62 protein-coding genes, 7 tRNA genes, 1 pseudogene and 1 riboswitch (2 of these 71 running past the window's edge) are annotated in these 56996 nt (G+C 35.1%); of the genes and pseudogenes, 35 read left to right on the top strand and 35 right to left on the bottom strand.

Annotation, left to right across the window (positions count from 1 at the left end; genetic code table 11):
* Positions 1–1209 carry the 5' portion of an arsenic transporter gene (locus A2530_RS04490; protein WP_294886030.1) on the bottom strand. The gene continues 54 nt to the left of window position 1, outside the view, so only the first 1209 of its 1263 coding nucleotides appear in the window; the start codon lies at positions 1207–1209; its stop codon lies off the left edge, out of view.
* A gap of 240 nt (positions 1210–1449) precedes the next feature.
* On the opposite strand from A2530_RS04490, the gene A2530_RS04485 reads away from it, so the two are divergent.
* The 3 genes and pseudogenes from A2530_RS04485 to A2530_RS04475 all read left to right on the top strand — a co-directional run bounded on the left by A2530_RS04485 (position 1450) and on the right by A2530_RS04475 (position 2934).
* On the top strand, positions 1450–1773 hold the full coding sequence (locus A2530_RS04485) for a metalloregulator ArsR/SmtB family transcription factor (protein ID WP_294886029.1): 324 nt from the start codon (positions 1450–1452) through the stop codon (positions 1771–1773).
* Positions 1770–2168 (top strand): annotated as a pseudogene (locus A2530_RS04480) (arsenate reductase ArsC); the annotation flags it as partial. The gene A2530_RS04485 and the pseudogene A2530_RS04480, both read left to right, overlap by 4 nt.
* A gap of 316 nt (positions 2169–2484) precedes the next feature.
* On the top strand, positions 2485–2934 hold the full coding sequence (locus A2530_RS04475; RefSeq protein WP_294886026.1) for a rhodanese-like domain-containing protein: 450 nt from the start codon (positions 2485–2487) through the stop codon (positions 2932–2934).
* 279 nt (positions 2935–3213) lie between these two features.
* On the opposite strand, the gene A2530_RS04470 is transcribed toward A2530_RS04475, so the two are convergent.
* From A2530_RS04470 to gatA, 19 genes are all read right to left on the bottom strand, one after another.
* The gene (locus A2530_RS04470) at positions 3214–3903 is read right to left on the bottom strand and encodes a ThiF family adenylyltransferase (protein WP_294886025.1); all 690 of its coding nucleotides are present in this window, start codon (positions 3901–3903) and stop codon (positions 3214–3216) included.
* Between the two features lie 9 nt (positions 3904–3912).
* Positions 3913–4746, bottom strand: coding sequence for a flagellin (locus A2530_RS04465; protein ID WP_294886023.1), 834 nt, complete (start codon positions 4744–4746; stop codon positions 3913–3915).
* 40 nt (positions 4747–4786) lie between these two features.
* Positions 4787–5584 (bottom strand): carbon-nitrogen hydrolase family protein, encoded by a 798-nt coding sequence (locus tag A2530_RS04460; RefSeq protein ID WP_294886021.1) that lies wholly within the window; start codon positions 5582–5584, stop codon positions 4787–4789.
* Positions 5584–5775, bottom strand: coding sequence for an exodeoxyribonuclease VII small subunit (gene xseB, locus A2530_RS04455; RefSeq protein ID WP_294886020.1), 192 nt, complete (start codon positions 5773–5775; stop codon positions 5584–5586). Before xseB ends, A2530_RS04460 begins: the two co-directional genes overlap by 1 nt.
* Positions 5776–5789: 14 nt before the next feature.
* The gene (locus tag A2530_RS04450; RefSeq protein WP_294886019.1) at positions 5790–6227 is read right to left on the bottom strand and encodes a hypothetical protein; all 438 of its coding nucleotides are present in this window, start codon (positions 6225–6227) and stop codon (positions 5790–5792) included.
* Entirely contained in the window at positions 6224–6661 is a 438-nt protein-coding gene (locus A2530_RS04445) for a thioredoxin family protein (protein ID WP_294886017.1), read from the bottom strand. Before A2530_RS04445 ends, A2530_RS04450 begins: the two co-directional genes overlap by 4 nt.
* A gap of 10 nt (positions 6662–6671) precedes the next feature.
* A complete protein-coding gene (locus A2530_RS04440) occupies positions 6672–7775 on the bottom strand; it encodes a homoserine O-acetyltransferase (protein ID WP_294886016.1) in 1104 nt (367 codons plus the stop codon).
* A 64-nt stretch (positions 7776–7839) separates the two neighbouring features.
* Complete coding sequence (locus A2530_RS04435) at positions 7840–8754, bottom strand: diguanylate cyclase (protein WP_294886014.1); 915 nt, start codon at positions 8752–8754, stop codon at positions 7840–7842.
* Positions 8742–11861 carry an ATP-binding protein gene (locus A2530_RS04430; protein ID WP_294886012.1) on the bottom strand — a complete coding sequence of 1040 codons (3120 nt, stop codon included), beginning with the start codon at positions 11859–11861 and terminating at the stop codon, positions 8742–8744. Before A2530_RS04430 ends, A2530_RS04435 begins: the two co-directional genes overlap by 13 nt.
* Entirely contained in the window at positions 11861–12679 is an 819-nt protein-coding gene (locus A2530_RS04425; protein ID WP_294886011.1) for a substrate-binding domain-containing protein, read from the bottom strand. The genes A2530_RS04430 and A2530_RS04425 overlap by 1 nt, the downstream gene beginning before the upstream one ends.
* Positions 12680–13018: a DsrE family protein gene (locus A2530_RS04420; RefSeq protein ID WP_294886009.1), complete on the bottom strand. Its 339-nt coding sequence runs from the start codon at positions 13016–13018 to the stop codon at positions 12680–12682.
* Positions 13019–13066: 48 nt separating this feature from the next.
* Positions 13067–14332, bottom strand: a complete 1266-nt coding sequence (locus A2530_RS04415; RefSeq protein ID WP_294886008.1) for an O-acetylhomoserine aminocarboxypropyltransferase/cysteine synthase family protein — start codon at positions 14330–14332, stop codon at positions 13067–13069.
* Between the two features lie 68 nt (positions 14333–14400).
* Entirely contained in the window at positions 14401–14787 is a 387-nt protein-coding gene (locus A2530_RS04410; protein ID WP_294886007.1) for a DUF6858 family protein, read from the bottom strand.
* Between the two features lie 4 nt (positions 14788–14791).
* Positions 14792–15754 (bottom strand): SLAC1 anion channel family protein, encoded by a 963-nt coding sequence (locus A2530_RS04405; RefSeq protein WP_294886006.1) that lies wholly within the window; start codon positions 15752–15754, stop codon positions 14792–14794.
* A 90-nt stretch (positions 15755–15844) separates the two neighbouring features.
* Positions 15845–16351, bottom strand: a complete 507-nt coding sequence (locus A2530_RS04400; protein ID WP_294886005.1) for an RDD family protein — start codon at positions 16349–16351, stop codon at positions 15845–15847.
* A 6-nt stretch (positions 16352–16357) separates the two neighbouring features.
* Positions 16358–17803, bottom strand: a complete 1446-nt coding sequence (gene guaB, locus A2530_RS04395) for an IMP dehydrogenase (RefSeq protein ID WP_294886004.1) — start codon at positions 17801–17803, stop codon at positions 16358–16360.
* Positions 17804–17899: 96 nt separating this feature from the next.
* The gene (locus A2530_RS04390; RefSeq protein ID WP_294886002.1) at positions 17900–18154 is read right to left on the bottom strand and encodes a hypothetical protein; all 255 of its coding nucleotides are present in this window, start codon (positions 18152–18154) and stop codon (positions 17900–17902) included.
* Between the two features lie 29 nt (positions 18155–18183).
* A complete protein-coding gene (locus A2530_RS04385) occupies positions 18184–18465 on the bottom strand; it encodes a heavy metal transporter (RefSeq protein WP_294886000.1) in 282 nt (93 codons plus the stop codon).
* Positions 18449–19798, bottom strand: coding sequence for an Asp-tRNA(Asn)/Glu-tRNA(Gln) amidotransferase subunit GatA (gatA, locus tag A2530_RS04380; protein ID WP_294885998.1), 1350 nt, complete (start codon positions 19796–19798; stop codon positions 18449–18451). Before gatA ends, A2530_RS04385 begins: the two co-directional genes overlap by 17 nt.
* 183 nt (positions 19799–19981) lie before the next feature.
* A riboswitch (cyclic di-GMP riboswitch) is annotated at positions 19982–20069 on the top strand.
* A gap of 50 nt (positions 20070–20119) precedes the next feature.
* On the opposite strand from gatA, the gene A2530_RS04375 reads away from it, so the two are divergent.
* Positions 20120–21052 carry a DUF4214 domain-containing protein gene (locus A2530_RS04375; RefSeq protein WP_294885996.1) on the top strand — a complete coding sequence of 311 codons (933 nt, stop codon included), beginning with the start codon at positions 20120–20122 and terminating at the stop codon, positions 21050–21052.
* A 257-nt stretch (positions 21053–21309) separates the two neighbouring features.
* Here A2530_RS04375 and ileS read toward each other — a convergent pair whose 3' ends face one another.
* Positions 21310–24069: an isoleucine--tRNA ligase gene (ileS, locus tag A2530_RS04370; RefSeq protein ID WP_294885994.1), complete on the bottom strand. Its 2760-nt coding sequence runs from the start codon at positions 24067–24069 to the stop codon at positions 21310–21312.
* A 123-nt stretch (positions 24070–24192) separates the two neighbouring features.
* Between ileS and A2530_RS04365 the strand changes: the two genes are divergently transcribed.
* From A2530_RS04365 to A2530_RS04330, 8 genes are all read left to right on the top strand, one after another.
* The gene (locus A2530_RS04365; RefSeq protein WP_294885992.1) at positions 24193–25281 is read left to right on the top strand and encodes a CinA family protein; all 1089 of its coding nucleotides are present in this window, start codon (positions 24193–24195) and stop codon (positions 25279–25281) included.
* Between the two features lie 76 nt (positions 25282–25357).
* Positions 25358–25433, top strand: a tRNA-Lys gene (locus tag A2530_RS04360).
* Positions 25434–25445: 12 nt separating this feature from the next.
* Positions 25446–25522 (top strand) — tRNA-Asp (locus A2530_RS04355).
* Between the two features lie 19 nt (positions 25523–25541).
* Positions 25542–25617, top strand: a tRNA-Val gene (locus A2530_RS04350).
* A gap of 26 nt (positions 25618–25643) precedes the next feature.
* Positions 25644–25719, top strand: a tRNA-Glu gene (locus A2530_RS04345).
* 31 nt (positions 25720–25750) lie between these two features.
* Positions 25751–25826, top strand: a tRNA-Val gene (locus tag A2530_RS04340).
* Positions 25827–25851: 25 nt separating this feature from the next.
* A tRNA-Asp gene (locus A2530_RS04335) sits at positions 25852–25928 on the top strand.
* 55 nt (positions 25929–25983) lie between these two features.
* Entirely contained in the window at positions 25984–27753 is a 1770-nt protein-coding gene (locus A2530_RS04330) for an ABC transporter ATP-binding protein (RefSeq protein ID WP_294885991.1), read from the top strand.
* Here the strand turns inward: A2530_RS04330 and A2530_RS04325 are convergent.
* On the bottom strand, positions 27750–28952 hold the full coding sequence (locus tag A2530_RS04325; RefSeq protein WP_294885990.1) for an FAD-dependent oxidoreductase: 1203 nt from the start codon (positions 28950–28952) through the stop codon (positions 27750–27752). The two genes, A2530_RS04330 and A2530_RS04325, sit on opposite strands and share 4 nt — an antisense overlap.
* A 271-nt stretch (positions 28953–29223) precedes the next feature.
* Here A2530_RS04325 and A2530_RS04320 point away from each other — a divergent pair, with 271 nt between their 5' ends.
* Positions 29224–30312 carry a tyrosine-type recombinase/integrase gene (locus A2530_RS04320; protein WP_294885989.1) on the top strand — a complete coding sequence of 363 codons (1089 nt, stop codon included), beginning with the start codon at positions 29224–29226 and terminating at the stop codon, positions 30310–30312.
* A gap of 3 nt (positions 30313–30315) precedes the next feature.
* Here the strand turns inward: A2530_RS04320 and A2530_RS04315 are convergent, their stop codons facing one another.
* From A2530_RS04315 to A2530_RS04305, 3 genes are all read right to left on the bottom strand, one after another.
* Complete coding sequence (locus A2530_RS04315; protein ID WP_294885988.1) at positions 30316–30717, bottom strand: hypothetical protein; 402 nt, start codon at positions 30715–30717, stop codon at positions 30316–30318.
* A 117-nt stretch (positions 30718–30834) separates the two neighbouring features.
* A complete protein-coding gene (locus A2530_RS04310) occupies positions 30835–30990 on the bottom strand; it encodes a hypothetical protein (RefSeq protein WP_294885987.1) in 156 nt (51 codons plus the stop codon).
* Positions 30991–31111: 121 nt separating this feature from the next.
* Positions 31112–31813 (bottom strand): hypothetical protein, encoded by a 702-nt coding sequence (locus A2530_RS04305; protein ID WP_294885985.1) that lies wholly within the window; start codon positions 31811–31813, stop codon positions 31112–31114.
* 150 nt (positions 31814–31963) lie between these two features.
* Between A2530_RS04305 and A2530_RS04300 the strand changes: the two genes are divergently transcribed.
* The 15 genes from A2530_RS04300 (at position 31964) to A2530_RS04230 (ending at position 43156) form a co-directional block, all read left to right on the top strand.
* Positions 31964–32194 (top strand): hypothetical protein, encoded by a 231-nt coding sequence (locus A2530_RS04300; protein ID WP_294885984.1) that lies wholly within the window; start codon positions 31964–31966, stop codon positions 32192–32194.
* A gap of 136 nt (positions 32195–32330) precedes the next feature.
* Complete coding sequence (locus A2530_RS04295; RefSeq protein ID WP_294885983.1) at positions 32331–32966, top strand: hypothetical protein; 636 nt, start codon at positions 32331–32333, stop codon at positions 32964–32966.
* A gap of 315 nt (positions 32967–33281) precedes the next feature.
* Positions 33282–33935 (top strand): hypothetical protein, encoded by a 654-nt coding sequence (locus tag A2530_RS04290; RefSeq protein WP_294885982.1) that lies wholly within the window; start codon positions 33282–33284, stop codon positions 33933–33935.
* Positions 33932–34243 (top strand): hypothetical protein, encoded by a 312-nt coding sequence (locus A2530_RS04285; protein ID WP_294885980.1) that lies wholly within the window; start codon positions 33932–33934, stop codon positions 34241–34243. Before A2530_RS04290 ends, A2530_RS04285 begins: the two co-directional genes overlap by 4 nt.
* A gap of 4 nt (positions 34244–34247) precedes the next feature.
* The gene (locus A2530_RS04280; protein ID WP_294885978.1) at positions 34248–35024 is read left to right on the top strand and encodes an AAA family ATPase; all 777 of its coding nucleotides are present in this window, start codon (positions 34248–34250) and stop codon (positions 35022–35024) included.
* Positions 35025–35233: 209 nt separating this feature from the next.
* Positions 35234–35494: a hypothetical protein gene (locus tag A2530_RS04275; RefSeq protein ID WP_294885977.1), complete on the top strand. Its 261-nt coding sequence runs from the start codon at positions 35234–35236 to the stop codon at positions 35492–35494.
* Positions 35491–37050, top strand: coding sequence for a MobF family relaxase (mobF, locus tag A2530_RS04270; RefSeq protein ID WP_294885975.1), 1560 nt, complete (start codon positions 35491–35493; stop codon positions 37048–37050). The genes A2530_RS04275 and mobF overlap by 4 nt, the downstream gene beginning before the upstream one ends.
* Positions 37047–37277: a hypothetical protein gene (locus A2530_RS04265; protein WP_294885974.1), complete on the top strand. Its 231-nt coding sequence runs from the start codon at positions 37047–37049 to the stop codon at positions 37275–37277. The genes mobF and A2530_RS04265 overlap by 4 nt, the downstream gene beginning before the upstream one ends.
* Positions 37278–37289: 12 nt before the next feature.
* Entirely contained in the window at positions 37290–37535 is a 246-nt protein-coding gene (locus A2530_RS04260) for a hypothetical protein (protein WP_294885972.1), read from the top strand.
* A 1-nt stretch (position 37536) separates the two neighbouring features.
* Positions 37537–37800: a hypothetical protein gene (locus tag A2530_RS04255; protein ID WP_294885971.1), complete on the top strand. Its 264-nt coding sequence runs from the start codon at positions 37537–37539 to the stop codon at positions 37798–37800.
* Between the two features lie 2 nt (positions 37801–37802).
* Positions 37803–39527 (top strand): hypothetical protein, encoded by a 1725-nt coding sequence (locus A2530_RS04250; RefSeq protein ID WP_294885970.1) that lies wholly within the window; start codon positions 37803–37805, stop codon positions 39525–39527.
* Complete coding sequence (locus tag A2530_RS04245; protein WP_294885968.1) at positions 39524–39817, top strand: hypothetical protein; 294 nt, start codon at positions 39524–39526, stop codon at positions 39815–39817. Before A2530_RS04250 ends, A2530_RS04245 begins: the two co-directional genes overlap by 4 nt.
* Positions 39817–41736 (top strand): type IV secretion system DNA-binding domain-containing protein, encoded by a 1920-nt coding sequence (locus A2530_RS04240; protein WP_294885966.1) that lies wholly within the window; start codon positions 39817–39819, stop codon positions 41734–41736. Before A2530_RS04245 ends, A2530_RS04240 begins: the two co-directional genes overlap by 1 nt.
* On the top strand, positions 41733–42938 hold the full coding sequence (locus tag A2530_RS04235) for a toprim domain-containing protein (protein WP_294885964.1): 1206 nt from the start codon (positions 41733–41735) through the stop codon (positions 42936–42938). The genes A2530_RS04240 and A2530_RS04235 overlap by 4 nt, the downstream gene beginning before the upstream one ends.
* The gene (locus A2530_RS04230; protein WP_294885963.1) at positions 42935–43156 is read left to right on the top strand and encodes a hypothetical protein; all 222 of its coding nucleotides are present in this window, start codon (positions 42935–42937) and stop codon (positions 43154–43156) included. Before A2530_RS04235 ends, A2530_RS04230 begins: the two co-directional genes overlap by 4 nt.
* A 20-nt stretch (positions 43157–43176) precedes the next feature.
* Here the strand turns inward: A2530_RS04230 and A2530_RS04225 are convergent, their stop codons facing one another.
* Positions 43177–43392 (bottom strand): helix-turn-helix transcriptional regulator, encoded by a 216-nt coding sequence (locus tag A2530_RS04225; protein WP_294885961.1) that lies wholly within the window; start codon positions 43390–43392, stop codon positions 43177–43179.
* 173 nt (positions 43393–43565) lie between these two features.
* Between A2530_RS04225 and A2530_RS04220 the strand changes: the two genes are divergently transcribed.
* The 6 genes from A2530_RS04220 to A2530_RS04195 are packed head-to-tail and all read left to right on the top strand — an operon-like array spanning position 43566 to position 48227.
* The gene (locus tag A2530_RS04220) at positions 43566–44102 is read left to right on the top strand and encodes a hypothetical protein (protein ID WP_294885959.1); all 537 of its coding nucleotides are present in this window, start codon (positions 43566–43568) and stop codon (positions 44100–44102) included.
* A gap of 3 nt (positions 44103–44105) precedes the next feature.
* On the top strand, positions 44106–44357 hold the full coding sequence (locus A2530_RS04215; RefSeq protein WP_294885958.1) for a hypothetical protein: 252 nt from the start codon (positions 44106–44108) through the stop codon (positions 44355–44357).
* Complete coding sequence (locus A2530_RS04210; RefSeq protein ID WP_294885957.1) at positions 44354–46819, top strand: hypothetical protein; 2466 nt, start codon at positions 44354–44356, stop codon at positions 46817–46819. Before A2530_RS04215 ends, A2530_RS04210 begins: the two co-directional genes overlap by 4 nt.
* On the top strand, positions 46819–47058 hold the full coding sequence (locus A2530_RS04205; protein WP_294885955.1) for a hypothetical protein: 240 nt from the start codon (positions 46819–46821) through the stop codon (positions 47056–47058). Before A2530_RS04210 ends, A2530_RS04205 begins: the two co-directional genes overlap by 1 nt.
* Positions 47059–47060: 2 nt before the next feature.
* Positions 47061–48002: a hypothetical protein gene (locus A2530_RS04200; protein WP_294885954.1), complete on the top strand. Its 942-nt coding sequence runs from the start codon at positions 47061–47063 to the stop codon at positions 48000–48002.
* A 60-nt stretch (positions 48003–48062) separates the two neighbouring features.
* Positions 48063–48227, top strand: coding sequence for a hypothetical protein (locus A2530_RS04195; RefSeq protein ID WP_294885952.1), 165 nt, complete (start codon positions 48063–48065; stop codon positions 48225–48227).
* A 185-nt stretch (positions 48228–48412) separates the two neighbouring features.
* Here A2530_RS04195 and A2530_RS04190 read toward each other — a convergent pair whose 3' ends face one another.
* The 5 genes from A2530_RS04190 to rsmH all read right to left on the bottom strand — a co-directional run bounded on the left by A2530_RS04190 (position 48413) and on the right by rsmH (position 53238).
* Positions 48413–48577 carry a hypothetical protein gene (locus A2530_RS04190; RefSeq protein ID WP_294885951.1) on the bottom strand — a complete coding sequence of 55 codons (165 nt, stop codon included), beginning with the start codon at positions 48575–48577 and terminating at the stop codon, positions 48413–48415.
* Between the two features lie 211 nt (positions 48578–48788).
* Positions 48789–48865 (bottom strand) — tRNA-Ile (locus A2530_RS04185).
* A 52-nt stretch (positions 48866–48917) separates the two neighbouring features.
* Complete coding sequence (locus tag A2530_RS04180) at positions 48918–52025, bottom strand: efflux RND transporter permease subunit (protein WP_294885949.1); 3108 nt, start codon at positions 52023–52025, stop codon at positions 48918–48920.
* Positions 52026–52034: 9 nt separating this feature from the next.
* Positions 52035–52313: a hypothetical protein gene (locus tag A2530_RS04175; protein ID WP_294885947.1), complete on the bottom strand. Its 279-nt coding sequence runs from the start codon at positions 52311–52313 to the stop codon at positions 52035–52037.
* The gene (gene rsmH, locus A2530_RS04170; protein WP_294885946.1) at positions 52306–53238 is read right to left on the bottom strand and encodes a 16S rRNA (cytosine(1402)-N(4))-methyltransferase RsmH; all 933 of its coding nucleotides are present in this window, start codon (positions 53236–53238) and stop codon (positions 52306–52308) included. Before rsmH ends, A2530_RS04175 begins: the two co-directional genes overlap by 8 nt.
* 91 nt (positions 53239–53329) lie before the next feature.
* Here rsmH and A2530_RS04165 point away from each other — a divergent pair, with 91 nt between their 5' ends.
* Complete coding sequence (locus tag A2530_RS04165; RefSeq protein ID WP_294885945.1) at positions 53330–54337, top strand: hybrid sensor histidine kinase/response regulator; 1008 nt, start codon at positions 53330–53332, stop codon at positions 54335–54337.
* On the opposite strand, the gene A2530_RS04160 is transcribed toward A2530_RS04165, so the two are convergent.
* From A2530_RS04160 to A2530_RS04145, 4 genes are all read right to left on the bottom strand, one after another.
* Positions 54323–54625 (bottom strand): metal-sulfur cluster assembly factor, encoded by a 303-nt coding sequence (locus tag A2530_RS04160; protein ID WP_294885943.1) that lies wholly within the window; start codon positions 54623–54625, stop codon positions 54323–54325. The two genes, A2530_RS04165 and A2530_RS04160, sit on opposite strands and share 15 nt — an antisense overlap.
* A gap of 11 nt (positions 54626–54636) precedes the next feature.
* Complete coding sequence (locus tag A2530_RS04155) at positions 54637–55692, bottom strand: hypothetical protein (RefSeq protein ID WP_294885941.1); 1056 nt, start codon at positions 55690–55692, stop codon at positions 54637–54639.
* Between the two features lie 184 nt (positions 55693–55876).
* The gene (locus A2530_RS04150; RefSeq protein ID WP_294885940.1) at positions 55877–56218 is read right to left on the bottom strand and encodes a hypothetical protein; all 342 of its coding nucleotides are present in this window, start codon (positions 56216–56218) and stop codon (positions 55877–55879) included.
* 72 nt (positions 56219–56290) lie between these two features.
* Positions 56291–56996, bottom strand: partial view of a glutamate-5-semialdehyde dehydrogenase gene (locus A2530_RS04145; RefSeq protein WP_294885939.1) — the 3' portion only. 527 nt of this gene lie beyond the right edge of the window; only the last 706 of its 1233 coding nucleotides appear in the window; its start codon lies off the right edge, out of view; its stop codon occupies positions 56291–56293.

The raw sequence follows: 56996 nt of genomic DNA, 5'->3' as shown, positions 1-56996 counted from the left end.
TACTTTCATATACTCGCTCCACGAAATTTTCACACCTTTTTTGGCAAGTACATGTAGCCAAAGAAGAGTTGCAAGAGAGCCTATAGGTGTCATTTTAGGTCCAAGATTTGAACCTAAAATATTTGCATAAACAAGAGTCTCATTTCCTATATAACCTACCTTGTCGATTGCTATATCCATAATCATAATGGTTGGCATATTGTTCATAACGGAGCTTATAAAAGCGGATAAAAAACCTGTTCCTATAACGGCAACAGTAGTTCCATAGGTGTTTAACTCATCTATCCATGAAGCAATAATATCTGTAAGACCTGCATTTTTTAGCCCGTAAACTACGACATAAAGACCTATACTAAACCATACTACCTGCCAAGGTGCGGCTTTAATCGTCATAATGGGTTTTACCGCTTTGTAATAGTTTGCAATTGCTAAAAATATCAAAGCGCCGCCGAGCGCAAACACTGAAACAGGCAAATGATAGTAATCGCCTATGAAATAACCGACCATTAAAAGTGCCAGAAAAAACCAGCTGAATTTAAACATAGTTTTGTTTTTTATAACAGATGAAGCTTCGGGAAGCGCTCTGACATCGATTGTAAATGGAATGTCTTTACGAAAGTAAAACCATAAGACCGCGATGGAAGCGGCAATGCTTAGCAGATTCGGTAAAAACATATTTTTAGCATACTCTACAAAACCTATATCAAAATAGCCTACCGTTACAATGTTTGTCAGATTTGAGATAACAAGCGGATTGGACGCACTGTCTCCGATAAAACCGCCCGCCATCAAAAAGGCAAATATCGCTAGCGGCTTCATTTTTAGGTACTTCATCTTTGCAAGGAGTATCGGAGTTAAGATAAGTGCCGCACCGTCATTTGCAAAAAATGCCGCGACTATGGCACCTAGTAGCAGTATATAGACAAACATTTTGTGTCCGTTTCCCCCACTTAGCTTTGCCATTTTTATAGCCGCCCACTCAAAAAAACCGATCTCATCCAAAATCATAGAGAGAATAATTATCCCGATAAAAGCTAAAGTCGCATCCCAAACAATATCTACGACAGCAATAACATCCGAAAAACTTACAACCCCGACAACAAGAGCAACAACTGCTCCCGCAACTGCTGTCGTGCCTATTGGTAAGCCTCGCGGCTGCCAAATTACAAACACTAAAGTAATTAAAAAAACTAACATAGCTAATGCCATATACTACTCCTCATCTTTTTCATGTAAATTTTTATTGTTTTTACTCTTCAAAATATAGTATCTCTTTAATAGGTATATAAGTCCAAAAAAAACAAAGCCTAAAAATGATACGGTCAAAAAAAATGTAAAATCAGAATTCATAATGGAAACTATAGCAGAATTAAATCTAAATATCAACATATCTTGATTTAATAATATTATTTAGCTACAATTTTGCAATTCAACAAAAAGGAGTTCGTTATGGATATCTTTTTAAAAAGTGTTGCCGCACTAAACGACGAAACGAGAGTTCTGATACTGCGCTTTTTGGATGAGCATGGACAAACTTGCGTTTGCGATTTGCAGAACTCTCTTGAGATGATTCAGTCGCGTCTATCTCGCCATCTCAAAATATTAAAAGAGGCTGGATTTCTGCGTGTCGAGAGATGCGGTACTTGGGCGTACTACTCTGTGCGTTGTCCGCTTGACCGCTTTAGAACAGAAGCTCTGCAAGAGATAAGACATCTTGATATCGAAATTCCGAAATTAAAAAAATCATCACAAACGGGAGAGTGTAAATTATGAGTAAAAAAAAGGTACTGGTTTTATGTACGGGAAACAGCTGCAGAAGCATTATAGCGGAGGCTCTTATAAACGCAAAGCTTGATGGCGTAGAAGCAAAGAGCAGCGGAGTAAAAGCAAGCGGAAGAGTAAATCCAAACGCTAAAAAGCTACTGGAAGAAAAAGGAATTTGGAGAGACGAATATCACTCTAAAACGCTAGATACGGTTATAGACGAAGAGTTTGATTTGGTAGTAACCGTGTGTGACCATGCAAACGAGACATGCCCGATGTTCCCTCGCCCTGTAAAAAAGATACATGTAGGCTTTCTTGACCCGGACGGTAAAGGTTATGAGGCATTTCTTGCAACTTACAAAGAGATAGAGGAAGTTCTTCTTCCAAAGGTAAAAGAGGCTCTCTTTGGAATGAAAAAAGTGGTAACTCAGTTAAAGAGCGGTGTAGCAATAAAGTTCAGCGGTGCAGTGCAAAAAGAGAGTGTCGTAAAAATGGTGCAAAACTGCAAAACAGGTACATGTGAGTGCATGAGCGACGATACGAAAAAGAAGATAAAAGATATGCAGGTAAGCGGAGACGACGGAGAAGTGCTGCTTGAACTCAGCGGTGAGGTTAAAAAAGAAGAGATAGAGGCAGCCCTTGCAAAATCAAAAGTAATTAAAAGCAATTGTGAGTGCTAATTGGATTATAGAATTTTCAAAAAAATAGGAGAAAATAAAAATGAAAAAAATAGTACTGATTTTAGCAATGGCGATATTTGCTCTTGGAGCTGATTTGAAGTCAAGAGATTTTGACGAATATTTAAAGAGTTTTAACACTCAAGAGATAAAAAATATGAAAATCAGCTCTACCGATATGCTTGAGCTTATAAAAATGGACGATGCAATTTTGATAGATATTAGATTCAAGCAAGAAGCAGAAGCATGGAGCATTCCTTTTGCCAAAAATATCCCTTTGCAAGAGCTGCCAAATAGACTCGGTGAGTTGCCTCGCGATAAACTTATCATTACCGCATGTCCTCATAACGACAGAGCAAATATGGCTAGAATGTACTTAACAATGAAGGGCTACAACGTAAAATATCTAAATGACGGACTTTTAACAACCGTTGATAAACTAAGAGGCAGTAGCGCTATTGAGTTTATAAGAGAGCTAAAAGAGAATAAATAGAAAAACTATGAGAATTGATAATTGAATAGTTGTTGCAGTAGCGAAAGTATCTCTTTAAGCTTAGGATACATGCAAGAGCAGTTAGACTATTCTAGGTGGCGCCTGATAACTCTGGATATTTATAGATAAGAAATATAGGAGATTATCGCTAGTAATAAATTGTTTTATGATAAAAAAGTATAATAAGAATCTGGTGAAAATCGCATGCAAACATTAAGATTTTTAATAGTTATCGTTGTAGTTGCATTTATTTTAAACAAGACAACTCTCCTTATAACATCAATCTTGCAAGTGTAAAAATGATTTTGGAAGAGAAAATTTTTGAGTTACCAACTCTCCATCAGCGTTAAAAAAAAGGTAGTAAAGGTAATCTTTTTTTACGCTAAACCCTGCTAAATATCTAAGTGCCAGATTTGCTTGAAGTGATGCAATATGCATAACTATCGGAGCAGCAATTCCCTCTGGAGTTTTCGAGCTTATCTTAAAAGCATCTCTAAAAGATGACTCTTCAAAAAAACAAACCTGTCCATGAAATGCTTCTACGCTTCCGTAAATCCAAGGTAATTTTTTGATTTTGCAATACTCATCTATCTCTGCGCGAGTAGGGAGGTTGTCGGTCGCATCTATGATTAAGTCAACCTCTATATTTTTTTTAATAAACTCTTCAAAGTTGCACTCATGAGGAGTCGCTTTTACAAACGGACATCTCTGCTCAATCATCAAAGCATTTAATACAGCTTTGTTTTTTCCTTCATCACCTATTTTAAAAGTAATCTGACGATGAATATTGTGAGTAGAGACTTCGTCAAAATCAACCATGTGAATCTTGCCTATACCACTTGAACCAAGTGCAAAAGCAAGTGAACTGCCAAGTCCACCAGAACCAATAATAGCTATTTTTTTACTCTGGAGCAGATTTTGCGTATCCGCTCCCCACAACTGCACTTGTCTATGAAAATAATCAATCAAAAAAACTACTCACCTAAAAAGATTTAAAACGCTTGACTGTGAAGCATTGGCTTGAGATTGAGCAAATGAGCCGCTTTGAGATAAAATATTTAGCTTAGAAAAGTTTGCACTCTCAGCTGCAAAATCCAAATCTCTCATTTGAGATTCGGCAGAAGCTATATTCACTTGAGTTACAGATGTATTTTTAATGTTAGATATAAGCTGATTTTGAGCTGCACCCAAATCTGCTCTAATCCCGTTTATGCTGTTTATTGCCGAGTCTATCGTGTCTATTGCAGATGATGCTCCTGCTTGTGAGGTAACATCAATTGGAGCGCCTAAAATTGAAGCAGTTTGCGCATCGCCTATTTTGACATTTTGACTTTCACCTGAATTTGCTCCGGTGTGAGTTACAAACGTCCCGTCTCCTGCGCTTCCACCGGTTCCATCAAGCAAGTTGATTCCGTTGTATTTAGTACTTTTTGCTATATCATCGGCTGATGACATTAGCGAGTCTATCTCTTTTTGGATTATCGCTCTGTCGTCTGAGTTTAGCGTGTCGTTTGAAGCTTGAATAGAGAGACGGCGAACATTTTCTAGAATGTCGCCATACTCTTCAAGCGCACCGTCTGCAACTTGTACAAGTCCAATACTGTCATTTGAATTCATGATTGACTGACCCATTGCGGCAACTTGTGCAGAGAATTGATTTGCAATCGATAGTCCTGCCGAATTATACGCAGAACTATTTAACATAGAACCTGAAGCAAGTGCACCTAAACTTTTATTGATTCCGGCAGAATTCATACCCGAGTTTACATTGGCAGTTAAAGCACTAATATTACTGTTGATTTTAAAGCTCATAGCGTACTCCTTTTGTATCTTATTTGAAACTATTATAGCACTAAAATAGTTCTCTTTTACTTATTGTATCTTTAAATCCCCAAGACTTTCTGGCACGGATAATTTCACTATGATTCATATCTACAATCATAAGTTCTTCTTTATTGCCGAGATGTTCTAAAAGTTCGCCGTTTGGAGAAGCCAAAAGCGAGTCGCCGTAAAAACTCCAGTTTTTATTTGCATCTGCATATTCACCGATTCTATTAGCTCTTAATATATAGCAGTTGTGTGTAAATGCACGTGAGAGTACAAGAGCTTTCCATCTCTCGTAAGAGTCAAAAGTAGATACGCTAGGAAGTAAAATACAGTCGATATTTTTTGAGCTTAGATTATTAAACATTTCGTCAAAATGAATTTCAAATCCGCTCATTACCGCAAATTTAAATCCGTCAATTTTAAATATTAGAGGCAGCTCAATTTTTTTTTGTTCATTTGCAAAAAACTTTTCTTCATTCCAATGAGGATAGTTGATAAGGAGCTGTTGTTGATAATATGAGGACGAATTAGGAGCAAATTTGGCAATAGTTTTATATATCTTGCCTTTTTTTACTATGACCAAAGGTGCTATTATGGTTATTTTGTAGCTAGATGCCAACTCTTTTAACACCTTTATCTGATGCTGGGCTTGTTCTTTTATCATACTTACGGAGAGAGTTTGAAGCTCTTTAAAAAAAGGATTTAATATATATTCGCCAAGAAGTAAAACTTTAACACCTTGCTTATTTGCAATACGGATATAGTTATAGAGTTTTGTTGAACTCATCCCTTGCGCACTTAGTTGAAGTACTGCGGCGCGCACTATTTACCTTTTATTTCGGTAATTTTAACTTGTGCTTCTTCAAGTATCTTTTGCGCTTTTGCCAATTCGCCCATACCTTTTTCATAAGCTTTTACGCTATCTGAGAGAGTTATTTCAGGGTTCATAAGCGCCTCTAAAATTTTTTTTGCACTCTCAAGTTTTGATTCAAAATCTTCACTCTCTTTAGCCATTTTGTCTCCTTTTATTATTGGTTATCGTCTTTATGAGCATTTATAAATTTATCAAGCATAGCATTAATTATCTCAATCGTATCTTCGTAAGGGCTGCTTGTCTCTATGAGTTCACTTTTAAAATAGGTAACTGCATAGGTTTTAATATTGCCTTTGCGATGAGTAGTTACCTCTTCAGAGAGTCTTAGTTCTATATTTACGACTTGAGTATCATGTACTTCTTTTGAGCTGATTTTTACTACCAATGTTATCGGGTCAACTTCTCCAAATATAAAGCCACTCTCTTGAAGTTTTGTTTTAATAATTTTTTCTATTTCACTCTTCTCTTCATTTCCTAAAAACGTTGTTTTGTTTGCTAAATATATATTTAGATTTTTTACACCATCAAGTGTGTAAAATGATTCTGAAAACAGCGTATTTACAAATAGAAAAAGAAATAGTACGGTTCTCATAGTTTGTCATTTTGTTTAAAAATTTCAAGAGCTTCTTTTAGATTTAAGAGATATTCATCTTTTTTTCTATAAGCAACAACTTCATATATGCTCTTTTGTGTTTTTGGGTCAATAAAATATACGGCAGGTATCATAACAGCGGCAAACTCTTGTGGGTAGTTCCCTTTGTCGCTATTTTTATCAATTGCTACTGCTATAAAATCTCTATTTACCGCCTCTTTAACTAAAGGGTTTTCTAAAACTTTTCTCTCAAACTTTTTACACCAAGGACAGTAGTCGGAAACAACAAGAAGCATAATAAGTTTTTGTTCTTTTTTTGCACTCTCAAGCGCCATATTGTAGCTTCTTAAGTAGCCGACTCCATTTGCAAACTCATCAATTTGTGCACTGTATAAAAAAGAGAGTAGTACAAATAAAAGTATAAAAGGTTTCATAAGGCTTCAATTAACCTAAAATTTCAGATATATATTTTTCAAACTTATCCACTTCAACTAAAAATGCATCATGTCCGTAATCGCTCTGTATATCAACATAGCTATGATTTTTATTGCCAATTTGAGTTAGTGCGTCACTTATCTCTTTCATCTCGGAATTCTTAAATAGTTGGTCGTTACTAAAACTAATAAGATGAAGCTCTGCAGTAACTTTTTGTAAAGCTTCGCTTAATGAGTCAAACCCGCGTGATAAATCATAAATATTTATTGCTTTTGTGATGTAGAGATAAGAAAGCGGGTCAAACCATTTTGTAAAGTTATAACCGTTATACTCTAAAAATAGTTCAACTTGAAATTTGCCAAATAGTTCATAAAGTCCGTCGGTACTTTTGTACTCTCTGCCAAACTTATTTTTCATAGACTCTTGTGAGAGAAAACTGATATGTCCTGCCATTCTGCCTACCGCCATGCCTGAGAGACCGTTTTTTTTAATATCTTCAATCTCATAGTATCCCTGCTTAAAATCTGGGTCTTTTAGTATTGCTTCGCCTGCAATTTTATTAAAAGCGATAGCCCATGGTTGGGTTGCATGTGTTGTTGCAAGAGAGATGATTTTTGATGCAAAGTTAGGATAACCAATTGCAAAGGCAAGTGCCTGCATACCGCCCATAGAGCCGCCGATAATAGCATGTACGTTATGAATATTGAGCCTGTCAAAAAGGATTCTTTGGGCTTTTACCATATCTTTTATAGTAATTACCGGAAATTTGTAACGGTAAGGGTTATGATGCGGATGTTGCGGACTCATAGGTCCTGTTGAGCCAAAACAGCTGCCAAGAACATTGGTGCAGATTACAAAATATTTGTCGGTATCAACTGCTTTGCCGCTGCCGATAAGGTTGTCCCACCAGCCTGGTTTTTTGTCATTTTCATAAGTTCCCGCACAATGATGAGAACCGGTAAGTGCATGACAGATAACAATAACATTGCTTTTGTCATCGTTAAGCTCGCCGTAAGTCTCGTAAGTTATATCATACGGTTCTAAAATACGTCCGCTTTCCAAATAGAGCGGGTTTGTAAAATGTTCGGTATATGTTTTTAAGTTTAATGACAAATTTTAGGCTCTTTGTTGAAAATAGTAGTGCTATTTTAGCGAAAATCTCTTAAGCAGAGATGTTTTAACGCAAGACATATCTGTTTTTTCCTGCTTTTTTTGCTTCATATAGCATATCATCCGCCTCTTTTAGAAGTTGATTTTTTGGTTTGTTTTCTTCAATATCTTTGAAAGAGAGACCGATACTTATAGATAAATAATCACTCACGCTTGAGTATTCATGTGGAATTTTTAGTTTTTGAACTGAGTCAATAAGAGATTGTGTAACTTTTTTAAGACCATCTTTATCTATATTTTTTAAGATGATTACAAACTCTTCTCCGCCATACCTAGCGACCATATCGAATGGTCTTTTAAGGTTTTTTTGCAGTGTTAGGGCTACTTTAGTAAGAGCGCTGTCTCCCTTTCCATGCCCATACTTGTCGTTATAGAGTTTGAAGAAGTCTATATCTATCATCATGAGAGCAAATGACATTTTATCTCTGATGGACTCTCTATATTTGATTTCAAATTTTTCATTGAAGTATCTTCTATTTGGTATATGTGTAAGTGCATCACACATGGAGAGCTCCTCAAGCATGTTGCTTTTTAGTTTCAAGCTTATATGATTTTTTACTCTTATTTTTACAACAGACGGATTAAAAGGTTTTTTTATGTAATCGACTGCTCCAAGATTAAGCCCATACTCTTCGTCTCTCTCTGAATCATTGCTTGTTACAAAAATAATAGGAATATCTTGTGTCGCCATATTACTTTTAAGAATTTTACAAACTTCATATCCATCCATATCTGGCATAATAACATCAAGAAGAATAAGATCCGGTTTTTCATATCCTTGACATATTTCAAGTGTTTTTTTGGCATTTTTTGCTATTTTTATATCATATTCATCTTTTAGCAGGTTAGATAATAACTCTATGTTGGCAATCATATCATCTACGATTAAGACACTTGCTCTTTTGCTTTTTAGAATTTCCATCTACTCATAATCTCCAATGCTTTATCATATTCAAATGCTTCTATCTCTTTTTCCCACTTTGTCAATTCACTTGCATTCACTAGTGTGCTCAAATTTTTCAAAAGAGAATTTATTTTTTTGGATTCTATCATATTTGATTTTGAAATTCTTTGTTTGATGTCATAAAAGAGTTTTTTTGTCTCCTCATAAGGTAGTTTTTCAAATAAGGCATCGCTCTGCTTGTTCAAAAGAATTTCTTGAATTCTCTCTATAGTACTCTGCAAGGCAACGTTTAATTGTTCCATGTCACCTTTTGTTATTTTTTGTCCTTTTTTATATTTTGTATCTATATTTTTGCAGATTTCATAGAGCAGATTTGCTCTTAAGTTACCGCTTAAACCTTTAAGTGTATGAATAAGAGATGGAGCTCTGCCGTCTTCTTTTGATAGAAGAAGTGCTACATCTTTAAATTCACTTCTAATCTCTTGTAAGAACTTTTTTAGGAGTTTATTTATTAACTCTTCTGAGCTGAAATTTTTTTCCAAATATTCTATATCAAGAATTTCAGCTCTGTTTCTTGGTATTTGTGCAATTCCTTGCATTGCAAAATCAACTTTGCAAAATTTTGCAATCGTCTTGTAAAGTTTACTCATATCTATTGGTTTGCTTAAATGGTCATTCATGCCTGCGTCCGTTGCTTTTTGTTTATCTTCTATCATAGCTGCCGCCGTAAGTGCTATGATAGGTATCTTTTTGTCATGCTCTCTAATGAGCTTTGCCGCTTTATAACCGCTCATGACAGGCATTTGCAAATCCATGAGAATCAAGTCATAACAAGAAGGATTTTCAAAATATTTCTCAACGGCTTCTTGCCCGTTATTTGCTATGTCAACCTCTATTGCTACACGCTTTAGCATCATAGATGCCACTTCTTGATTTATAAGATTGTCTTCAACAAGCAGTGCTTTAATACCACCGAAATTTGGAAGTTTTTTTATCTCTTTTTGTGTAATTGTATCAAAATCAAGCTTCTCCCAAAATGCTACTTCAAATTCTAAGTCAAAGCTAAATGTGCTTCCTGCACCCTCTTGACTCTTAGCGCTTAATTCGCCATGCATGGTTTCTATAATCTTTTTAGATATGGTTAGTCCAAGCCCTGTTCCACCGTATTTTCGAGTAGTAGATGTATCTGCTTGCGTGAAAGGAGTAAAAAGTTTTTTGAGCTGTTCTTCATTGATGCCGATTCCCGTATCACTTACGCAAAAGGAGATGACAGCTCTTTTGTCATCAAGTTTTTCTTTGAGTTTTATATCAAGCGATACTTCTCCCTCATGAGTAAATTTGATTGCATTGCTTATAAGATTGGAGAGAACCTGTGTAATTCTAAGTTCATCCCCTACAACTAGAATAGGTACATCATCTTTTATTTCACAATGAGTACTAAGAGATTTTTTTATAGCACTCTCTAAAAACATAAATTTAAGTTGTTCCATAACATCTTCTAATCTAAAATTTTTATGCTCTAGCTCAAGTTTTCCGGCTTCTATTTTAGAGTAATCAAGTACATCGTTTATGGTTCCTAAAAGTATTTTTGATGAGCTGTTAACTTTAAGGAGAAGATTTTTTTGTCTATCGTCAAGTTTTGTATCAAATAGCAACTCGCTCAAGCCTATTATGGCGTTCATGGGCGTTCTTATCTCATGACTCATATTTGCCAAAAATTGACTTTTGGCTTTATTGGCAAGTTCTGCCTTTTCTTTAGCCTCTTTTATGGCAAGTTCTGCCTCTTTGAGTCCTGTTTGATCAAACATATAGCCTCTTATAGAGGACAGACTATTTTTTTCGTCTCTTACAAAATGTGTAAAATCATAGAACCATCTATAGTCGCCGTTTATTAATCTTAAGCGGTACGATTGCTCGAAGTTGTTTATATTATTTTGTGTGTTGTAGGTAACTTCTTTAGAAATTCTATCTATGTCCTCGGGATGGATAAGGTCTGCATATAAAAATTTCTCACTTTGCATCTCATCTTTTGAATAACCAAGAATGTCTAAGCAGTTTGAAGAAATATATTTAATAGGCCAGTTTTGTGATGCTTCCCATTCTAAAGTCATTACAGGACCGCTTGAAAAAAGTTCTCTCTCTTGCTCAAGAGCGTGTAAAATTATTTTCTTTTCTGTAATATCTCTAAATACGACAATGGCTCCCCCATCGATTGTCGGAGCTACCGTTAGATTGACGGCAAAAAAAGTGCCGTCTTTTTTTATAAAATTTTCTTCAAGCTCTTTGATTTGCCTATCTTTTATGGTTAAATAGATGGGACACTCTTCATGCGAGTAAACACTGTTGTCTAGTTTATGGTGATGAAAAAGATCATGTTGATGGGTGCTTAGAATTTCCTCTTTTGTAAACCCGAGTAGATTAACGGCGCTTTGATTTACAAAAGTACACATTCCATTTTTGTCAACACCGTAAACACCGTCTCCTATGGCATCTATCATGGTTGCACGCTGTGTAACGGATTCATGCTCTTTTAGCGCTATCTTTGATTCAGTTTCTTGAATATGTCTATAGGATTTTATAATATATAGGATATTTCCAAATATAAGAAAAATAAAAATCAAGCTAAAAACTAAAAGAATTAATATAACCTCTTTTTCCAATTCATTTTCACTATCATCTAAATTAGCCAGCAACTCTGCTATCATTTTTTGAAGTAATGTATATTTTTCAAACGATATCGTATCAATCTCCTGTGCATCATTTAATCTTTTTTCAAGTGAAAGTGATGTCGAAATGACGGCATTTTTAAAAAAATCTATATAAACTGCTTTTAACTCTTGGGTTTGAAATTCGTGATGAATTAAATAATCAAGTGTATATATAGCTTTTTTTGAAGAGATTGCCGCTGCTGCTAAATATTTATCATCATTCATGTGAGCACTTCTATAAAGATATGATGCGACTAGGATTACCTCTTTGTCAAATTTATTTACCTGATTTCTATGCAGTAAAATATCTTTGCTTACCTTATTTTCAAAATTGTAGGCAACAAAGAGAGCTGTAAAAGAGACAACCAATACAAATAGATTTGAGATTACAATTTTTTTGCTTAAAGATGTTTTCACTATTTTGCTCTTAAAAAAAGATTTTCTTCAACACTATTTTGAGCATACTCTTCAAGCATCCATTCAGCGAACTTTGCTGCTTGTTTATTGCTTTTTAAAAAAACTAAATTCAGCTCTCTTTTAATAGGATAACTTTGATTTTGGATATTCTCTCTTGATGGTTTTACCCCATCAAGTTCCAAAATTTTTATAGGCAGACCATGTTTTTTTATAGCATTAACAGATCCTAAAGATATATAGCCGATACTATTTGGAATTCCGGCTACCCAAACCATCATGTCGTTATTTGCTCCGGCCTCCCACGCCGAGGTGTCTATCATCTTTGATTTATCGCTGTTTTTTGGATTTTGTGGATGAAAAAGCCCAGTATAGTGTTCAAAGATATTGAGTGTTCCACGGTCTATTCTTTTTGAGAGTAGATGAATTTTTTCATCTTTAGTGTTAAATTTTTTCCAGTTTTTAACCTCTGCCGTATATATCTCTATCAAATCTTTTTTTGATATATTTTGGAGTGGATTGTCGCTGTTGACTAAAAAAGCCAAAGTGTCGTAGCCAATTGTTATATAGGAGAGAGCATTTTTTTCTTGGTTAGTTAAATCTCTGCTTACCATGCCAATTTCTATTTTATTTGATATGAGATAGTCAACTGCATGTTGACTTCCGCCGCCGGATATATTTAGCGTAATACCGCTCTCTTGTTTATACTTTTTGGCAACTTTTTCAATAATAGGCTGTATGGTCGTAGAACCGACACACTTTAACACCGTTTCGCCAAATGCAAAACTAAAGGGCAGTAAAAAAAATAGTAGATATTGCATCTAAAAAGTAATAACTTTATAGTCGCTTTGAAGAGCATTTGTGAGCATCTCGCCTGTGTGAATCGGTTCAACTCCAAGTGCGCTTAATTGTTCAGATACACCGTAATCATCACTGCAAACAACGCATACATTGAACTTTACGCCGGTACTCATGACCGTTCTTACTTTATCCTGAAGTTCTATATTTTCGGCTAATAGCTTTGCCGAAGGCCCCCAAACCATGATAGTCGCTTCGTCCCAGTAGCCTCGCGGCAGCATTACCGAGCCGTACAGAAGTATAAGTTTTTTTGCTACCTCTTCTTCAGAGCTTGACCATACGATTAGAAGTTTGTTTTTCATAAAATAAACCTTATATTTTAATTTTATTGTAAAATAATTAAGCTTAAATTATGATTCTAATGCCTGCTTCATATCCTCTATCAGATCTTTTGCGCTTTCGAGACCGCAAGATATTCTGATAAGACCTGAAGGTACACCGCATGCTTTTAATTCATCTTCATTTAACTGCTGATGAGTCGTTGAAGCTGGATGTGTTATGATTGATTTTGAATCTCCTATATTTACTACAAGAGAGTAAATCTTAGTCGCATTTACTATTTTTACCGCTTCTTCTAAACTTCCTACTTCAAAACTAAGTAGTCCGCTGCATAAGCCGTCTTCAAAATATTTTTGAGCATTTTTATAGTTTATATTGCTTTTTAACCCAGGATAGTTTACTTTTTTAACACTAGGATGGGATTCTAAAAACTCTGCAAGAGCTAATGCATTTTTTGAGTGCTCTCTCATGCGAAGAGAGAGAGTCTCTATCCCTTGTATAAAAAGCCATGAATTAAATGGAGACACAACAGCACCCAAGTCGCGAAGTAGTGAAAGACGTGTACGAAGAGTAAACGGAGGCAAAGGCACATCTACATAAACTAAACCATGGTAAGATACATCAGGTTCATTGAAATGTGCGTAGCGAGGATTTGCACGAAGTTTTTCAACTAAATCATTTCTCTCTACTAAAATACCGCCTATTGCCAAACCCTGACCGGTAGTATATTTACTAGCACTGTGAACCGTTACATCTGCCCCAAATTCAAAAGGACGACATATTGCAGGAGTAGCCACCGTGTTATCAACCACTGTTAAGATACCGTGTTTATTTGCAATTTTTGTAATTGCTTCTATATCTGCTACATCTATGCTTGGGTTTGTTAAAGATTCAAAAAATATAACTTTTGTTTTATCGTCTATCAAACTCTCTAGTGCGTTCATATCATGAACATCAAAATATCTAGCTTCAATACCGAATCTTTTGAGTGTGTGAGTATTTAGAGTTAAACTACCGCCGTATAACTGTTTGGCACATAGTATATTATCGCCAGCAGCAGCAGCGTTTGCAATAGCGTAAAATATAGCACTCATACCGCTTGAAGTAGCAATTGCCGCCGCACCTCCCTCAAGAGATGCAAATCTTTTTTCAAATACGTCTGTAGTTGGATTATTTAAACGTGTATAAATAAAGCCGAGCTCTTTTAGGGCAAATAGATTTGCTGCATGTTGGGCATCTCTAAATTCATAAGCCGTTGTTTGATAAATAGGAACCGCCATTGCTCCACTTGAATCTTTGTCATAGCCTACATGTAGTGCTTTAGTTTGTAAATCCATTTATGTTACCTCATATTAATAATTTTTATAACATTTTAGCAAAAAGATGGTTTATAAATAAGTTTAATTTATATTTTTAAACTCTTTGCCCAGTTTTGCATTACGGCATGAAGTTCTTCTTTTGGTGCTTCCATAAAGTCAATTACAATTTTATCTTCAAATTCGCAGATACCAATGCTTCTTGGTCTAACGGCCAAAATTTTCGTGTTTGGAATTGCCTGTCCGAAACAAAACACTACATTTTGAGCATCTATTAAACCTTCCATAATTGGACCGTTTAAACTTTTTGTATGAGAGTAGTGATCAAAAACTGCTATAAACTTAGCAATAGGGTGCGCTTCAATTTTTTGCTTAAAATACTCAACAGCCTCTTTTGCATTTGAGACACTAATCTCATCTTTTAATAACTCTAAACTAAATACCGGATACTTTTCCATAAAAACTGTTTTTTTCACTCTTTTATTCCTGAATACAAATTTCTTCTTTTTTTATATGTAGTATTGTCTGATAAGCGACAATAGATACGATAATAGTCACGGTAGCTATCATGATATATGAGAAAATAAGTAAAAATATATCGTTACTCTGTTTATACATAAGCATGGTGCTGATTGACATTGCCGCTAACGGAAACACAAATGCCCACCACGAGATAAAAAACTTTATTTTTATGAAGTTTTTGTACATGAAAGTGACCAAAAGAGTAAAAAATAGAGCTAAATTAAATAGTATTATTGCAAAGGTATCTATTACTCCAAACATTTTAAAATAAGCTATAAAGCCCACGGCAGGAGGAGCGATAAGAATAAAAAGTGTGGGCATAAATTTAACTGCCATTTGATTGTGAAAAATAATTCTATTAATAATAACCGAAAATAGAATAATCCAAAAAAATATCCCAACGCTAAAAAAGTATGTAAGAACACCTAAGCTTGAAAAACCTATACCGCCCACAGGCACTAACACGTTACCGACTATTGGTATGAACCATGCAGGATTTGAGTGGTCTAGTTGTTGATTTTGATTTATCCAAAATGAGATAGTATGCATTGTAAGATAAAAATGAAGCAGTGTTCCAGGATACCAAAATGTAGCACTTATAATAGGGAAGCTCTCTTTGTAGATTATAGATAACATCAGCATAGAGATAGATATAGCTGCAAAAAAGTTTATCCTCACAGGGTGAGAAAACTCATTTTTAACAGCTATCTTATATTTAATGAACTTTTTTATGTACATGTAAGAGATAAATATAAATATGATTGTTGTCAAATACATCAAAACTTCCCCGATTATATGAGGAAAGTTTAACCATAAAGAGGCTTTTTGATAAGTAATTGTAAGTCCGCCTAGTCCCATTACAACTGCATACATCATAATCGGAAAAAACTTTAATCTATTATTTTCTTCTGATATCTCCATTTTGACCCTTTTTACTACTATTATTATTAATTATAATTTTAATAAATTTTACTATTTTTTGTAAATAAAGTCAATAATGTTTTTGTATTATTAATCGTTGTATATTACGGCAGTATTTGCCAATAAATCATGAAGGGCTCTTTTGTCATCTCTAAAAGCAACCATTAAAAAGCCGATTAGAAATGCGAATGTAGAAGCGATATAGCCAAAAGAGCGAGTTATTGCTTGTTTGTTGTCAATATCTTGAAAGGTTTTTGCATCGACTATCTTTATATGAACAAATTTTTTGCCCGGAGTTGCACCTCGCCATTTTTTCCAAAAAAGCATGGTTATAATCAAAACCGATATTTCAAAAAGAAGTTCCCATTGTAAAGAAGTTTTTGGTTGATATGCTAATGCCATTTGGGCATTTCCGCTCATTGCATAAGCAACGTTATCTTGATAGATGCTAATATCAAACCAGTTGCCATCACTTAAAAAGTAGATAACAACGGCTATTGGAAGAGCTAAAAAAAGAGTGTCTAAAAATGAAGCGATAAAGCGAATCCAAAATCCGGCGTATCTTACCTCTCTAATATCCATTTCATTTTTTGACATGTAAGACTATATATGATAATTAGGTGCTTCTTGAGTTATGATAACATCATGTACATGTGATTCTTTAAGTCCTGCACTTGTTATCTCTACAAACTCTGCTTTTTCCCAAAACGTAGGTATATCTTTGCTTCCGCAATATCCCATAGATGAGCGAAGACCGCCCATCATCTGATGAACGATTCCTGCAATGCTTCCACGAAAAGGAACACGCCCTTCAATTCCCTCAGGAACAAGTTTGTCTGCTGCCGTACCTTCTTGGAAATATCTGTCGTTTGAGCCTTTTTGCATAGCTCCTATACTTCCCATACCGCGGTATGATTTGTATTGACGTCCTTGAAACATTATAGTATCGCCCGGAGACTCTTCTGTTCCTGCAAGAAGTGAGCCTGCCATGATACAGCTAGCACCTACGGCAAGAGCTTTTGCAATGTCACCGGAGTATTTTATACCGCCATCAGCTATAACGGGAACACCGTGTTTTCTAGCGGCATCCGCACACTCTGAAATAGCTGAAATCTGAGGCACGCCGACACCCGCAACGATACGTGTAGTACAGATTGAACCGGGTCCGATACCGACTTTAACACCATCGGCGCCTGCTATGATAAGTGCTTCAACCGCTTCTGCCGTTGCAATATTTCCGGCAATTATGTCAACTTCTAAAGTCTCTTTTATTTTCTTAACAGTGTCTAAAATACCTTTTGAGTGTCCATGCGCAGAGTCTAAAACTAAAACATCACAACCTGCTTCAACCAATGCTTTTGCACGGTCAAATTGACCTACGCCGATAGCTGCGCCAACAATTAGTCTTCCGAAAGCATCTTTATTAGAGTGAGGATACTCTATGCGTTTTTTAATATCTTTGATGGTAACAAGACCTTTTAAATATCCATCTTTGTCAACAATAGGAAGTTTTTCTATCTTGTTTTTATGCATGATATCTGCCGCATCATCTAAAGATATTTCTTTATTTGCAGTAATAAGAGGCATTTTCGTCATAACTTCGTCTGCTCTTTTAGTCATATCTTTTTCAAATCTCATATCGCGGTTTGTAAGAATTCCTAAGAGTTTATTATGAGTGTCAATTACAGGAACACCGGAAATTTTGAACTCATTCATAAGAGCATTTGCATCTGCAAGAGTAGCATCCGGATGAACGTAAATAGGGTCTATAATAACACCGCTCTCACTTTTTTTGACTTTTTTAACTTGTTTACATTGTGTTTCAATGTCCATATTTTTATGAATAATACCGATTCCGCCGAGTCTTGCCATAGCAATAGCAGCTCTGAATTCTGTAACAGTGTCCATTGCAGCTGAAACCATAGGAATTTTTAATGAAATATTGCGAGTTAATTTACTCTCTAAAGATACTTCTTTTGGTAGTACTTCAGAGTACTGAGGTACAAGTAATACATCTTCAAATGTCAGGGCGCGTTTACGAATTTTCATGGGAATCCTTTTAAAGGGTAAAAGTTATTTAAATTCTGTGGATTATAGCTTTTTTGTGGTTAAAAAGAGGTAAAGCGGTTTTCACATGTATTTTTGTTAAATTTCATCTCTCTTCCAAGCAGTTATCGCATCAAGAAGAGTTTCAAAACCGTTTACTCTGGCGATAATAAAAACTTCATCAAAAACATAACAGCAGATATTGCCGTTTAACTCTAGCATAAAAACGGCATACTCTCCATCACGCACGTCTTTAGATATGACTCTCATACCATCAACAATGTCGTTTATCTCTACTATATCGTCGTATTCAACATCAAGCAGTTTTTTTCCGTCACTAATAAATGTAGCCATTTTTACCTCTTTTGCTATAAAGATTTTGATTAACTTTTTATTGAACCTATCGCGCAAGATATAAAACTTTTAGCTTTAAGACCGCTTTTTATAAATGTTCCTAAAATCTCATCGTCAATAGGGTAGCCGAGAGCTTTTACTTTTTTGCGAAAGAGCAATTCAGCTTCTTCATCTTTAATCTCAAGCGTAACAACTCTAGGCTCTTGTGTCAAATCAACATCAATCTCTCCAAACTCATCTTTTAGAGTTAGTTTTATATTATTTGCACATCCGCCGCATTTGACATGTAAGAGTTTAAAACTTTTTTTCATAAGATATCTCTTTTTCTAAACTAAGCGCACCATCAAATAGAGTCTGCTCCTCATAAGCATTAGCAATCAGCTGAAGTCCTATTGGCATACCTTCACTGCTTTTAGATATCGGAAGTGATAGAGCAGGGAGTCCTGCAAGGTTTATGCTTATCGTATAGAGGTCGCTTAAGTACATCTCCATAGGGTTTGAAAGTTCTCCAAATTTGTTTGCGGTTGTAGGTGCAACTGGAGAGAGTATCAAATCAACATCTTTAAATATTTTCGCATATTGGTCTTTTATGATGTGTCTAGTCTTTTGCGCTTTTACATAGTAAGCTTCATAATATCCGCTAGAGAGTACGAAGTTGCCTAGTAAAATACGGCGTTTTACTTCGTCACCGAAACCTTGGCTTCTAGTCTGGATAAAAGTGTCTTCAAGATTTTTACCGGTTACTCTGTTTCCGTAGCGAATACCGTCATAACGGGCTAAGTTTGTTGTAGCTTCTGCAGTTGCCGTAATATAGTATGCGGAGATATCAAATTTAGCGTCCATTAATTCGCGCTCAACTATTTCATGACCAGCATTTTTAAGAGCAGTTATAGCTAATTCGTAAGCTTTTTTTACATCTTCGCTTGCATTTTCTATATGTTTTGGAAGTATCGCGATTTTTAACTTTCTTGAAGCATCTAGTTTATCACTTACTTTGTCGTTTTTGTTCGCACATGTAGAATCTTTCTCGTCATGTCCGCTTATGATGTCATATAAAATTGCGGCATCTTCTACGTTTTGTGTCATAGGTCCTATTTGATCTAGACTTGATGCGTAAGCTCCAAGGCCGTAACGGCTCACTCTGCCATAAGTCGGTTTCATTCCCACTATACCGCAAAATGACGCAGGTTGACGGATACTTCCACCCGTATCGCTTCCAAGAGCCGCAATAGCAAGTCCAGCCGCAACTGCTGCAGCACTCCCGCCCGAACTTCCGCCCGGAACACAATCTCTGTTATAAGGGTTTTGGGTTTTACCGTAGAAACTTGATTCGGTTGTCGAACCCATCGCAAATTCATCCATGTTAGTTCTGCCAAACGGGCTTAATCCTGCGGCTATCATCTTTTCAATTACGGTAGCGTTATATGGAGCTATGTAGCCTTGAAGTATGTTTGAACCTGATGTAACAGACCAGTTTTTTACTTGAATATTGTCTTTTATAGCGATAGGTACACCATCACCTACACTGTTAACATCTATATAAGCGTTAAGTTCAGGGTCTGCTTCTATTTTTAATTTTAATTCATCTTTAAATTTTGCTAATTCTTCTTTACTTAATTTTAATGCTTCTTTTAATGTAATCACTAGTTTTCCTATCTTTATAAATTATAGTGTGTATTATAGCAAAATGTGTCTGTTTTTTCTTTAGCGGGATTTTTATATTTTTTATCTTACGCCCCTGTGAGTGAATCTCCACTTTCAAAACTATAATGTTTACAAATAAATTGACAATGTAAAAATTTAATAATATAATTCAGTTAGTCAATTTCTGACAAATGGCAACCTTAAATCGAAAGTATAAGGGCGCAAAGCTACCGGTCTAAGGGTATTTACCTATGACAGCGGGGCCGCCAGATAGCTGATATCTATTTGGCACTCTCATAAAAATAAACACTGGAGGGTCCTATGAACGACACAACTACAAATACAGTTGATGTAACAGATACATCTAACACAGATTCCGCGCTTTTAGATTTAACACAAGAAAATACTGCTGAAGCTTTTGTTTCAGAACTTTATTCAAACTACTTATACCGTGAGGCAGATGAAGCAGGTCTTACATACTGGGCAGGTGAAATTGAAAACGGCACACTTTCAGAAGCAGAAGTTAGCCAATCATTTCTGCAAAGCGAAGAGTATTCAGGTAATGTTGAGCCAATTATGAGGCTTTATTATTCTCTCTTAAAAAGAGCCCCTGATGAAGATGGCTTAAAACACTGGGTTCATGAGCATAGAAGCGGCTCTTCACTGGAAGATATTGCAGATTCATTTTTACAAGCTGAAGAAACACAAATGATTTACAATACTGATATGGATGATGAAGCATTTATTGCTTCACTTTATCAAAATCTTCTAAATAGAGCTGAGGTTAATGAATCTGAAATTACCAACTGGACAGAACAACTTGCAAATGGAATGAGCCGTTCTGACTTAGTTATACAATTCAGCGAATCAGATGAAAATATTGTTAATACTGCCGATGAGATTGAAACAAACGTTATACATCACGGAAATTCAAAGCATCAACAGACACAGAATGAACTAACAATTGGAGAATATGCACAATCTGCAGCAGAACAAGTAGAAATACTTTTTCAAGAAGCAGGAATGGAAGATATTAACATATCAGTGCATGTACCATCAGGGTTAGATGGAAAATCACCAAAAGGATTAAATGACAAGTTGCCTTCAGGATGGTTTAAATTTAGCACACAAGATAACCAAGAAACAGATGACAATCAGACATTACCTGAAATCACAGATGACGCGACTGCAGATATTACCGTTACTGGAGTATCTGATGTCACAACATCGGCTGAAAGTTTAATATTGATATAACCAAATTTAATATGAACTCTTTTTTGGCTTTATTGTCAAAAAAGAGTATCAATATTATACCCCTATGAGGAGTGGCACTAAGTTATTTCATTCTTTTTTGGTGTCCATTTTTTTAAGAAGAAGAAAAAAAAGCCTATAAACCCTCAGGGTTTCTCGATTTTTTCCCTAGCTTGACAAATGCTATGCCGATAGCTATTATGACAAATATCACAGCAATTGTTGCTATGATAAATGAGCTATCAACAGGCTGTGAAAAATCAGGCACTTAAAACCTTTGAACATCTTTTACATGTAGTTTCTTCATTTTCTGATTGATATTTCCAGCATCTCGGGCATTTTGCTTTTGTAGCTTTTGCAATGATGAAGGTATCACCATCTACGCTGAATGTTCCAAGATCTTCAGATGTCTCACCCTCAATAACGCCAGATACCACAAACCAGTCTTCAGCCTCTGTTTTATCCATTTTAAGAACACTTTTTGACTCTGTATATAGTACCAGTTCCAGAGTATTTTTTATGACTTTCTCTTTTTTAAGTGCATCTACTTTCTCGTAAAAACTCTCTCTTGCAGTAAACATGTAATCAACGTTGAAAGTAGATTTAACATCTTCTATGCTCTCATAAGTAAAGTCAAAGATGTCCTCTTTGTCTCCTTTGATGATAGCAGGAGCGTTCTCTACAATTTCATCCGCCGTATAAGTCAATATCGGAGCGATTAGTCCAAGAAGTGACTTGACGATAATTGCCATAGCACTTTGACTTGCGTTTCTTTTTGCGTCATCTTTGCCGTCACAATAGAGACTGTCTTTTGTGATATCGATGTAGATTCCGCTTAACTCGTTTACTATAAAGTTATTTAACAAGCTCATACCGTGAACAAAGTTATAACTGCTAAATGATTTGTGAACCCCGTCAAATACGCTTTTTGCTTCGCTTAAAATCCATTTGTCAAGTTCGCCCATTTGGCTATAGGGCGTAATGGTTTTTAAGTCATTGATATTTGCAAGCATAATTCTAAAAGTATTTCTTAGTTTGCGGTAGTTTTCAGAAGTCTGTTTGAGTATTCCTTGAGAGATTTTCAAGTCACCTTGATAGTCGCTTGAAGCAACCCAAAGACGAAGTATCTCACTGCCGTATTCTTTTAAAACAGATTCGGGTGCAACTACATTGCCCTTACTTTTAGACATTTTTTCACCCTTCTCATCAACGGTAAAACCATGTGTAAGAACTGCTTTGTATGGCGCTTTATGCTCGACTGCCGCACTTAAAAACATTGATGATTGGAACCATCCTCTATGTTGGTCGCTTCCTTCTACGTATAAGTCCGCTTGAAACTCCCCTGCATCGTAGTTGCGTGATTTTAATACTGAATACCATGTTGAACCGCTGTCAAACCATACGTCCAAAATATCAGTTACTTTTTCAAGTTCATCAGCCTTATATCCTGCACCAGGATAAAGGAGTTGTTCAGTCGGCATTGAGTACCAAGCATCACTTCCGTGCATCTCAAAGACCATAGCCGTAAAGTTTAAAACTTTCTCATCAAGCAGAACTTCGCCTGTTGATTTTACTCTAAAAAATGCGATAGGAACTCCCCAATCTCTTTGACGTGAAATACACCAGTCAGGACGGTTGGCAACCATTGAATTTAGTCTGTTTTTACCGCTTTGCGGGTAAAAAAGAGTTTTTTCAACTTCATCAAGTGCAATATTTCTTAGTGTTTTCTCTTCGCCGTTTGGAGTACCGTCAACACTGATAAACCACTGTTTAGTTGCACGAAAGATTAGAGGAGTATGACTTCTCCAACAGTGAGGGTATGAGTGCTTAAACTTTGATACATGTACAACACTCTCTCCCATAAGTGCAATTAAATCTTCGTTTGATTTAAAGATATGGCGACCTACAAAATCCTCTGCATTTGGAATTAAACCATCGCGAACGATTGTCTCATCATAGCAACCCGTCTCATCAACAGGCATAATGACATCCAAATCATAAACAAGCCCAATACGGTAGTCATCTTCGCCATGCCCAGGAGCAGTATGAACGCATCCAGTACCGTTTTCTACAAGTACATGTTCACCTAAAACTATACGTGATGTTCTGCCGTTTAGCGGGTTTATAGCTAAGAGATTTTCAAACTCGCTTGCTTTAAAAACATTTACGACTTCGCCGCTTATGATGTTTGATTCAACTAGTGAAGGAAGAAGTTTTTTAGCAACGATATAACCTGTGTCTGTTAGTACATAGTACTCTTCAGGGTTTAGCGAGATACCTGTATTTGCAGGAATCGTCCATGGAGTCGTTGTCCAGATAACCAGAGCTGCTTTAGAGTTTATGGATAGTTTAGCCTTTGCCTCAGACCCAAGTTCAAATGCTATAAAAATCGAATAATCCTCTTTGTCTTCATACTCGACTTCAGCTTCGGCAAGTGCCGTTCTCTCAGCCCAAGACCAAAAAACAGGTTTGCTTCTCTCGATAAGAAGACCTTTTTTTGCAACATTGCAAAGAGTGCGGTAGATGTTTGCTTCAAATTTATAATCCATAGTTACATAAGGATTTTCCCAGTCTGCAATAATTCCTAGTTTTTTAAACTCTTCTCTTTGAATGTCAACAAACTCAGATGCATGGGCACGGCAAAGTTCTCTTATTTTTGCTTTTTCTAAAAGCTCTTTTTTCTGTTTTCCGCCCAGCTTTTTTTCAACTTGCTGTTCAATCGGAAGACCGTGACAATCCCATCCCGGAGTAAAACGTACAGACTTGCCGTTAAAATAGTTATGTTTTATGATGATATCTTTTAAGATTTTGTTTAGTGCATGTCCGATATGCGTATGCCCGTTTGCATAAGGAGGTCCGTCATGAAGAGTAAAACTGTCGGCATCTTTGCGGTTTGCTTTCATCTTTTCATAAATTTTTTTATTGTCCCAAGAAGAGTATCTTTTTGGTTCGTTGTTTATGAGATTGCCTCTCATTTCAAATTTTGTAGTAGGTAAAAGTAGAGTTTCTTTGTAGTCCATATCTATTCCGAATCGTATAAAATTTTTGGATTATATCTAATTAAGGGTTATTTTATTATAAAGTTATTATAAACTAAATAGTACAATGAGTAAAATTATTTTTGCTAAAAGGCTATTTAAAATATGAAGCTGCACCTTCTGTTAATCGGTAACAAATTTATATATAACTCATCTTTGAGAGAGTATATAATCAGAAAAATTGAGCAAAAAGCAGATTTTATAAACTCTATAACTTTTTTTAAAGAGAGTGATAATTCACTGTTTTTGTATTTGGAAAAAGAGCTTAATTCGGTAAACAAATATATTATCATAACCACAAAACAGCACTTCTCAACTATCGGCAAACTGATTTGTACGGTTACGAGCGATAACCAGATTTTAAAAGACGGCACGCTTATTCCATCTAATAGCTCTATATTTGAAAACAACGGTTACTTGTTGTTTTATAAAGAGTCAGTCACGAATGTTTTATATATGGATGAAATGGAAAAGATGCCGGAATTATTGCTTAATTTTGAGGACTCTAAAGCAACTTTGCATCTCTTTGAAGAAGACAGAGAAAGTGCTATTGCCATGCTCTCTACGATAGCTCAGACTTATGATGTTAAAATTGATGTCGTTACTATAGTTGATGAGTGGTTAAGAGTAGATATTAGAAGTAAAAAATATGGAAATATATCTAAGTTTATTAATTCGGCAAAACAGCTTCTTCCAAAAAAAATAATAGCGTCAGCAAATCTGATAAGTTATGTTATTGATAGACTCTACTCATATAACAAAAAAATTGCTTTTGCAGAGAGTTGTAGTGGAGGATTATTGACCTACTATTTTACAAAAAACAACGGAGCTTCCAAAATATTAGAAGGCTCTCTTGTAACTTATTCAAATGGCATGAAAGAGAATTGGTTAGGAGTCAATGAGAATACTTTACAAAAACATGGTGCAGTAAGTAGTGAAGTTGTTTTAGAAATGAGCGAAGGAGTGATGAATGTTAGTAGTGCGGATTATACTATCTCTATTAGCGGAATAGCAGGGGATGGCGGCGGAAGTGAATATAAACCTATAGGTACGGTATATGTTGGCGTGAGAAGTAAAACCGAGCATAGAGAGAGTCGTTTAAATTTAAGCGGCGATAGAAATTATATTCAACATCAAAGCGTACTTTTTGCCGTCAAAATGCTACTCTTGATGGATAAAGAGATGTTTTTTTAAATTTAGCTATTTTTATCTTGACAATTAAAACCTATTTGCCTATAATTTCGACCTCTAAAGAAATAGAGGAAAAAATGTCTTGTTAGCTCAGCTGGTAGAGCATCTCACTTTTAATGAGGTGGCCGATGGTTCGAATCCATCACAGGACACCATTTTTTACATGCGCGGTGGTAGTTCAGTTGGTTAGAATACCTGCCTGTCACGCAGGGGGTCGCGGGTTCGAGTCCCGTCCACCGCGCCACGTTAGTTTAATTTTAAATGGGCGTTTAGCTCAGTTGGTAGAGCGCTACCCTTACAAGGTAGATGTCACAAGTTCGAGTCTTGTAATGCCCACCATTTAAAAACCTTTTGTTTATGAAAGTGACCCTTTCGTCTAGTGGCCAAGGACACTATCACTTCATGGTAGGGACAGAGGTTCAAATCCTTTAGGGGTCGCCATTATTTTTTGGTGTTATACAAATTTAAAAATGGGCGTTTAGCTCAGTTGGTAGAGCGCTACCCTTACAAGGTAGATGTCACAAGTTCGAGTCTTGTAATGCCCACCATTTTTAGTTATTCTTCTTTATATGCGCGGTGGTAGTTCAGTTGGTTAGAATACCTGCCTGTCACGCAGGGGGTCGCGGGTTCGAGTCCCGTCCACCGCGCCACTACCTTTAAAATCTAAAATATAATTCTAAAGACTCAAAATGATATAATATCAGTATGAATAACGAACCAATCACATTTAAATCAATTTTTAAACTTATATTAGACAATAAAAAAGCTCTGCTTTATGGACAGGTATTTACATTTATTGCTATTTTAATCAGCATACCGATTCCTTTGATGTTGCCTGTATTAGTTGATGAAGTACTTTTGCATAAACCCTCATATATCGTAAATAGTATTAATTACTTTTTTGGCAATACGACAGCTTTTAATTATATTGCTATTGTTACTTTTGCAGTAATTTTTTTAAGATTTTTATACTTTGTAGTGAGCATTATAGTCACAAAAATTTTTACTAAAATTGCAAAATATGTAACTTTCATGATAAGAAAAAGATTGATAGAACATCTTAAGATTTCATCTATGAATGAATATGAAACACTTGGAAGTGGCGCGATAGCTTCAAATCTTGTTACTGATGTAAATACTCTTGATAGTTTTATAATATCGAGTGCCAGTCGCTTTGTATCTTCTGTCTTTACTCTCCTTGCAGTTGGTGTCGTTATGGTTATGATTGACCCTGTTTTGGGAATTCTAATACTTGTTATTCAACCTCTTATTATGTTAATAAGTAAAAAGATGTCCAAAAAGGTCGGTGCTTTAAAAAAAGAGGAAAATATTGCAATAGAGGAGTTTCAAAATAGTATCGGTGAGACACTCGATCTTTACGGGCAGATAAAAGCCAGTAACAAAGAGAGCTATTTTTTCTCAAAAGCCGTAGAACAAGCAAATATTATGCAAAAAACATCAAATGAGTATGGTTATAAAAGTGTTGCTTATGAGAGACTATCTTATACTATATTTTTAGCGGCATTTGAGATTTTACGTGCTTCAGGTCTTATTTTGGTAGCATATAGTGACTTGAGTATAGGTATGATGTTTGCGATGTTTAGTTATATCTGGTTTATAATGACACCTGTTCAGGATATTCTCTCAATGCAGTATAGTTATGCTTCTGCAAAAGCTGCAATTGAGAGAATAAACAGGATACTTTTACTAAAAACAGAATCATCAAAAGAGAAAAAGATAGATAGTTCTAACGTAGATATTTTCATAAATAATCTTGACTTTTCATATATAAAAAATAAAAAAGTGCTAAGCGGTATATCGTTAGACATTAAGCATGGTTCAAAGATAGCATTAATTGGGGCAAGTGGGAGTGGAAAAACAACTCTTGCTCAAGTGATTTCAGGTTTTTATGAGAAGCAAAGCGGAGAGCTTAAGTATAACGGTATAGATATAGAAGATCTTGATAAAAGCTCGCTTAGAGAGAGAGTTTTTTTGGTGCTTCAAATGCCTATACTTTTCAATTCTACACTTCGCTTTAATATTACAATGGGAAATGAGAGTATAACCGATGAAGAGATTTATAAAGCTTTAGAGATGGCGCAACTCTTATTTGCAGTAAATGATATGAAAGATGGGCTTGACACTATTGTTGGAAAACACGGTATCAGACTCTCAGGCGGACAAAGACAACGTCTAAGCGTTGCAAGAATGATTATCGCAAACCCAAGTATCGTTATATTTGACGAATCTACATCGGCATTAGATGTTCAAACAGAAGCAAAGCTGCAAACAAGTATAAATTCATTTTTAACAAACAAGACCGTCATTACGATAGCGCATAGGTTAAGTACCGTTAAACATGTAGATATGATTTATGTATTAGATGATGGAAAAATTGTTCAAAGAGGCTCCCATAAGGAGCTTGAGTATGAAGAAGGACACTACATGGAGTTTATAAAAAATCAACTGATTTAGTTTTTTATCCTATTTTTAAATCCAGTATTTATACGTAAGCGAAGCCCAAAATGATATGCAGAAGTTATCGCTTTTTTAAGCAAATAAGCTGTGTATCCTTTTACTTTTATATATTTAAAGAGTTCACCTACGGCATAGTTTCCGCCTAGTGCAACGAAAACACCAGAAACATTGGCATTAAAAGCAAAAGAGTTCTCTTTGTCTATTCGTTTTCTTATAGTTTTTGCTACATACTCGGCACTTTTTTCTGCTATTTGAGCAGTAGGGGGAAGTATATTGCCGTTTTTATCCCTAATTTCTACACAATCGCCTAAGGCAAATACATTTTTTTTATCTTTTATATTTAATTCGCTATCCGGAATAAGCTGCTCAATTTTGTTTTTTGTATAATCAATTGAACTATTTAAATCACTTGCTTTTATTCCGCCCGTAAAAACCATAAAAGAGTAGGGCAGTTTTTGACCGTCTTTAAAGTAGATAAATAAATTATCAAGGTTATTTATAAAAGTATTTGTAAGAATTTTAACGTCAAGTTTTTGCAATCTTTTTTGAGTATTTAAGATAGTATATCTTCCCATTCCAGGTAAAATAGTATCGCTTGCATCAATAAGATATATTTTAATATCTTTTGCCGCATTACCTATAGTCTTGCTATGCACTTGAATTACATGTGCCATCTCAGCAGCAATTTCAACACCGCTTAGTCCGGCGCCGCCTATTACTATATTTATCTCATCTACATGTGAATCTTTGGTATCTAAGAGTTTTTTATATATGATATTTTCAAATTTTTGTCTAAAATTATATGCTCTTTGAAGATTTTTAATACCGTAGCTATGCTCTTTTAACCCATCTATAAATGAAAAAAAGTTTGTTTGCGCACCTGTGGCAATCACAAGATAATCGTAATTTATATCATTTTTATTTAGACATACACACTGTTTCTCAAAATCTATATCTTTTACTTCTTCATGTATAAAATTTACTCTCTCTTTAAAACCGCTACACCAACTGCTTAGATTGATAGCTATATCATGCATATCAAATCTTCCTGCAATATAGCCGTAAGCTTCTGTTTGTAGATAGTGGTAAGGATTTTTATCTATTAGGGTTATACTGACGTCTTCATATTTATATAAAAACTCTACTGCTCTTAGTCCGCCGTATCCACCGCCAATAACAACTACATGTTGAATCAATACTATCTCCCGTGCAAATTACAAAATATATTTAAAAAGTGGATTTTTATAAGAAGTGGTGGGTTCTGAGTGACTTGAACACTCGACCACCCCGTTATGAGCGTAATACCTCAAATATTTACCAATATTTACAAAATCTTTACTAATACCAATTTTAAGAGCTTTGTGAGCTATTTTTCAAAATACAGGCATTAACAAAATTGTACCTTTTTTTTATAAATTTTACTAAAAAAGTGGGGTAAAAAGTGGGGTAAGTTGCTATAATATTATTATGGGAACTAGAAAAGATTATATCAAAACAAAATATACCGGCATATATGTCAAAGAAGATCCAAAAACAAAAGTTAAAGCATATCTTGCTAGAGCAAAAGTTAATGGTGTTGAAATTGAGCAAATAGTAGGTTATTCTAACGACAAATATAAAACAAATCCTGCGCTAGCATATCAAAAGCGTGTAGAGCTTATAAATACTCATAAATCTGGTAAATCAACCAAAAAGATAGATAATCCTACACTTGATCAATTTTTTAATGAATTTCAAGAACTAAGAAAAGAAACTATCTCAAAAAAAAGACATTCAACAATTCAATATTTCTACAACAAATATGTTCCGGTGCATCTCAGAAATCAAAAACTATCATCTCTAACAAGCGCAGATTTGCAAAAAATAGTAAATCAGTTAATAAGTGAAGGTAAAAAAGGAAGTTATATTGTAACCGTAAAAGAGCTTTTTTCTCCACTCTACAAAAAAGCCATAGAGTACGGTATAGTAGAAAAAAACATAACAGACTTTTTAAAATTTCCAAAATATGACAATACTAGATATTTTTCTCTCGATGATGAAAAAATAAAAGAGCTGATGTTAAAGATCATGGATATACCCGATAATCACTATAGAGTTATGTTTATGTTTTTGCTCCGTGGCAGAAGAAGCAACGAGATACGATCTCTATGCTGGGAAGATATAGATATGAATAAAAAAATATATCTAGTTAGAGACTACAATAATAAAATACGCAAAAACCAAACTTATATGCTTGATGATGAAATAATCGAACATTTAAAACTTATAAAAGAAGAAAAAGGGCTAGTTTTTAAATCATCACGAACCGGTGAAAAATACACGGCTATACCTAAGAAGTTCTGGGGGCATCTACAAGCAGAAATAGGTATAAATATGAGAGTGCATGACTTTAGGCATTTATTAGGCTTTACGCTTGTAAACAATAATGTATCACTAGAATCAATACAAAGAGCTTTAGGGCACTCAAATATATCTGTTACACAAAGATACTCAAATCAAAAAGAATTAATGGGTAAACAAGCCGTTGATGTGTTTTTGGGGATTGGTAAGACGTAGTAGTTATGTTAATTTGAGATACATCCATTCATGCTTATTTGTCATGTATTTAAATTTCATTGATTCATAGAATGAAACTAAATTTTTATGCTCTTTTCCACCATCGGGGCGTAAAATTAAATATCTAACCCCCGCAAGTTTTGATATTTCCATTGCAGCTTGAATTGCATAAACTAGAAGCATTTTAGAAACTTTGTCACCAAAATGCTCATATATCAGATTTCTATGTCTATTATCTACAAAAAGATAGTCAATAATTACGGATGGAAAAGTTTTATCATTCAGTTCTAATTCACCTACAGATAACGCTATCAATCCAAGGCTACCTTTTATTGTTTTTGTAATATCCATTATGCTTGTAATTTGTGTATTGCCTAAAGCAGCATCCGAAAATATCTGAGACAATATTGCCTTCTCTCGTTCGCCTCTTACTGGATGAAACTCAAAGGAGTCAATAATTAAACGATTAGACTTTTTACAAGTTAAAGAAGAAAATTGTTTAAAATAACAATTAATCAAATATTAATCTCTGATAATATTAAGTTTAATTGCCATTACATCTCTTAAAAATAATTTTGGGGCTTTTGATTTTTCAACTTGTTGAGCATCATTACCCTTTAATTTAGGGACAGATATTGATTTTAATTGCTTATTTTTTTCATTGTATGAATACACCATTTTACTAATCCCCTTTTATTTAAGTTTAACTACATTGATTATAAAAGTATAATACCATATTTTAAATAACACTTAAATAATACAAAATGCAAATTAATACAAAGATCAAACCCTAAATTTTTTAAGCCTTTAACCGTTTATGATTATATTGATGATATAGATAATAATGATCTAGCCCTGCAACACTAAGAGGAGATTTATAATTTTCCATAATTTCATCTAGCTCTTGTTCTGAAATATTATCTCTTTGAGCGATTTCATCAAGATCAACTTTTTCGGTAATACCATCTTTTAAAAAATAATCATCAAGATTAATACATTGTATAAAAGGTTTAAAATCATTTTGTACTACATAAATAAAATAATCCCACATCTTTTCATTTTCAAGAAAATCTATGATGTCATAAACTATATGTAAACTATCCTTATCATTTCTGGAGGTATCTTGCTTGTTATCAAGCGCAAATCGTGATAAAGAAGAGTAGAAAGGATGATCATGAATACTAAATTGATTGTGATTTACTTTTATAAAAAATAAATATGAAAAATAAAAATCAAGTTGATACTCTGACAATGAATTAATAAATCTCATTTTTACATGTATAAAATTAAAATACTTACTTTTAAATGACTCTAAAAACTCCAAAGATGTATTCGGAGTTTCATACCTCATTATCGCCCCCGTTTGCAAAAACTCTTCAATATCTTCTTTGCTGAAGTATTTTTCAAGCAAAAAAATTATTGGGCGTTTTTCTTTTTTCCATTTATTCACCCCTTGAGGAGTAAATAATAATAAGTTAGAAATGTCTTTGGTCGTTAACATACAAGTTTATCCAAATATTGAAATATTATTACAACATTATAAAAAAAATAATATTAAAACAACATTATTAAGTAAATTTTAAAGGAAACAATATTACAATTGTAAAGTTTAATAAAGATAAAACAATACTGTTACAAAAAAGGTTTTAAAATGCAAGAAATAAAAGATAGAAAAATAAGTAACATAGAGCTAGAGCAAAAAGGATTAATAGTAAATGGGGTAGAGATCATCCCCCCAATACCAGAAAAAACCCAATCGCAAAAACGCACAAAAAGAGAGATAGAGTATTTTAAACTTTTCGGGAGGATATATTATCAGGAGAGCGATTTGATCAAATTCGCAGAAAAAAGTAAAACAAACAGAAAAAACGAAGTAGCATAGCCGCCTTAGTTCTCTCCTCGACCAAAATTTGAGAACTTAAGGCTTTAAAAACAAACAACACTTAAAAAAGCATTGTGTGACTACTATTATAACTCACATATCCTTATTAAGTGCCTAAAAAAATAAAGGTACGAAAATGAATAATGATACTTTTACAGATGAGCAGATGCTCAATTTGATCAATAACTATATAAACAAAAATACAAAGTTTGAGGTTAGCGAGTTTACAGGTGGTTATGTTTCAATCACAATAAACGCGAATAAAAAACAAGATACTTGTAAAGTGGCTCTTTTATTTGGATATAAAAACAGAAATAGTCAAAGTGTTATATTTGAGATAGATGAGAACCTGATATATATTTGGATAAAAGCTATTAAGTTAAAAATACAATCTCTTAAACTTGATAATACAGGGATGGATTTTAATGAAATTAATGGTTTGATGAACACATCGTACGACGTTCGTACGAAAACGCACTGTACCTTACCTCTACCTAATACCAATGTACCAATTACCTTATACCATGTACCTATTACCAAAGAAGAATTTCAAAATTTTAAGAATTTTTTAGATTTGAAGTTTTATCTAGTTGAACATAATAGAGATGATTTAGGAAATCAATTTGTGTATGAATTTGAAGAGATGGAAATATCAATCAGCGACGGTGGTAAGGCATATAGCCGTTCCAGCGGCAAAGACCTCGACCAAGCAACCAATGATAGATTTTATAAATTTCTATACAAGGAGCTTAAAAACGCACATAGGGAGTGAGGCAAGCTTACCCCTTGCCTAAGCCTCAATTCTTTCATTTAAGAGCTTGTATGAGCTTTTAAACGAGAGTTTTAAAACCTCGGGGGGAAATCCCTGGGCGAGTTGCCCAAAAAAAGTGCAGAAAGTAGCCATCAGCTTAGACCTTTCCCGCGCTTCCCGTCGGTACCAGACCCGTCACGATAGCAGTGGGTCCGAAGTGAAGCTATCTTACTTTATTTTTTTAAAAAATTTCCTAAGGAAAAACAACATGAAAAAGTTATTCTATTACTTAAGAGTAAAAACCAGAAAGTATAAACGGGATTGTCGAGGCTCAAAATGACTAGGGAAGAAGAAAAACAGCTATTGGCCGACCTTGTTTTCGCCAACCAACAACTAAGAGACAACCTACGAGAGCTTCAAAAGTTCGACAAACTCACTCAAAAGGTGAGCGAACTTGAGAAAATAGACACAGAGGCGATTGCTGAAAAAATAAACGACGCTAATATAGATAAATTTATCTCCGATATCGCTTACCGAATCAACCTTGACTTAAATAAGGTTTATACAAAAACCAATAATGCGCAAATCGAAGTGAAGGAAGCAGCTCAAAAGCTCAAAGATGGGGCAAAAGAATTAAACGAGGCCCAAAGCGGATTAATGCAATTGGAGAATATAGCCAAGAGCATAACCAAGGTCGAAGAGTTTAATAGGGCGCACAAAGTTAAAACATGGTACGCAGGCATTATAGCCGCTTTATTTTTAGGCGTTTTTTCAGGTTCAGCCCTCACTTACGCCAAGAGCGCCATGCTTGACGAAGCTGCCCCATGGATTGAATTCGCGGCGCAGAACCATGCCGTAGTCGAGCGAGAGTTTGAGACCGGTAAATGGCATTTGCAACTACCGCAAAATAGCCGTGATGTGACAGCTGAATACGGCAAAAATAGCAAAGATATAATCACATTTGCGACCAAACAAGAGGTACAAAGATGAAAACATTAAAAGAATTCAAGGCAAATTCGCCCCCAAAAAGGCGAGTCTCAAAACTTAAAACCATCCAAAACGAGGTATTAGACTTATATAACTCAGATTACCAAGTAGAACAAATTCAAGAGTTCGCTAAATCGCAAAACATAAATGTATCAGTAAGTACCGTCAAACGGTTTTTAAGCAAACTTAAAGCTTCATCAAAATTTTCTTTTACGAACTCATCGGCGAAGCCGATCGAAAAATCACAAGACAACGGCGTAAAACCGCCTAACCCATTTTTAGAAAAAATCAAACAACAAGCACAGGAGTAACCACATGAATAAGATCTATGTTATTACGAATTATAAAGGCGGTGTCGGCAAGACAAACACAGGCGTAGCCCTAGCGTGCGTATTGCACAATTCCGGCAAAAAAGTTAAGTTAATAGAGCTTGACAATAACAACGAGTCTCTACTCTTTAAAAACTCTAAGGTACTTTCCCAAGAAAATATCAAAAGCCTAAAAATCGATAAAAAAGATGAGGCAGTCGCGGACATGCTCTTTGATCTTATGGGAGACCCAGACATGAACTACATAGTCGATATCGGTGGCGGTGATGATACATATCCAATCATCGAGAAACTCAAGCAGGTTAACCGTCCTAAAACATGGATAATTCCAACCACTAAGATTAAGAAATACCTAGCCAACGCAGTTGCAACATATAACGAGATTGACGACCCAGACAACACTATATTTTGTCTCAACATGTACTCTGATTTCTCAAAAATCACAAAAGAGTTTATCTACTTTTTTGGAGATCCAAAAATTGGCATAAAACCATACTCACCAATTTTCGCAAAATCAAGAACAATAGGTATTCCGTTCTCTCATCATTTCGAGATCGCAGCGGATGACGAGCAAACCATCCTGGACTTGGCTCAAATATCAATTCAAACAACTCAAGCCGAAGCCGAAGAAGAGTTTTACAAGGCCGCCGATGGCAACCGTGAAAAATTTCACAAAATGATGATGCTGTATTGGCGCAGCCAAGAGGCGGCTCAAGTTTTCGCCGAGATTGAACAAAACTGTTCAAGTGAGCTTTTGGGGTGAAAAAAGCACAAAAGCTCACAAAAGAGCAGAAAAGCTCACTCAGGTTCACAAAAGTTCGCGAAAAGCTCACAAAAGCTCACTTAGGTTCGCCAAAAGAGCAGAGAAAGCTCACTTATATTCGCTGTACCAATGCCACATTTAAAAAAATGTGGCGGTTTTGGGTGTAATTTGGGTGTAAAAGAGCGAAAAATCAAAAATAAGGAGTAAAAATGTTAGTTTTATATTATGTTGATGTATGTGCTGATGACCCAGATTTTAGTTACGAACTAATCAAAGATATTGTCATAGCCCATCAAGAACAGTATGGCGACTTAGTATTTGTAGCCGGTATATCCGGCACGAATCTTGAAAAAGATTTAGGTTACACGCTTAAAAACAATTTTAAGTTTATGACTTACATTAAGACGCGAATAATAGCTTTTAGACTTTTTTTAGCGGTTCGCAAATATCAAAAAAAGCATAAAAAATGACAACCGTTCGTAAATTAGGTATGGCGCAAGCTTCTACCTATTACAGTAAAGACAACTACTACACGCAAGAGCGAGGAGAGTTTTTCGGCAAGCTTAAAGCCGAGCTAGGTTTAGGAGGCGACCTCACTCACGAGAACTTTACTCAACTTTTGGAGGGAGTTAATCCCTCGACAGGCGAGTCGCTTACTGCAAGTAAAAGCAACAGAAAAAGCAATGTTCCAGCTTTTGATTTTACATTTTCGCCATCAAAAAGTATAAGCATAGCTTATGAAGCAGCCCTTGCAAAAGGTGATACCGTCCTTGCCGAGATTTTGGCAAAGGCTCACGATAACGCAGTTAATTCTGCCTTGTCTAATATAGAGCAAGAGCAAATTAGAGCAAGAGTTCAAAAAAACGGCAAGAGACTGAGCGTAAACACATTCTCTTTAATCGCCGCTAAATTTCAGCACGATATTAACCGCAATTTAGACCCTCAGCTGCATACTCACTCAGTTGTATTTAATATTACTAAGTGTGCCGATGGCAAGTTTAGGGCATTGGATGCTGCTCATCTTTTAAAAAAAGGTTCACCGATTATTAAAAATATCGGGCAGTTTTATAGAGAGAGTTTAAAAGCTGAACTGGTTAAGGCAGGTTTTGAGCTAAGAGATGTTGACAAATCAAAGAGTTTTTACGAGCTTAAAAATGTAAGTGATGATTTAATTCAATCATTCTCAAGTCGCAATATAGCCATAAAAGCAAAAGTCGAGGAGTTAAAAAAAGAGTATCCAAATATGAGTAAATCTCAGTTGAGTCTGCGAGCGTTTTTTAATACAAGGGTTAGCAAAAAAGAGGTTGATCGTGACGAGGTTCGGGCAAAAAATGCAGAGTTGATATCTAAACATGTAAATATCGATAAGTTGCTCTCATCTTTACGCCGAGCAGTTCCACAACAGCAACAGCAAGAGCCAAGCGATCTAAAAACCGATGAGCTTAAAAAGCTTATATCAATCGTAAAAAGTGAAATCTCAAATAAAAAACACCGTACCACTTTAAATGTCGCAACTCAAGTTGCCGCCAAAATAGATACTCCTATATCTATTTCAACACTTTACAATCAAATCAAAAATGAGGAGGTAAAAGAGCGAAAGCAGTTACAAACCATGCACGAGGTACTTATTAATGCCTTACAATCCACTAAGTTAGACACAGAGAAGTTATTTTCAAGTCTCAAACATATAGATAAACACCACATCGAAGAGGTATTAGAAAATGGAAAAACAAGAACCCCAAGTGAGCGAGATAGATTTATTGCAAGCTTTAGTTCAATCACAGGTGAGCTTGAGCGAGCAAAACAGTCTCATAATAACTATGTTGGAGACCTTACTACCACAACCGCAGAACGAGGAGTCGGACGAGGTGAGCTTGAAAGATATGATGATGTTAATGCTAAATCAGCAGGAATTAATTATCCAAGCTTTACAGCTGAACAAATGGCAGAGTACAACCGACGAGGTAATGAAGCAATCGCAAAAGAGCGAGCCGAGAAAACCCAAAAAGGAGAAATTGAAAGATGAACCAGACAGAGTTGATTAATGAGTTAAGTTCAGCAGCGCAAGAACTTGACCATAACCGCGTTTCGTGGATCGATAAACACTATGTAATCGACCTCAAAAACAAAGCTTTGATTTTAATAGAGTCAATTGCAAGATTTGAAGAGCAAGAGCGCGAGGCGGCAATGCAAGCAGCGACAGAGTTTTTAACTGAGATAGAGCCGGTTATTCAATTACTACCTAAAAAATAAAAAGGATTAAAAATGTTTACGAAAAATCAAAAATTAAATTTTATTATCATGGACCCAGCGGGAGGCAATTTTTTGCCACTCATCCCCAAATCCGCGCAAACTCAAAAATTAGGCGATATCGTCATGGACCTATATGAGTCTTTAACGGCAGATGAAAAAAAGGTTATCGAAACCCAAATTTGCAAACTAAGAGCAAAAGGTGTGATATTCAATATGGGTTTGAGCGATTTGAGCAAACTTGAAAAGAAAGGATTATAAAATGAGTGAAAAAAAACAAAATACTATAAAAGATGAAATAAGAGAGCTTGTATCTTTAGCAGGCTTTGAAGAAGCGAAGGGGCTTACGGTTGCTCAAGCGGCTCATCATTTATGTGTGAGCGTAGCGCGTTTACATCAAATGAGGCTGGCAGGAAAGGGACCTAAATACCACAGAGAGGATGGGAGGCTTTTATATTCACCCTTAAGTGTCATGGCCTTTCGTGCAAAAAACTCAATCAACCAAAAAAAATATAAAAGGATTTAGAGATGGACTTCATAGCAAAAAAATATACCATACTTATTAGCCAAGAGCCTATTACACTTTGGATTAAAAATAATCAGATCCAGCAAGCTAAATTCATGGACAAGCGCATCCAATTACAGTTAGATTTGGAGGCTATACGCCAGATAAAGGATCAACCATCCAAGATAGTTAACGGTAACAATCTTGTTTCAAATGAGAATTTCACGAAATCAGTTTCTCAGATGATGAGTTCTCAGCTAAATCTTGCGATCGCTAAAAATGATAAAAAAATCCTCTCAAGATTTGCGAGGAGTTCACTTATACCAGAGCAAGACAAAGACCGCTTTATCGAAGCAATCAACCGTCCAAACGGTTTAAGAGGCGTTTTAGTCCGTACAGTCAATCGAACTAACGCTATCTTCCAAAACATGGCTAAAAAAATTGATAAATTTTTCGATAAGATAAACGGCAAAATTGCTAATAAAGCATTGGATAAACATTTAAGCGAGTACCAGCTTAATTTCGTCAATCGTGCTCCGCCACTAAGTGAGCAAGATGTTAAACAACATGTAGATGGTAAGTTAATGGCACTTGCCGAGCAGTTCCACACTAAAAACGGGATGAATAAAAGACAGGTTCATTTTGAAACCACCCAAGATAAAGTTCTTTTAAATGAGTTTTTAAAAGAAGCGGTAGAAAAAGGGTACCCGCTCAAGGACTCCAAAATAGCTCTCTACAATATAGAGAATCAGTCCCGCAAAACTGCAATCATGCATTTTCAAATTGATAAAAACAGTGAACTTCAGTCTAAAATCGATGATCTCCAAAAAAAGCTAGCAGTTCATCATCAAAAAAATGAAACTTTGCAAGATTATGATGTTTTGATGAGAGTTGAATATAACCTTGATAATCGTTATGAGCTGCTTCTCAAAAATCAAGAGTATCAAAAAATGGATGAGGCTTCAAAAATAAAAACCGAAGAAAAGTATTTATTTCGAGCCGAGCCTATCCAACAGCGTGCGGAGGAATTGCAAAATATTACCGAGCTTGTTCAAGCAGCTCAACCACTCATGGAGACCGTTATTGACAGAACCCCAAGTGTTGATTTTTTCAACTCTCAAACTAAAAAAGAAATCGAAAATCTTTGGAAAGATGCTCAAGTTAAAAATAGAAAAACCGCAGAGCCTACAAGAGATTTTATGAATATCAGTGCGGTTAAGTTTAACGGAGTTTCAGAGGATGCCTTGAATAAGTGGGCAGCTAACGCAAAAAGCAATTCAATAGTCGATACAGCCACCATTGATAAATTCGTTTCCGCTAGTTTGAGAAACGCAGAAGAGCTTGTCAAGGTAGGTGTCATGCTAAGCCCAGAACCAGGTATTTTTAAATTTGCTGATACTCTTGCAAAAGAGAGTTTATATAAGGGTTTTGACAAGACCGTAGGCGAGATTTCAGAGCTAAATAAAGGCAAAGAGATAACCCGTGAAATTGCACCTAAAAATGAACTCAAGGAGCGTCTGGAATCTATCTCATCGCCAGAGAGTTTCCAAAAGATGGTTATGCAGGACGGCAAAATCGACCCCGTTGCACTCCAAGAGTACACGCAAAAAATAGTCTCATTATCAGCTGCAATCCACACCGAAAATAAGGCAAATGTTATTACTCCAGAAGATTTACAAAGAGCGGGGCAAGGGCTTGACAAAAGCAAAGAGCAAAAACAAGAAAAAGTAGGAGGATATGAGAGATGAGCGGTGTAAAAAAATTTTATATGCAATTTGGCAACGGTGAGAGTAGTTTAGAGGCAGAGAGTGATAAAACGCTCTCTCTCAAAAATATAAAACATGAACCAAAAGACCAAATCAAAGATGAGGCTCAAGAGTTTGCCCTTGACGAGACCATGGAAAAGCTTTTTGGAGATATTCAAATTTTAGATGTAAGTGGAGGTATGGCGACAATCGCTATGCCTCTACAGGTTTTAAAGCTCTTAACTAAATTTTCAGAGCTATTAAAAGTGGATGAAATGGAGATAGGGCGATGATGGATTTAATTTTATTTGCTGCGGCATTATTTTTTACTATTTGGTATTTCGACCGAAAACGCATGGAACAAGGGTTTTTATTTTATCGCAGACCTCTCTTAGCTCCGAGAGGTACATTTGGTTCAGCTCCAAATCCTAAAAATATTATACAGGGTTACAAATGGATTGATTATAGAGATTTAAAAATTAAATTTAAACACGATAAAAATACAAATACGGTTTACCTTGATAATTTTAGGTTTTTTGATCATTTCGTTGAAAAATCGAAAATACCGGAGGGAGTTAAAAATAAAATAGAGAAAGAGACGGTTATATCGCTTGACGCAAACAAGCTCACGCAGGGGGTATGTATCTTCGGAGCAACCGGGACAGGTAAATCTGAAATGTATTATTCTCTTATCACCCAAAATTGGTATATGAGAGCTTTAATACATGACATTAAACAAGATTTTATCAAGTTTTTTTATAAAAAAAACAGAGATATAATCTACAACGGCGGGCTTGATGAGAGATCTCATATTTGGGATTTTATGAGCGAATCACCACACATTCAGCAGGCGTTCTTCACTAACCTCCTTTCTTCAATGCTAGGCGAGAAAAAGGACTACTTTTCACAAGCTGCTCAAAAGAGGTTTACAGATACCACAAAAGCTATAGTGTCTATCTATAAAGATGAGTCCACAGAGAAAAAATGGATGTTATTCTTAACTGCGATCAAAGACCTAATTGCTTCTATGAGTAGCGGCGAGAGCAAGAGTGACGGCGACGTCTCAAAAACAATGGATCAAATTTTAGAAATATTTGAGTTGTCCGCATACTTTATTATCAAAGGGAAAAGAAAAACTTTTGTTATAGAAGATTTCTTTAAAAGAGATTCTCAAGCAAAGCTCTATCTATCAAACATAGAAGCTTATAAACCAGCTCTAACACCTATCTTTACAGGGTTTATAGCGGCGTTCACTATGGTTCACGCTAGTTTAGACTCTTATGCAGCCAAAAAAGGAGACTACACATTCTATTTGTTAGATGAGTATTTGGGGTTCTTAAATTACCTTGATAAAGACACAGTAGATAGAATTCACTTAAGACTTAGAAGTTATGGATGTTGCCCTATATCTGGTTTGCAGAAATTACCAGAAAAGCAAGAATTAAAAGACACCATTCTCTCATCTAACTATCTTCTTATGTATTTTGGCGGTAGTGGTAAAGATGTTGTAGATAGTTTAAGTGACAAACTTGGTAAAACCGAATATTGGTATGAGGAAGAAAACCTAAGTGTAGACCACAAAAAAAATAAAAACAGATCATACTCTAAGCAACAAAAGAGCATGACACTATTTTCTAACGATATGATGCACGGTTTGGGAGAGAGTTATTCTCACATCTCTTTCTTTCCGTTGCTTACAACAATTTATAGAGGATATACACCGCAAATTCCACTCAAACAAATAGCAGAGGATATCGTAGCTACAAATATAGATGAGTTTTATAAACTCAAATATAAAGACTTTACCGTTCGTGAAGTTTCAAGTTTTGAGGAGATTTTCGAGACTCAAAAGAAGCTCTCTAAAATTGAAGAATACAAGTTGTGGAAAAAGTTCCAAAAGACCGCTGAAAATAAAAAGCCCAGCGATGATGATCTGGCGAAATTCAAAAAAGAGAACAAACTTGAAGAGGTTGATTTAGAGCTTTTATTTAAAAAGTATATTTTAGATAAACAGATACTCGATAATAAAATGAAGCTTTTTAGCTTAAACGAGAGAGTGGAGCTTAACGGCAAATGGCAGAAAATTCAGGGTGACCCGGAGCAAGAACTTAAGTTTATTGAAGAACATAACCTCTTCGGTGCACTTCCGGGCTTTTTTGACTTTAAAACTAATAGCGGCGAAATTGATTTTGATGCGGAGAATTGGGAATGAGTAACAAAAGATACACAGATCAAGAGATAAAAGCTTTTATCTCAAAAACAAACGAGCTGCTAGTTTTGCAAGACCCTCTTCCAGTCTTGCAAGATCTAAAGATCGATTTTAAAGAGAGCGGCAATGATAGTTACAAAATAAATGTCCGCGGAGAAAAAACAAAGTCAGCATATATCTCTTTAAAAAAATCAAAGTGGGTTTACCGTGATTTTGGAAACGGCGGAGGGCATGGCTCAATCGTTAATGTTGTTATGGATTATACAAACAAGCCATATAAAGAGGCTCTTAATTACTCTTTACAGACTTTAGGCGTTAAAAATTATCTTGAAGAGGCTCTTAATTCAAAACAGCAAGACTATCAATTATCTCAAGCAGACCGCGAGAGAATTGCAGCTCAAAGAGAGGCTAATAAAACCCGTGAGAGTTCTCATCCTATTTCAAGAGTTACAAGCGTTTATGAAGTCTCTTCAAATCAAAATGCAGTCGACTATTTGGCAGGGCGAGGTATTGTGAAGATCCCGCCGCAACTCAAAATTATCAACGGCGAATACGAAAACAAAAATGGAGAGCTTAAAAAGGTTTACGGTGTGGGAGTTTTAACCAGAGACGGCAAGGGTGGAGATATTCACTTCTTACAAAAATTGGGCGACCTCAAGAGTATGAGTTTGGGGCAAAGCGATATCTCTTTTTTTTCAAACCCCAATTCAAGCAAGGTATGCGTTTTTGAAAGTAAGCTTGATATGGCTTCTTTTTGGCAGCAAATGCCGTTAGATGGAGTAAATATCATTATTGCAAACAGTGTATCAAATGCTCTCAAGGTTGCAGAAGTGATAATAGAAAATAGTTTTGAGCCTCCAATGATATTTAACCAGAATGACTTAGCCGGATATAAATTCACCGCTCAGATAATGCAAGAGGCGAATATACCAGAGGTTAAATGTATCAAATACGACATCATGGGCGAGTACAAGCAAGATATTAATGATTTACTTCTTAAAGGCGAGAAAATCGCAGATAGAATTGAGACAAGAGATAAAGAATTTTTCGAGAATATAGCTACATCTTTGGAAGCTATCCAAAAAGCTCAAAATAGCTCAAAGATAGAACCTATGACAAAAGAAGATTTACAAAGAGCCGCTCAAGGGCTTGACAAAGCAAAATCTAAAGAGCAAGAAAAACAAGTAGGAGGATATGAGAGATGATATTTTCCTTTACCCATAACTTTAAGCTCATAGCAGCACTCAAAGATCAGACCGCACGACATGTACAGGAACTCAAAACTGATGATGAGAAGATGTTGAGAGTTATATCAAGTACTGGAGAGGCGCTTTATCTCAACGAGATAGAGTGCTTTATAGTTAATGGCACGCCCAGAACTAAAAGAGAGACTTTGAACTATCTTGACACTATTTTTATATAGGGGTTTGTAAAAGAAAAAGATTAGAGTCTATCAGCAAGATCTTTTATTTCTTGTTTGATGCTCTCTAATTTTTGGTTTTCAATGTAAATATTTAAAAAGGGTTCTATCCAAGATGCAATCGGAGTACTCCTACCATATTTTGTGACTGTACTGTACGGTATGCCGACAAGCTCAGAGAAATCTTTTAAATTAAGATTTGCCTCTTCGAGCTTGTTTTTAAAGTCCTCTAATTCCATCTTGCTTTACCTAAATTTTAAATATTAGGAATTATAGCATAAAAATATCCGATTCGGTAAATAAAAGTATAATAAATTACTAATTCAGATATAAAAAGCTTGACATTATATATCTGTATTAGATATAATGTACTAAATAAATTGCTTAATCGGCAAACATAAAGGAGATATAAATGGAAACATCGTTAATTAAGTACCATAGTTTTATGAGTTTTGCTTTTTGGTTTTTACCTTATCAAGTAAAGCAAAAAGAAGTTTTAGTTAGCAGCACTACGGCTCAAAACATTAAGATTAAGAGCAATGTATATGAGGGTACAGCTACCAAAATTAACAAGTATCTCTCTTATCTTTACCGTTACTTGTTTTTGGTTCTAGCGGCGGTATGGCTTTTTCCTTACATTCAGGCTGACAAACACATGATGTTCTTTGGATTAATAATAGGTATGTTTACACCTCTAGCAATGGTTAATTTGGATGAATTTTCAGCTAAAAAATATGTTGTAGGTTTTGGTGTTGCAGTAGCTGCTGTTGCGCTAATAGCGGCGGGAATTTTACATGGAGCGGATTTTGGTGCTAAGACACTTGCTATTTCAATCCATTATTCTTTCTTTTTCTATTTGGTTTATGCGTTTGTTTTAGATTTTATAAATTTTAAAAACAAAGATCTCTATTGTGTCTGCGATCAAAAAATACTATTTTACAAGGGGTAAAAAATGGAAAAAAGATTGAAGTTGCGACTTGTCGCAGGTTTTACAGTTATTGCTGTTGCAATAACTGTTTATGCAGGCTATTTAAAGGCTAATGAGGAGCCTTGTGAGCTAGTGTACTTTAGCAAGGGAAAGTGTGCTTGTAAGTCCTCTTTGCCAGCTTCTGCTCTTAAAATCATAGAGGAGAGAGAGGCAAATTTAGCTAAATATTTTGAGGAGCACCCCGAAATAGAACCAATTAAAAGGTGTCAGCAATGAAAAAGCTATTTTTAATTTCACTTTTTACAAGTGTATTATTTGGTGCAGAAGGTTATCAGGCGACATACTCAAAAGAACAGATCATGGAGGATTTCAAAAAAGGCGATGTAGGCAAGTATAGAGCGGATACCATGGCTACATTCTCAAGAGAGGAGCTTGTTAAAAGGGGTGTTATCTTACCAGAGACCAAACTCTCCAGTAATGACACTACTTTTAGTTGTGGATCTTTTGTAAATAGTGATGTATATACTGCAACAGTATATCGCATGGATCCCAAAACGGGCGCGGCAGTTTGCATGTACGCCCTAAAGGATAACTTATACAACCCTTTGGGCTTGTTCTCTGTTTCATTTCCAAAAATAGCAGAGCAATTCAAGTTAGATCAAGCGGCGGCAAAAGCAGAAAACGCTTCCGTAATGGATTTTTTAGATAATCGCTACAAAACCTTAATCGAGAGAAAAGATGCAGTGGCTCAAACTCAAAGTGTTCACGGCGGAGAGTTTTTAACTATTCCTCAAATGCTGCTATCTGCAAATTTAACAGATACCGACATTATTAACATCGACGGCACAAAGGCCTCAGGGAAACTTCAATTGCAGGATCAGTACACAGCAACCATCTATAGCGATGAAGTCACCAGCATAGACAACGCAGAACTGATCAAAAACAACGCTGCTAGTTTGTTCAATATCTACGGTGGGCTTTCTAACTTAGCCGTTGAACTGATGCTATATCTTGCCGTTGTAATCGGTGTAGTTTCAGGGGGCGGTATTCTTTTAAATCGTTTGTCAAAAGCCACTGATAAAGAAGAACAAACCGAAAAATTTGCAAAAGTTTCGTGGGGTTTTGGATTATTGCTAGGTATCCTTCTTTTACTTCCCTACAACGCAAATGACGCGACGGATAGCACAAATACAGTCATGAAAACCCATATTCACGACTTTGAAAAAGTTGGTTACTACTTCGGGGATGAAATAGCAAATCAGATGAGTAAAATTATGATAGATAATACCCTCACAGAAATTATCGCAAATGCAGGTATTGCAAACTCTGATCAGGTTGTAAACTCTTACGCCATGATGAAACAGTACGAGAAACTAGAACAATATGCTACAAATTTACAAACAGAGTGTTCTAACATGTATGACTCTAGCAATATGTTAAATGTTGATAAAGTTTCAATATACAGTTCAAACGGCAATACGATCTATCCATCTAGTGAATTATGGGGTTATGCCCTCTCTTGGAGTCAAAGTGGAGGGAAGGATTATTATAACCTTGCGCCTGAAGGGCTGAGGCTAGACGGCGGCACAAACGATACTTATGCTAAGTATGCATTTAGCGCTTGCGCAGGAATAGATCACCTTGTTTTTAACTATAAAAATAAGAAAAAAGATTATCAAGTAGCTTACGAAAAGAGCACCTTTCGTTACGATATAAATGCAGAGCAAAAACTAGAAGTGTTAGAGAACTTGATTGAATTCCAATATTCGCTCTACCGAGATTGGGGTTATTTAAGTGTGTTGGCACTTGGTGTGACGAAATTGCAAAGTGATGTTATTTCTAATCTGTATGCAGAGGAGAACAATCATATCAAGAGGTTGAATGATGAGATCGGAGGCGGCAGTATGTTTAATATTGCATTGCACAAGTTCGTGAGTTCACTCCCGTATGGGTTGCTTCCAGGGGCGCAAAGTGTATACACCTATGTTGAAGGCAATGCTCACATTTTAGGCGGTGCGGCAGGTATGGCAGGCGGTGCTGCTGTTTCAGATGTTTCAGAAGGATGGCTAGACCAGTTTGTGGGCGGGATTGTCGGCGGGGTTGTCGGGGCAGCAAGTAGTTATGTGGCTTCTAAGCCGATAGCGTATTCTTTCACCGTTATTTATGTTTTGGCTCTGCTAAGCGTAATGCCGGTTTTAGCAATCTTGATATTTGGTATAGCTAGATTTATAATCATTTTCGCAAAGATATTAATTTTTCATTTTGCCGGACTCGTTCTGCTACCAGTGCTTTTTGTAAATAAAAACACAACTCTTATGAAGAATTTTGGTAAAAAACTATTAGTCACAATGCTTGAAATTCCACTGTTTGTTTTGGCGATTTGGCTAGCTGTTACGGCTCAGGCAATGCTGCAAACGATAGCAAATACATTTAATAAAAACATCATAGCTGGTTTGGTTAAAAACAACGCTATTTCGAGCGGCACAACGGCAAAAGTCGTAGGGGCACCTGATATCATAAATAATGCCTCAGAGAATATGAATTTACTTGTGATCTACTGTGTCGATGGAGTAAGTTCGGTTGCTGTTTCAATATTTAGCATAGTTCTAATATATGGTATTATCAATAAAATGCACACAGCGTTTATTGAGGCAATCGATTTACAGGGCGATAAAGTTATGGATAGTCTCACAGATCAGTTCGTCGGAGAATCAAAAAATTTCGGAGGGAGATTATAATGAAAAACAGAATGAATAATTTTGTTAGAGAAGAGCTTCAAGCTCTTAATGAAAACATAGAGCAGTTTACTAATACACTGCCACAAAATGAGAGCCTTTCGGCTCTTATTGGAAAACTAAAAGAAGTTAGAGATACTATCTCTCAAAATACACTGCCAGCAAAAGCTAGAGACGGACTTCTGATGTCTCTGCCTCTTTTGTATATACAGATCAGAAAATTAAATTTGAAGCAAGGATAAACATGAAAAAGAGGAGTAAAAAACCATCCTTAAATCAAATTCAAGGGAGTGTACTTAAACATAAGTACGCTTTTCTGGCAAATAAAGATTACATATTTTCGGCAGAACTCAAAACTGCTGAGGAGTTAGAAAAGGAATATGGAGTTAGAAAACCTTGCGCCGAGGAGCTTGAATTTTTTAAGTGCAATTGTAAAGAAATCATATATACACCGATTGTAACGCTCACAAAAGAAGATGAAGAGTATTTAGGTAAAGAGTATGAAATTGAGCTTTGTGAATCCAAGGATAGTATTTATGTTTACACACATCCGTCATGTTGCCGTGTTATGGATCTTGCGGTAATCAAAAAAATTACCGATAGAAAAAAATTCTCGAATACAATTAAAAAGCCGGCAAAAAAGCTAGCCCTGCAAAAGCCGGAAAAAGTAAGAAAGAAAAAACCACCAGTGGATAAAGAGTGGGCTCAAAAAAAATATGTTGCACAAAGATACATTGAAGATCTAGCCCATGAGACAAGTCTGTTGATTGAAAACACATTTCCCGAAACGGCGTATGGATATTTTCTTAATAACTTAGAAGAGTTTTTGCGTGAGGGCGAAAGTAAAATCACATCTCACACAAATCTTGAAGACTATGTTAGTAAAGGCGGCGGGGCGGTAGATGCAAGTTCTCATAAGGGTAATCTGATATTCGAGGATGTCTTAAACTATATGGCAGTTTATAAAAATAAAGCAGAAATAATCTATGGTATTGTCTCTGACGATCCACTACCTACATTTTTTGTTTGGAATTATATGTCGCATGAGCAAAGGGAGGAGTATATAGTAAAGAGAGAGGAGAGAAAGAGGAGTATATCGCCAAGAGAAAGAGAAGAGAGAAAAACTCTCTTGCACGAAATAAAAGCCTTTCGGCTCTCATTGAAGGAGCCAGAGACGGACTTTTGATGTCTCTACCTCTTTTGTATTTGCAGATCAAAAAATTAAATTTAAAACAAGGAAATTAACATGAGTTTATTTTATAAAAAATGCGGATGCGGTGCTACAGTTCACCGCTCAGCGGAAAAGTGTCCTAGTTGCGGTAAGCCAAAATTCAAAGTGCCGCAGTTCTTCATCAAAAATGGGCTTTTAATTGTCATTTTTTTTGGCATACTTATTTTTTACAGTAAATAACTTTTTATGAGCCTCTAACGGCTCATAGAGTTCAAAAAAGAAAAAATCAAACTGCTGCTACTTCTTCTTTCTTCTTCTTCACTTTCTCAATCAAATTCACTTATAAAAAAACGACCATTAAAATATTTGCATAAAATATATAAAAACGCTTAATTTGTTTATACCACTACATCATAATATACGGCTCATCCTAAACTTTGATAATGTACTCTTGATTGGATGGCTTTATTAATATCATTAATAGCTTTTTCTTTTGAATCAAATCGTCTAAGCTCACCATTAATCATTACTTCATAGTAAATTTTTTGTCCTTCTTCTACTTCCTTTATATTGTAACCTTGATACATCATATTCTTGTCCTTATAATTTTTTTTACATATAATATTATCTTGTATATCTTTAACTTAGATTATGTTTTGAGTAATATGAGTTATTTATATCAGTCACAAAAGAAACTATTTCTTCACAAAGTGGGGTAAAAAGTGGGGTAATAGGTTTTTGGCTTATTTTATTTTTCTTTTAAAAAGTCTTTGAAAGTTCAATATTTAGGGAGTTTGTAAGTGGTGGGTTCTGAGTGACTTGAACACTCGACCACCCCGTTATGAGCGGGGGGCTCTAACCAACTGAGCTAAGAACCCACTGTTTGTAGGACGGAATTATACTTTACCTCACCTTAGACTTTTCTGATTTTTATGCATCTTTTATTCTGAAAACAACAGCATAAAGTAGAGGAACATATACAAGATTTAATACGGTTGCCCAAGCGATTCCAAATCCAAGTGAAATTGCCATTGGCTGAAGTATCATCGCTTGACCTGAAGGAAAAAACATTAATGTTGCTAACCCAAGAACGGTAGTCAATGATGTTAAAATGACAGGTCTTAATCTTGTTTGGGCTTGTTTCATCAGCTCTTCCGTGTTTCTTGCGTTTTTAATAAAACTAACAACAATAAGCCCATCATTTACTACAACACCTGCTAAACCTACTATTCCTATCATACCGGGCATAGTAAGGTTAATGCCCATGACTGAATGACCAATAAATACACCAAGCAAAACAAGCGGTATGGTGCTTATGATAATAAGTGATTTTTTTATAGAGTCAAAAAGCCAAACAAGAGTTATAAAAATTAAAAATATTGCTATTAATCCTGCTTGCAACATCTCTCTTTTATTTTTGCTGTTCTCTTTTTCTTCGCCTTTTATATCTATTATACAGCCATCTGATTTTAATTTTGTAAATGTCGGTTCTAATATTTTCATAACTTCTGCAGAAGTTATTATTTTTTTGTCTAAAGAAGCAACTACGGTTCTAATTCTTTTTCCATTTTCTTTTTGAAGTGCAACAAATCCTTGAGTCACAATAAAATCACATACTTCACTGAGCAATACAAATTTATCTAAAGAGGGAACTTGAACTTCTATATTATTTATAGAGTTTATCTGTTCATTTATCTGACTCTCAATTTTTATGCGAACAAGACCGCTTTCATTGAACATTTTGCCGTATTCACCCTTTAGGTAATAAGACCTAAGCTCTTTTGAAATATACTCTTCGCTGAAGCCTAACTGTTGACCATACTCATTTACACGAAGTTTTAACTCTTTTTCACCGAGTGTCGCGTCATTTGATACATTGCTGATACCATCGATAACTTTTAGTGAATCTTCTAACTCTTTAATTGATGAAATGATTTTTTGTTCACTTTGACCGCTTAGACTTATCTCAATATCTGAAGCTACTACACCTGCTCCGGGAACTTTTACGACTATCTCTTCGTATATCAAGTTAGTGTCATTTTTTAAATCTCTAAATGGTTTTACTACTCTTTCAACATCTATGGCAATTTCGTTAGCGGCTCTTTTTCTTATTAAACTCTCTTTGTTATACTCAAGAGATAAATATGGGCTTAAATATTTATCAAAAAAATTATCAGGGGCACGCTCTTTTAAATCAATAAATATATGAAAAAGATGATCACCGCTCTCAGCCATGTTTTTAGCATCAAGTTTAAAACCTATTATTGATGTAATAGATGATATATCACTGCCATGTATATTATTTAACAACTCTTTTTCCAGTGCTGTTACTTTTACTTCAGTATTTTCTAAATCATTATTTATATTAACTTTTCCATATACATAAATTTGTGTGGTGTCAAAGTCCGGAAAGAGCTGGAATTTAGAGTTTTTAAATAAAACACCGGTTATAGACAATATTGTAACAATAATAATTATAAGAGATAGATGCTTTTTTTTAAAGAAAAAATGAAGAACGGTGTTGTGCCAAGATGATAGTTTTTTCCAAATTTTTTTTGTAAAACTCTCATTATGTGATATTTTTAAAAAATCATGTGCATGCAACGGTAAAAAATAAAATGCTTCAAACAAAGATGAGAGGAGAAGCACTGTTATCATTATCGGGATTATTTTTATAAACATTCCCATTTCGCCCGTAAGTAAAAGCATGGGCAAAAATGCAAAAACAGTAGTAAGGGTAGCCGTAAGAACTGCAGGAAACATCTCCTGCGCACCTACGATAGCAGCTTCTCTTTTCTCCATACCGTTTTCGAGATGTCTATATATATTCTCAGCTACTACGATAGCTTCATCTACTAACATCCCAAGAGCTATAAGCGCGCCAAGAAGAGAGAGCATATTTAGACTGTCTCCCATAATTTGTGTTGCGATAAGTCCAATCATAAAACTTACGGGAATACCCAAAGCAACGACTATAGCTATACCGCGGTTTATAAATATTAACATGGCTAAAAAAACAAGCATCAAACCAAATATTATATTTGCAACAACTGTATTTAGGCGGTTTTTAATCCATATTGACGTATCAGTATATATTTCGTATTTTAAATTAGGATTGAGTTTTGACTTCTCTTTTAAATGTAAGCGAATCTCTTTTACCAACTCAATTGCATTGCCGTCTTTTGATTTTGCAATATTTATCGATATATTTCTGACTCCGTTATAGTGAGAAAGTTCAGACTCATCGCTAAGTTTAAATGAAACATCCGCAATATCTCCTATGCGAACTCTGGTATTTCCGACACCAATAATGGTCTGTTCTATTGAATCTTTGTTTTTTTCTCCGTTGTAAGTAGAGATGTATAGATGGGCTCCCATCTCTTTGATTGTACCGATTGGAAAAACAGAACTAATATTTCTCAATGATTCTACAGCCAAGGCGGGTTTAAGCCCAAAAGCCAAAAGTTTTTGTTCATTGATTTTTATAACCAACTCTTCATCCGCGTCACCGCGAATTGTAATTTCGCTTAGTTCTTTAAACTTGCTTAGTTCACTTTTTAACTCTTCTGCTTTTGCTAGAAGTTCCTCTTTGGGTTTGTCACCAGCTATTGCAATAAGAGCAAGAGGAAAAGTATTTAGTTTTATTTTTGCAATAGGTTCAGCCATATCCGCAGGTAAATCTTTTTTTACACTACTTACTACATCTTTAACATCATTTAAAACGCTGATATTGTCAGAGTTTGGTTTAATGTCTGCTATTATCGAAAATGAACCGTTTTTAATAGTAGTTTTAATATCATCTAGCTCATTTATATTTTGTAAATCGTCTTCTATTGTTTTAACAACCATCTTATCGAGTACGTCTGCTGATGTTCCGGTATATCCGCCTAAGATGGTTATTTTATCCATGTTCATCGGAGGAAATATCTCTTTTGGTATATTTATGTAAGAAAATATGGATAAAACAAAAATGAAAGTTAGTAAAATATGATTTAAAAGTGGTTTGTCTATGGCAAACTCTAAAAAGCGTCGAATCATTAAATCTCTTTAAAAAAGTGTATCAAGTATTCGATTTTTAAATCGTATCGACTCAACAGAACTGCCGATTAATCTATTCTCTTCTTTTAGCGTGTCATACTCGCCTTTTAGTTTTGATATATCCCTGCTTATAAAATATATCTGTTGTTGAATATATATTTTTGGAAATAGTACTACTAAAATAAATAATATAGTTAGTAAAACAGATACAAGATGATTTGTATCCACACCTTTTTGAGGGTTGAGAACTAAATCAATTTCGTCTAAAAGTTCTAATTTATCATTCATCTATATTTCTCATTTCAAAAACTCTCATTTTAGCGCTTCTGCTTCTTTGGTTTTCTTTTAATTCATCATTTTGTGCAATTATAGGCTTTTTTGTTAAAATTTTCCCCAGTGAATAGTTATTTGTACATGTACATCTCATTGCCTCAGGAGGACAAATACAACTGTTTTTCCATTCGTTAAATCTGTTTTTTACGATTCTGTCCTCAAGAGAGTGAAAAGAGATAATAGCTACTTTCGCATTTGGAAATTTAGCTTCTTCAATAGTGTTTAAAAGTGAATTTAATTCGCCGAGTTCATCATTTACCTCAATACGAATAGCTTGCATTAAAAGTGTTGAGGGGTGGATTTTTTTTCCAAAAGTCATCATATGTTTTGTGGCATCACTTAACTCTTTTGCAGAAGAAAAGGGACGGTTATTTACTATAAAAGATGCTATTTTTTTATAGTTTCTAAGTTCACCGTACTCTAAGAGTATTCGTTCTATCTCATTTTGGGAGTACTCATTTATAACTATCGCGGCACTTAAAGGTGCATTAGTATCCATTCTCATGTCAAGATTTTCGCTTGAAAAAGAGAAGCCTCTCTCTTTTTGATCTAGTTGAAGTGAAGAGACTCCGATATCTGCAAGTATGCCTTTGATATCTTTAATATCATACTCTTCTAAAATCTCTTTAATTATATTAGAAAAACGACCTTTTTTTATGCTTACTCTATCTTTATAAGGCTCAAGTCTAAGTGTTGAAAAATCAATTGCGCTTTGGTCTTGATCGATAGCTATAAGTTTTATATTCGGATTTGTTTCAAGAATTATCGAAGAGTGTCCACCGTAACCCATTGTACAATCTATAATAATCCCGCTTTTTATATTGCTAAAAAGTTCTAAAACTTCTCTATGCAATACAGGAATATGAGGAATAACTTGCATATACGACCTATCAATCTTTTCTTATATTATACATTAACTTTGTAAAGTTTAATTTTTATTAGTGTATCATAAATTAAAAAAGAGTGGATATATGCAGCTATTGCAAGACGGGAATTATCTGTTATTTATAGTTGTAATTCTTGCTCTTATATTATTGCTATCGCTGTTTACTGTTTTTAAAATATTAAAAAATAAAAAAAACATTCAACTTTTAGAAAAAATAGAGCCTCAAGCCGAGGTTTCTGAAACAAAAATATTTAAAGTTAAACAAAATAGAAAAATAGATAGAAAAAAGCGTAATTTAATTCAACATGATAAGATTAAAAAAGATGATTTTACTGTATTTAAAAATGTTAAAGTTTTAATTGCCGAAGATAATATTATAAATCAAAAAGTTATAACCTCTATATTGTTGGATTCAGGAGTAGATGCACGAGTTGCAAATAACGGAGAAGAGGTACTTGCTATCTTGAAGTATGATAGTGACTTCTCAATGATATTTATGGATTTGCATATGCCTATAATAGACGGTTTTGAAACTACAAAACTTATTCGTCGTAATCCAGATTACAATAATATTCCTATAATCGCTCTTAGCGGAGATATTGCAGCAGATGATATAAAAAAGATGCTAAATGCCGGTATGGAAGCACATCTGGAAAAACCTCTTAAAATGGACGCTCTTTATGATACTCTTTATACCTATACGGCAGGACAAGAGGTGCAACAAAATGTTATAAAAGCTGATAATATAGTAGATATAGATAGCAGCAAAGGTTTAGAAATATGTGCAGGTGATAAAGAGTTTTATCTGGAGATACTTGATGATTTTCTATCAAAATATTCAGATTCCGCAGATGTGATAAAAGAGTATTTAAATGCTACTGATTCTAAGAGTGCTGATAGGATACTGTTAGATATTTTAGGAGTTGCGGCAAACATTGGCGCAAATAAGCTATATAAATCGGCTCTTGATTTAAAACAGAGTCTAGTAAACCCTTCAGATATGGAATATATAAATAACCTAAAACAGTATGAGAGGTCTCTTTATAAAGCTTGTGAAGCTATTAAAGAGTATAAAGTTTTAACCTCTGCTTAATGCTTTTTTAACATTCTCGTTTGCCATTGTGATATTCCACTCAGGTTCCCAAACTAGTTCAATTTCAACATTTTTAATATTAGCCATTTTTAAAACAGCTTCTTTAACCCACTGTTGAATAAGCTGGTGCATAGGGCAAGCTTTTGTTGAAAGTGTCATCTTGACATAAGCGTTTCCTTCTTCGTCACATGAAGCGTCATATATAAGCCCCATTTCTACAAGGTTAAATCCAACTTCAGGGTCTATTACGGTTGAAATAGCTAAAAACAGTTCTTCTTTTGAGTACATCGGTAATCCTTTTATCTATAATTAATCATATAAAATACATTTCTTACAAAAGCTAAAGCACCTATTAGTAAAAATGAAGCACCGGCTTTTATAAAAGTATCGTCTTGTAGCAGGAGTGCTACCGCAACTACAACAACTCCTATTGCACCAAAAATAAATTGCACGGAAGAGCTTTTTTTAGGAAGCATATCTGCTAACATTGGGACTTTTTGTTTTCCGACAAGAGGAGAAAATCTCTCAAACCAGACAAGAAAAGGGATGATTTTATATATATGTCCTGTTATCGCAAAAGCAAAAAAGCCAAAGAACATAAGCCAACCTGAGCTTAATAGTAACGGTTCATAATCAAGTGTTAAATAGATAATAGCTAAAATCAACGATGCAATTAAAGAAAAATATGCAAAAATAAGTGATTTTGCATAAATGTCTATCTCTTTTCTGGCTCTTGTTTTATATATAGTATTGATAAAGTAAAAGTATATAAACAACCCTAGTGCCGTTAACATGTAGCTAATATATGCAAAAAGTTTAGAGTCTAAAAATGATGAGAGTACGGTAGATAAAACAGCTAATGAGACTATTGTAATAGCAATTTTAAGAGGTTTTGTTGAAAAGCCGTGAGAAAGTCCAAACATTGGAAGTAAAACCATGGATAGACCCATTATAGTTATAACTATATATCCAACAATAACTAAAAATACATGACTTTTAAGAAGCGAATTTATATCTATATTTATCATTCCTGCATAGCCTAGCGCCATAACAAGTCCAAAAATAATTCCAAAAAATAAAAACATGTTTGATATAAGCACACTACTCATTACCAGATTAAATTTTTTGACTTTTTTTATGGTTAAAAATATCTCCATAACAAATATCATAATTGCAATAAGTACAACGACTCCGCCAAAAGGCAGAATCATCGGATAGTTCAAAAAACCAGTAACCATAAGTATGGTTCCTATTGATAATAGAGGCCATATAGCATAAAATAGTTCAACCCCAAAATGCCCGACTTCTAAAACAACAGGCACCAGTTGCGCCATTGCACCAAAAATTGTCATCATAATAAAGCCTAGCAAAAATAGATGAACAAAGCTAACTACTTTTGCGTCTAACATGGAGATGTTTTCAATCGAAAAAAAGAAAAGATATAGCACCGATAGAAGATAAAACAGACTCCCCAATATAAAAAACGGAGAGATTAGTTTAAATGGAGGCGCAAAATCTTGAGAGACGGGAAACATTTAATTAGTGATTTGTATTTTCAAAATCTGTATTAGCCGATGATGAATTATTACTTGAAAAAACAACCTTAACTAAACCGTTGTCTAAAGTTTCTATCTCATATAAAATATCATCTTCAAGCTTTGCAAAAAGCCCACCTGGAGTTTTATGATTTATCATAACTAATTTAGAATTAGTTCCCTTGATAAGTTTGAGACCGCACATCGCATTTACCATCGGTTCTGGCGGAGCACATTTTGAAGTATCAAAATAGTAAGTACTCTCTCCATCCTTTTCTAGTTTAAAAAAATCAACAGATGCGCCAACAACATCTATTTTTGAGGCTTCACTTGGAATTAAAGACATAAAAAACCTTTTTATTAATATTTATAATTGTATTTAATCTTTTAATTTATAGTGTTGATTTGAGTCAACTATTTATCTGATTTGTCCACTTCCGTAAATTTTAAACTTATAAGTTGTTAACCCTTCTATACCCATAGGTCCCCGAGCATGAAGTTTGTTTGTGCTTATACCTACTTCTGCACCAAAGCCAAAAGCTCCGCCATCGGTAAATCTTGTAGAAGCATTTAGATAAACTGCCGCTGCATCAATAGCATTTAAAAATCTCTCTGCAGCCGTTACGTTTTGTGTAATTATGGCTTCTGAGTGACCGGAAGTAAATCTCACAATATGCTCTATAGCACCTTCAACTCCATCAACAACTTTTATATTTAATATATTTGCTAAATATTCGGTATCATAATCTTCATCAGTTGCATTTTTTACATCAATAATAGCTTGAGTCTCAAAACACCCTTTAAGCTCAGTATGAGATTTGTCAAATTCAGCTTTTAGCTTAGGTAGCGCATCCAAAGCAATTGCTCTATCAACAAGAAGAGTCTCCATAGCATTACAGACACCGGGTCTTTGAACTTTAGCATTTATGGCAATTTTTATAGCATCATCTAGTTTTGCATCTTTGTCTATATAAGTATGACATTGTCCCTTGTCATGTTTAACTACGCTCACCGTTGCATTGTCACTTACATACTTTATAAGTCCTGCACCACCGCGAGGAATAATCAAATCAACATATTTGTCCATCTTTATAAGTTTTGCAACACCTTCTCTTGAAGAGTCG

The sequence above is a fragment of the Sulfurimonas sp. RIFOXYD2_FULL_34_21 genome, from assembly GCF_001830805.1.
In the GTDB taxonomy this organism is placed as follows: Bacteria; Campylobacterota; Campylobacteria; order Campylobacterales; family Sulfurimonadaceae; genus Sulfurimonas.
Note: the sequence above shows the minus strand (reverse complement) of the source record. Positions and strands in the feature narration are given on the sequence as shown.

Bases quoted from the DNA above. Each gene is read 5' to 3' on its own strand.
- A2530_RS04485 (WP_294886029.1), top strand. From the start codon at position 1,450: ATGGATATCTTTTTAAAAAGTGTTGCCGCACTAAACGACGAAACGAGA.
- A2530_RS04475 (WP_294886026.1), top strand. From the start codon at position 2,485: ATGAAAAAAATAGTACTGATTTTAGCAATGGCGATATTTGCTCTTGGA.
- A2530_RS04465 (WP_294886023.1), bottom strand. From the start codon at position 4,746: ATGAGCTTTAAAATCAACAGTAATATTAGTGCTTTAACTGCCAATGTA.
- xseB (WP_294886020.1), bottom strand. From the start codon at position 5,775: ATGGCTAAAGAGAGTGAAGATTTTGAATCAAAACTTGAGAGTGCAAAA.
- A2530_RS04450 (WP_294886019.1), bottom strand. From the start codon at position 6,227: ATGAGAACCGTACTATTTCTTTTTCTATTTGTAAATACGCTGTTTTCA.
- A2530_RS04445 (WP_294886017.1), bottom strand. From the start codon at position 6,661: ATGAAACCTTTTATACTTTTATTTGTACTACTCTCTTTTTTATACAGT.
- A2530_RS04435 (WP_294886014.1), bottom strand. From the start codon at position 8,754: ATGGAAATTCTAAAAAGCAAAAGAGCAAGTGTCTTAATCGTAGATGAT.
- A2530_RS04425 (WP_294886011.1), bottom strand. From the start codon at position 12,679: ATGCAATATCTACTATTTTTTTTACTGCCCTTTAGTTTTGCATTTGGC.
- A2530_RS04420 (WP_294886009.1), bottom strand. From the start codon at position 13,018: ATGAAAAACAAACTTCTAATCGTATGGTCAAGCTCTGAAGAAGAGGTA.
- A2530_RS04415 (WP_294886008.1), bottom strand. From the start codon at position 14,332: ATGGATTTACAAACTAAAGCACTACATGTAGGCTATGACAAAGATTCA.
- A2530_RS04405 (WP_294886006.1), bottom strand. From the start codon at position 15,754: ATGGAGATATCAGAAGAAAATAATAGATTAAAGTTTTTTCCGATTATG.
- A2530_RS04400 (WP_294886005.1), bottom strand. From the start codon at position 16,351: ATGTCAAAAAATGAAATGGATATTAGAGAGGTAAGATACGCCGGATTT.
- guaB (WP_294886004.1), bottom strand. From the start codon at position 17,803: ATGAAAATTCGTAAACGCGCCCTGACATTTGAAGATGTATTACTTGTA.
- A2530_RS04390 (WP_294886002.1), bottom strand. From the start codon at position 18,154: ATGGCTACATTTATTAGTGACGGAAAAAAACTGCTTGATGTTGAATAC.
- A2530_RS04385 (WP_294886000.1), bottom strand. From the start codon at position 18,465: ATGAAAAAAAGTTTTAAACTCTTACATGTCAAATGCGGCGGATGTGCA.
- A2530_RS04375 (WP_294885996.1), top strand. From the start codon at position 20,120: ATGAACGACACAACTACAAATACAGTTGATGTAACAGATACATCTAAC.
- ileS (WP_294885994.1), bottom strand. From the start codon at position 24,069: ATGGACTACAAAGAAACTCTACTTTTACCTACTACAAAATTTGAAATG.
- A2530_RS04365 (WP_294885992.1), top strand. From the start codon at position 24,193: ATGAAGCTGCACCTTCTGTTAATCGGTAACAAATTTATATATAACTCA.
- A2530_RS04330 (WP_294885991.1), top strand. From the start codon at position 25,984: ATGAATAACGAACCAATCACATTTAAATCAATTTTTAAACTTATATTA.
- A2530_RS04320 (WP_294885989.1), top strand. From the start codon at position 29,224: ATGGGAACTAGAAAAGATTATATCAAAACAAAATATACCGGCATATAT.
- A2530_RS04310 (WP_294885987.1), bottom strand. From the start codon at position 30,990: ATGGTGTATTCATACAATGAAAAAAATAAGCAATTAAAATCAATATCT.
- A2530_RS04305 (WP_294885985.1), bottom strand. From the start codon at position 31,813: ATGTTAACGACCAAAGACATTTCTAACTTATTATTATTTACTCCTCAA.
- A2530_RS04300 (WP_294885984.1), top strand. From the start codon at position 31,964: ATGCAAGAAATAAAAGATAGAAAAATAAGTAACATAGAGCTAGAGCAA.
- A2530_RS04295 (WP_294885983.1), top strand. From the start codon at position 32,331: ATGAATAATGATACTTTTACAGATGAGCAGATGCTCAATTTGATCAAT.
- A2530_RS04290 (WP_294885982.1), top strand. From the start codon at position 33,282: ATGACTAGGGAAGAAGAAAAACAGCTATTGGCCGACCTTGTTTTCGCC.
- A2530_RS04285 (WP_294885980.1), top strand. From the start codon at position 33,932: ATGAAAACATTAAAAGAATTCAAGGCAAATTCGCCCCCAAAAAGGCGA.
- A2530_RS04280 (WP_294885978.1), top strand. From the start codon at position 34,248: ATGAATAAGATCTATGTTATTACGAATTATAAAGGCGGTGTCGGCAAG.
- A2530_RS04275 (WP_294885977.1), top strand. From the start codon at position 35,234: ATGTTAGTTTTATATTATGTTGATGTATGTGCTGATGACCCAGATTTT.
- mobF (WP_294885975.1), top strand. From the start codon at position 35,491: ATGACAACCGTTCGTAAATTAGGTATGGCGCAAGCTTCTACCTATTAC.
- A2530_RS04265 (WP_294885974.1), top strand. From the start codon at position 37,047: ATGAACCAGACAGAGTTGATTAATGAGTTAAGTTCAGCAGCGCAAGAA.
- A2530_RS04260 (WP_294885972.1), top strand. From the start codon at position 37,290: ATGTTTACGAAAAATCAAAAATTAAATTTTATTATCATGGACCCAGCG.
- A2530_RS04255 (WP_294885971.1), top strand. From the start codon at position 37,537: ATGAGTGAAAAAAAACAAAATACTATAAAAGATGAAATAAGAGAGCTT.
- A2530_RS04250 (WP_294885970.1), top strand. From the start codon at position 37,803: ATGGACTTCATAGCAAAAAAATATACCATACTTATTAGCCAAGAGCCT.
- A2530_RS04245 (WP_294885968.1), top strand. From the start codon at position 39,524: ATGAGCGGTGTAAAAAAATTTTATATGCAATTTGGCAACGGTGAGAGT.
- A2530_RS04240 (WP_294885966.1), top strand. From the start codon at position 39,817: ATGGATTTAATTTTATTTGCTGCGGCATTATTTTTTACTATTTGGTAT.
- A2530_RS04235 (WP_294885964.1), top strand. From the start codon at position 41,733: ATGAGTAACAAAAGATACACAGATCAAGAGATAAAAGCTTTTATCTCA.
- A2530_RS04230 (WP_294885963.1), top strand. From the start codon at position 42,935: ATGATATTTTCCTTTACCCATAACTTTAAGCTCATAGCAGCACTCAAA.
- A2530_RS04225 (WP_294885961.1), bottom strand. From the start codon at position 43,392: ATGGAATTAGAGGACTTTAAAAACAAGCTCGAAGAGGCAAATCTTAAT.
- A2530_RS04220 (WP_294885959.1), top strand. From the start codon at position 43,566: ATGGAAACATCGTTAATTAAGTACCATAGTTTTATGAGTTTTGCTTTT.
- A2530_RS04215 (WP_294885958.1), top strand. From the start codon at position 44,106: ATGGAAAAAAGATTGAAGTTGCGACTTGTCGCAGGTTTTACAGTTATT.
- A2530_RS04210 (WP_294885957.1), top strand. From the start codon at position 44,354: ATGAAAAAGCTATTTTTAATTTCACTTTTTACAAGTGTATTATTTGGT.
- A2530_RS04205 (WP_294885955.1), top strand. From the start codon at position 46,819: ATGAAAAACAGAATGAATAATTTTGTTAGAGAAGAGCTTCAAGCTCTT.
- A2530_RS04200 (WP_294885954.1), top strand. From the start codon at position 47,061: ATGAAAAAGAGGAGTAAAAAACCATCCTTAAATCAAATTCAAGGGAGT.
- A2530_RS04195 (WP_294885952.1), top strand. From the start codon at position 48,063: ATGAGTTTATTTTATAAAAAATGCGGATGCGGTGCTACAGTTCACCGC.
- A2530_RS04190 (WP_294885951.1), bottom strand. From the start codon at position 48,577: ATGATGTATCAAGGTTACAATATAAAGGAAGTAGAAGAAGGACAAAAA.
- A2530_RS04180 (WP_294885949.1), bottom strand. From the start codon at position 52,025: ATGATTCGACGCTTTTTAGAGTTTGCCATAGACAAACCACTTTTAAAT.
- A2530_RS04175 (WP_294885947.1), bottom strand. From the start codon at position 52,313: ATGAATGATAAATTAGAACTTTTAGACGAAATTGATTTAGTTCTCAAC.
- rsmH (WP_294885946.1), bottom strand. From the start codon at position 53,238: ATGCAAGTTATTCCTCATATTCCTGTATTGCATAGAGAAGTTTTAGAA.
- A2530_RS04165 (WP_294885945.1), top strand. From the start codon at position 53,330: ATGCAGCTATTGCAAGACGGGAATTATCTGTTATTTATAGTTGTAATT.
- A2530_RS04160 (WP_294885943.1), bottom strand. From the start codon at position 54,625: ATGTACTCAAAAGAAGAACTGTTTTTAGCTATTTCAACCGTAATAGAC.
- A2530_RS04155 (WP_294885941.1), bottom strand. From the start codon at position 55,692: ATGATGACAATTTTTGGTGCAATGGCGCAACTGGTGCCTGTTGTTTTA.
- A2530_RS04150 (WP_294885940.1), bottom strand. From the start codon at position 56,218: ATGTCTTTAATTCCAAGTGAAGCCTCAAAAATAGATGTTGTTGGCGCA.